Here is a 55397-nt window from a genome sequence, read left to right on the forward strand (position 1 = left end):
GGCGCCGACAAGGCCTACGACGTCGCCGCTTTCGTGGGCGAACTGCGCCGCCGCCGGGTGACGCCGCACATCGCTCGCGACGACCACCTGACCAAGACCGGCAAGCGGCGGCGCTCGGCCGTCGACGGACGCACGACCCGCCACCCCGGCTATGCCGTCAGCCAGCGCCTGCGTAAGCGCATCGAAGAGGCCTTCGGCTGGATCAAGACCACCGGCGGCCTGCGCAAGACCCGCCATCGCGGCCTCGCGCGCGTCGGCTGGATGTTCACCCTGTCCGTCGCCGCCTACAACCTGGTCAGGCTGCCCAAGCTGCTCGGCGCGACCTGATCGCGCCAGGAGTCCGTCCGAAGCGGGCCGAAACCCCAGAAGACGACCGCGAAACCGGCGCAACGGCCCACATCCCCTCGCCGACAGCCCCGATCTGAGCCCGCCGGCGCGGAAAATCGCTCCTATTTCCGCAGCCTGCTAGGCCTTTTCCTTCAGGAGGTCGCGGATCTCGGCCAGCAGCACCTCCTGGCGCGGCGGCTGGACCGGCGAGGCCGGGTCGTCCTTCTTGCGCTCCAGCTTGTTGATCTGCCGCACGACGATGAAGATCGCCCAGGCGACGATCAGGAACTGCACCACAGTGTTGATGAACAGGCCGTAGTTCAGCGTCGTGGCGCCCGCCGCCTTGGCCGCCTCCAGCGTGTCGAAGTGGCCGCCGCTCAGCGTGAAGAAGAAGTTCGAGAAGTCGATGCCGCCGATCAGCAGGCCGAGCGGCGGCATGATCAGGTCGTTGACCAGGGAGGTGACGATCTTGCCGAAGGCGGCGCCGATGATGACGCCGACCGCGAGGTCGATGGCATTGCCCTTGACCGCGAACTTCTGGAATTCCTGGATGATCTTCATGGCTCTCCGCCCTCGAGACATGCCGGTGCAGGAAGTCTAGCGGATTCCCCGACGGCGCGAATCCTATTCCGCAGCGGCCGCCGGGGCGACGGTGTGCACGGTGCGCTGCGGGAAGGGGATCTCGATGCCGGCGGCGTCCAGGCTCTCCTTGATGCCGCGGGTCAGGTCCCACTTCACGGCCCAGTAGTCGCCGGCGTCGCACCAGAGGCGCAGGATCAGCTCGACGGCGCTGTCGCCGAGGTTCGCGACCAGGACCTGGGGCGCCGGGTCGGCATGGACCCGGCCGTCGGCCTGCATCAGGGCGGTCAGCGTGTCGCGCGCCTTGCCGATGTCGTCGCCGTAGCCGATGCCGACGGTCAGGTCGAGCCGCCGGGTCGTGTAGACCGAGTAGTTGGTGATCGGCGTGCCCCAGAGGTCGTTGTTCGGGGCGATGACCTGGACGTTGTCCGGCGTCGCCAGCTCGGTGGTGAAGAGCGTGATGTTCTTGACCGTCCCCGAGAGGCTGCCGGAGACGATGTAGTCGCCGGCCCGGAACGGCCGGAACATCATCAGCATGACGCCGGCGGCGAGGTTGGACAGGGTGCCCTGCAGGGCCAGGCCGACGGCCAGGCCGACCGCGCCGAAGATGGCGAGCAGGCTGGCGGTCTGGACGCCGAACTGCGAGAGCACGGCGAGGATCGTCACGGCCAGGACGACGTACTTGACGAGGCTGCCGATGAAGCCGCGCAGCGTCGCGTCGACGTGGCGGATGCGGCCGAGCGCGCGCTCCGTCGAACGGCCGGCCCAGCCGGCCAGGATCAGGCCGACGACCAGGATGCCGATGGCGGCCAGCACGCTGAGGCCGTAGGTCGCGATCACGGCCATGACCTGGGCGTAGGCGAGATCGATCTGCTCTTTCATCGGCGTCTCCTGGAATCGGCTCGTCGGGGGTGTCGCTTGCGACGGGCCTAACCTAGCCCAAGATACGGGATAGGCCAGGGGGCGACGGCAGCCAGCGGCCCCTGGCGCCCTTGCGGGGCGCGGCCCGGCGCACTAAACCCAGAGCCATGACCGACCTGGACGCCGACGAAGACTTCCCGACCTGGCGCGGGCCCGACGGCACGCCGCTGTCCTGCCGCGAGAAGATCAAGGTCATGAACGAGAATCTCGCCGAGATTCGCGATCTGGCCCAGGACGCCTTGGAGGATGGACTCTTGATGGGAGCCACCGAAGCGCAGATCCGCGCCTTCCTGCACGGGATGGTCGACGGCCTCGTCAATCCCTACGGCAAGGGCGGCCGATGAGCCTGTCGTCCCGCCGTCGGGCGGTGCCCTCGGTCCTGCTCGCCGGGGCCTTGATGCTGGTCCTGCCGGCGGCTTGGCCGGGGCCCGTCCTTGCCCAGGAAAGCCAGCCGGACAGCCGGACGGAAGTCCAGCAGGACGGCAATGCCGCCGTCGTGCCGAGCATCGGGCCCGAGCGCATGGAGGCGGCCGTCGCCTATCCGATCGCCCAGCTGCAGGGGCTCGACAAGGTGACGGCGCGCATCTCGACCTTCCGGGCGCCCGTCGACCAGCCGGTCACTTTCGGCAGCCTGACCATCCGGGTCCGCGCCTGCTGGAAGAACCCGCCGGAGCTGACGCCGGAATCCGCCGCCTACCTGGAGATCTCCGACAGCACCCAGAGCGGCGACAAGGCGATCTTCTCGGGCTGGATGTACGCCTCCTCGCCCGCGGTCAACGGCCTGGAGCATCCGGTCTACGACGTCTGGGTGCTCGACTGCCTGCCGGCCGGCAACGCGGCCGGCCAGGATGCGGCCGGCCAGGATGCGGCCGGCCAGGATGCGGCCGGCCAGGATGCGGGCGGCGGGGCCGCGGGCGGGGGCGATCGGGGAATTCCGCAGGGCGGGGCCGCCCCGAAAGGGTGACGCTTTCCGTAATCTTTAGTAAAAGGCTAACAATTCCGCCCTAGCTTCGGAGTCGGAATTCGGGAGCCGAGCCGATGGATGATCTCGACGAGCTGAAGGGCCGCGTGGAGCGCGCGACGCGCGTTCTGTCCGAGCGGGAGGCCGAGGAGCAGGGCCGTCACGCCAAGCTGGTCTCCCTGGTCGCCGCGCTCGAGACCAAGAGCCTGGACGCGCGCCGCGACAAGGAGCGCGCCGAGGCGCGCCTCGCCGCGGTCGAGGCGGAGAAGGAAGAGCTGCGCGCGCTGCTCGCCGGCCTGCTCGAGGCCGTCGAGGCCGGCAGCCGCAGCCGCTTCGCCGACGCGATCTATGCCCTGGAGGCGCGCATCGGCGGCTTCCACGCCGCGCGCGACGAGTCCGAGGCGGGCGACGGGATGGCCGACGGGGCGGCGGACGAGCAGCCGGCCGAGGCCGTCGCCCTGCAGGCGGAGCCGGCCGAAGCGGCCGCTTCCGAGGAGGCTGCTTCCGGGGAATGCGCGGCCGGCGAGGCCTTCCCGGACGAGATCGTGTCCGAGCAGGGCGCCAGCGACACGGTGGAGAGCGACACGGTGGAGAGCGACGCGGCGGAGGGCGATGAGGCGGAGGGCGATGAGGCGGCGATGACCGAGGCGACGGGCGAGGCGCTCGACGAGGACCTGCTCGAGGCCGACGACTTCACCGAGCGGCTCGCCGCTGGCTGCGCGGTCGAGCAGGAGCTCGCCAGCGAGGCCGAGGAGATGCGGGCCGAGGCGGCCGACGAGGCCCGGGCCCTCCTGGAGCGCATCCGTCGCCAGGTCGAGGCGCCGGACGACGAGCTCGAGGCGGCGGCGACCGCCGAGGACGAGCCGGTGGCCGAAGCCGAGCCGGTGGCCGAAGCCGAGCCGGTGGCCGAAGCCGAGCCGGTGGCCGAAGCCGAGCCCGAGGCTGCTCCCGAAGTCACCGACGCGGCCGCGGCCGCCGAAGAGCCGGTCGCGGCCGAGGAGGTCGTGCCCGAGCCGCCGACGATGGAGGTGGAAGCCTTCGACGACGAGCAGGACGAGGACGGCCCGCTGGTCGAGGAGCCGACCGAGGCCGACGACACCCTGATCGACGACGCCGACTGGAACGACAAGCGTCGCGCGGCGTCCTGACCCGGCCGGTCCGCGGTCAGGCGACCCTGAGGCCGGCCGCCGCCCGGTCCGGCGTTCCGGCGACGCCCGGCGCGAACTCCACCGTCAGACCCGCGGCTTCCAGGGCCGCCACGCGGTCCGCGCCGAAACGCAGGCCGTCGCCCCGCAGCAGCACCGCGACCTGGCCGCCCCGCCCGGCCTCGGCCGCCAGCGCGCGGCCGAGCGCGTGCCAGCCGGCGGCGTCTTCCGGGCCTTCCAGGCGCCGGGCCTCGCGGCGTGACAGCTCCAGCACCGCCGGCGCCACGCCGCTTTCGTAGACGACGAGGCTGGCCGCCTGCAGGGCACGCTGCGCCTTCAGGGTCAGGAGCTCGGGATCGCCGGGCCCGGCGCCGAGCAGCAGGATCCGGCTGCCCGCCGTCGCCGGCTCGGCCGTCGCGGCCGACAGGCGCCTCAGCAGGGCGGCTCGGTCGGCCTCCCGCGGCGCGCGTTCGCCCTCGCGCCAGGCCAGGTCCGAGAAGGCCTCCCAGAAGCGCCGGCGCTCGGCGAAGGGCAGGGCGCGCCGCTGCACCGCCGGCCGCCAGCGCCGGGCCGCCTCGGCCCAGGCCGCGAGGCCGCGCGGCAGGAAGGCCTCCAGGCGGGCGCGCAGGGCCTGGGCGAAGACCGGTGCCGCGCCGTCGGTAGAGATCGCGAGCACCAGCGGCGAGCGGTTGACGATGGCGCCGAACTGGAAGTCGGAGAGCGCCGGCCGGTCGACCAGGTTGACCGGCACCCCGGCGGTCCGGGCCGCCTCGGCGAAGGCCGGCGCCTCGCTCTCCTCCAGGTCGGCGACGGCGATCGCGGCGCCCGTCAGGTCGCCCGGCTGCCAGGGCCGTGCCAGCACGAGCACGCGGCCGGCCGGCGGGTTCGCGGCGAGGGCGGCGAAGCCGCCCGCCGCCTCGGCGTCGCCGGCCGCGACCGTCACATCGGCGCCGGCGGCGGCCAGCAGCTCGGCCTTCCAGAGCGCGCCGCGGCTGCCGCCCGCGACCAGCGCGCGTCGGCCCGCCAGCCGGTGGAACAGCGGCAGGCTGGCCAGGGCCTCGATGCCGCGCGCGGCGGGCGGCGCGCCGCGCCGGCGCTCGGCGCGGCGGGAGGGCAGCGGCAGCAGGCTCACGAGGCCTTCTCCCGCCCGGCGGCGGCCAGCAGGAGCTCGGCCAGGCCCGCGTGCAGGCGCTGCAGCAGCGGGCGCAGCGCCAGGTCCGCGCCGGCGGCCGCGAGGCCCCAGGGCGCGCTGCCGGTGACCGCCAGCGTGACCAGGCCGACGGCGAGCGCGCTCGTCAGGTGCCAGCTCGCGTCGACCAGGCGCGGCCGCTGCCCGGCGAGCGCGGCCGGGGCCGTCGCCTCGGCTTCCTGCTCCGGCGCCTCCCCGGCGTCGTCGACGAAGCCGAGCGCCACCGTTTCGTTGCTGGCGCGGTCGACCAGGATGAAGCTGCCGAGCGTGCGGCAGTCGTCGAAGCGGGTCGCGACCAGCGGCCGGTCGAAGCGCAGCCCGACCCAGCCGATCTCGTTCATGGCGAGGCCGGCGGCGGCCTGCGGCTCGAAGCTTTCGAGGTCGAGCGCCGCGTCGAGCCGGGTCACCGTCGCCTCGGCCTCGGCGGTGCCGAGCAGCAGGAGATAGCGGTCGCCGGGCCTGAGCCGGCTCGCCTCGCCGGTCCAGAGCAGCCGCGCCGAGGCCTCGTGGCGCGGCTGCGGGGCCTGGGCCGGGTCGGCCAGCAGGTCGCCGCGCGAGATGTCGAGCTCGTCGGCCAGGGTGACGGTCACGGCCTCGCCGCCGCCGGCGGCCGCCAGGTCGCCGTCGGCCGTGACGATCCGCTCGATCCGCGAGCGCCGGCCCGCGGGCAGCACGACGACCTCGTCGCCGGGGGCCAGCCGGCCGGCGGCGACGGTGCCGCTGTAGCCGCGGAACTCGGCGCCGGCGCGATTGACCCACTGGACCGGCAGCAGGAAGCCGGGCCGCTCCCCGGCCGCGGCCTCGGTCTCGACCGTCTCCAGGAAGTCGAGCAGCGCCGGGCCCCGGTACCAGGGCATGGCCGACGAGCGCGCGACGACGTTGTCGCCGCGCCGCGCGGAGACCGGGATCACGGTGATGCCGGCGAAGCCGAGGTCGCGGACCAGGCCGCGGTACTCGGCCTCCAGGCGCTGGAAGGTCGCCCGGTCGAAGTCGACGAGGTCCATCTTGTTGACCGCGACCACGACGTGGCGGATGCCGGACAGGGCGACGATGAAGGAGTGGCGCCGGGTCTGCGGCAGCAGGCCCTTGCGGGCGTCGACCAGGATGATCGCCAGCTCGGCGCTCGAGGCGCCGGTCGCCATGTTGCGGGTGTACTGCTCGTGGCCCGGCGTGTCGGCGACGATGAAGGCGCGCCGCGGGGTCGAGAAGTAGCGGTAGGCGACGTCGATGGTGATGCCCTGCTCGCGCTCGGCGGCCAGGCCGTCGACCAGCAGGGCCGGATCGAGCGCGCCGCCCAGCGTGCCGTAGCGCTTCGACTCCCGCTCGGCCTCGGCGAGCTGGTCGTCGGGCACCAGCCCGGCCTCGAGCAGCAGCCGGCCGATCAGCGTCGACTTGCCGTCGTCGACCGAGCCGCAGGTGATGAAGCGCAGCAGGCCGCGCTCGGCGAGCGCCGCTCCGGGGACGAGGGCCTCTTCTGACGCCTCGCGGCGGCGGGCGGTGGCTTCGCACAGGGCCTGGGTCATCAGAAATAGCCCTCGCGCTTCTTGGCTTCCATGGAGGCGTTGGCGTCGCGGTCGATCAGGCGGCCCTGGCGCTCGGAGCTGCGCGACAGGACCATCTCCTCGATGATGCCGTCGAGGTCGCTGGCGGTGCTGTCGACCGCCCCGGTCAGGGGGTAGCAGCCGAGGGTGCGGAAGCGGACCATCCGGGTCTCGATCATCTCGCCGGGCTGAAGCCTCAGGCGCTCGTCGTCGCGCATGATCATCGTGCCGTCGCGGTGCACGACCGGGCGGGGCGCCGCGAAGTAGAGCGGCACGACCGGCAGGCCCTCGGCGCGGATGTAGTGCCAGACGTCGAGCTCGGTCCAGTTCGACAGCGGGAAGACGCGGAAGGACTCGCCCGGCCGCTTGCGGGTGTTGAACAGCCGCCAGGGCTCCGGGCGCTGGCCCTTGGGGTCCCAGCGGTGGTTGGCGTCGCGCAGCGAGAAGACCCGCTCCTTGGCCCGGCTGCGCTCCTCGTCGCGGCGCGCGCCGCCGAAGGCCGCGTCGAAGCGGTGCTTGTCGAGCGCCTGCTTCAGCGCCTGGGTCTTCATGACGTCGGTGTAGTGGCGCGAGCCCGACGCGAAGGGGTCGACGCCGGCCGCCCGGCCCTGCTGGTTGGTGTGCACGATCAGCTCGAAGCCGAGCTCGCGGCGCCGGCGCTCGCGGAACTCGATCATCTCGCGGAACTTCCAGGTCGTGTCGACGTGGAGCAGCGGGAAGGGCAGGGGCCGCGGGAAGAAGGCCTTGCGCGCGAGGTGCAGCAGCACCTCGGAATCCTTGCCGATCGAGTAGAGCAGCACCGGGTTGTCGCAGGTCGCGGCGACCTCGCGGATGATGAAGATCGACTCGGCCTCGAGCCGCTTGAGATGGCTGAGACTGGTCACGATACCGCTTCTCCTCTCGGCGCCCCTCGGGCCGCGCGCACCAGGCGGCCGTCCGGCGTCAGGTGCAGGCCGCACTCGCTGCCCGCCCCGTCCCGGCCCTCGCTCTCCCACCACCAGCGCCCGGCGCGCTCCGGCTCGCCGGGCGCGACGGCACGGGTGCAGGGCGCGCAGCCGATCGAGGGGAAGCCCCGGGCGTGCAGCGGGTTGACCGGCACGCCCTCGCGCTCGACGAAGGCGGCGACCGCCTCGCGGCTCCAGTCGAACAGCGGGCTGACCTTGATCAGGCCGTGGCCCTGGTCCCAGGTCGCCAGCTCCAGCCCGCCGCGGTGCGCCGACTGCTCGGCGCGCAGGCCGGTGACCCAGGCCGAGGCGCCCTTCAGCGCCCGGCCCAGCGGCTCGACCTTGCGGACGTGGCAGCAGGCCTTGCGGGCCTCGATAGCATGGTAGAAGCCGTCGATGCCCTGGTCGGCGACCAGCGCCTCGACCGCCTCCTGGCGCGGATAGAAGGCGCGGATGCGCCTGCCGTAGCGCGCCTCGGTCTCGGCCCAGAGCGCGTAGGTCTCGGGGAACAGGCGGCCGGTGTCGAGGGTCGCGACCTCGATGGCGAGGCCGGCGGTGAAGATCAGGTGGGCGATCGCCTGGTCCTCCAGCCCGAGGCTCGTGGTGAAGACGATCGGGCCCTCGACGCTGCGCCGCAGCAGCGCCAGGCGGCCGGCGGGATCGAGGGCGGGCAGCTCCTGCTGCAGGCGCTCGACCGGGCTCGGGCTCCGCGGATCAAAAGGCACCGGCGGTCTCCCGGTCCGGGGCGTTGCGGCGGGCGCGGCGCCGCTCGAGGATGCTCTCCGTCGTGGCGTAGCCGCGCTGGTAGTTGGCGGTGAAGGCCTCGGCGGCGCGCAGCCACTGCTCGATCGGCTGGCGCCCGGCGCTCGCCTCGTCCAGCTCGATCTCGTCGAAGCCGCAGGCCAGGGCGTCGGCCAGCTGGTCGGCGATCAGCGGCCCGCGGGCGCGCAGGCGCCGCTCGAAGCCGAGCCGGCGCAGGCGCCGCGCCAGGCTGAAGCCGCGGCCGTCGGCATAGGACGGGAAGACGATCGAGACCAGGTCGAGACCGGCCAGCTGCGGCCTCAGCGCGGCCGGGTCGAGATCGTTGGCGACCTCGACGCCGAGCGCCTGGCCGGGCCGCCGGCTGGCCAGTGCCTCCGCGACCACGGCCCAGGGCACGAGGACGCTGCCGGCCGCCGCCACCAGGCCGTTCTCCAGGCGCTCGAAGGGGTCGTCGCGCCAGCCGTGGCGATCAAGCAGCGGCATCCTGGACCTCCTTGCGGGCGAAGGACTGGAAGGCCGCCTTGAAGGGCTCCAGGCCGATCCGCCGGGTCGTGTCGATGAAGCTCTCGCCCGCGCCGCGCGCCGCGAGGTAGACCTCGACCAGCCGCTCGATGGCCTCCGGCACCTCCTCGGCGGCGATGCCCGGGCCGAGCCGCTCGCCGAGCGCCGTCTTCTCGCTGGCGTCGCCGCCCAGCGTGATCTGGTAGTTCTCGATGCCGTTCTTCTCCAGGCCGAGGATGCCGATGTGGCCGACGTGGTGGTGGCCGCAGGCGTTGATGCAGCCCGAGATCTTGATGTTGAGCGGGCCGATCTCCTGCTGGCGCACGGGATCGCGGAAGCGCTCGGCGACCGACTGGGCGATCGGGATCGAGCGGGCCGTGGCCAGGGCGCAGTAGTCCAGGCCCGGGCAGGCGATGATGTCGGTGACCAGGCCGACGTTGGCGGTGGCGAGGCCGGCGGCGGCCAGGGCCGCGAAGACCGCCGGCAGGTCGTCCTGGCGGACGTGCGGCAGCACCAGGTTCTGGTGGTGCGAGACGCGCAGCTCGTCGAAGGAGTAGCGCTCGGCGAGGTCCGCCACGGCGCGCATCTGCTCCGCAGTCGCGTCGCCCGGCGCGCCGCCGATCAGCTTCAGCGAGACAGTGACCGCGGCGTAGCCAGGCACCCGGTGCGGGAAGACGTTGGTCGTGACGAAGCCGGCGAGCGCCGGGTTCGTCGCCTTGGCCGCCTCGAGGCGCGCCGAGCGGGCCGGCAGGCTCTCGTAGGCCGGCGGCGCGAAGTAGGCGGCGATGCGCGCGACCTCCTCCGGGTCGGCGTTGATCGAGGGTCCGTCGAGCTGGGCGAACTCGGCCTCGACCCGGCGCGCGAACTCTTCCTCGCCGAGCTCGTGGACCAGGATCTTGACCCGCGCCTTGTACTTGTTGTCGCGCCGTCCCTCGGCGTTGTAGACGCGCATGACCGCCTCGAGATAGGCGAGCAGCTCGGCCTTCGGCAGGAACTCCCGCACCACCTTGCCAACGATCGGCGTGCGGCCCAGGCCGCCGCCGACCAGCACCCGGTAGCCGAGCGCGCCGGTCTCCGGATGGCGCAGGAGGCGCAGGCCGACGTCGTGGACGCCGATCGCCGCGCGGTCCTCCTCGGCGCCGGTCACCGCGACCTTGAACTTGCGCGGCAGGTAGCAGAACTCCGGATGGTTGGTGGACCACTGGCGGATCAGCTCGGCGGTCGGCCGCGGATCCTCGACCTCGTCGGCGGCGACGCCGGCGAAGTGGTCGGCGGTGACGTTGCGGATGCAGTTGCCCGAGGTCTGGATGCAGTGCATCTCGACGTCGGCGAGCAGGTCCAGGATCGCCGGCACGTCGCGCAGCTTCGGCCAGTTGAACTGGATGTTCTGGCGCGTCGTGAAGTGGCCGTAGCCGCGGTCGTAGCGCTCGGCGATCAGGGCGAGCTGGCGCAGCTGGCGGCCGCTCAGCGTGCCGTAGGGCACGGCGATGCGCAGCATGTAGGCGTGGAGCTGCAGGTAGACGCCGTTGCGCAGGCGCAGCGGCTTGAACTCCTCCTCGGTCAGCGAGCCGTCGAGGCGCCGGGCGACCTGGTCGCGGAACTGCGCCACGCGCTCGCGCACGAAGCGTTCGTCGAACTCGTCGTAACGGTACATGCCTTACCTTCCTGCCGCCGGGGCTTCGGCGGCCTGCTTTCCGAGGTCGGGCCGGTGGCTCGGCCCCAGGGTCTTGATCCGCTCGCGGTAGTGGGTCGGCACCGGCCGGCCGGCGGCATCGCGCGCGATCTCCACCAGATAGGCGTCGACGACTTCCTGGCGCCGGGTCGCGGCCGCAGCCTCGGCCTCGAGCTGCCGGGCCGTCGCGAGGTCCTCGGCGACGAGCGCGTCGGCGACCGCCGGCGACCAGCCGGAGACCGTGCGGAACAGCACCTCGCCGTCCAGCAGGTCGTTGGCGATCAGGATCGAGGGCAGGGGCGGCTGGTTCGGCTTGGCCATCAGGTCCGGCCCTCCCGGCGGGTGTCGTGCGGCGTGATCATGTATTGCCTATATTATATATTATCTTCTTCTTAGGTTTCGGCGGAGGTGCGCTGACTTCGCTGTTTGGTTGGTTCAGATCGTCAGTGATCGCCGGAATCCGTTGAAGCAGAGTTAAACTGATGATTTATATGCTTGCGCAGAGTGTCAATTGGTCTATCAAAAGAAGAAGATTTTGACTGTCATCGAGGCGATCCATGGAAGAGAAATATCTCCCGAAGCGGCGCCAGGAGATGGATCTCACCGACCGCAAGATCGTCGCCCTGCTGCAGCGGGACGCGACCCTGTCGATCGCCGAGATCGCCAAGCGGGTGAACCTCTCACCGACGCCCTGCTGGAAGCGCATCCAGCGCCTGGAGGCGCGCGGCGTGATCCAGCGCCGGGTCGCGATCGCCGACCCGCAGGCGCTCGGCCTGGGCCTGACCGCCTTCGTGGCGATCGAGACGGCCGACCACTCGGCCGATTGGCTGGCCCGCTTCGCCGAGCGGGTCTCGGCGATGCCGGAGGTCATGGAGCTCTACCGGATGGCCGGCGAGGTCGACTACCTGCTGCGCGTCGTGCTGCCCGACATGGCCGCCTACGACGCCTTCTACAAGCGGCTGATCGAGGCGGCGCCGCTGAAGAACGTGACCTCGAGCTTCGCCATGGAGCGGATCAAGGCGACCACCGCCTACCCGGTCGACGACGAGACGGCCTGAGGGTGGTCTTGCGCTGCCACGCCCCTCGACAGGCTCGGGACGAAGCGACCTTCTGAGCAGGCTCAAATCTCTGCTTCGTCCCGAGCCTGTCGAGGGACGTGGCAGCGGGGAGCGGGCTATCCCTCGCCGGGCAGGCCGTCCAGCGCGGCCGCCAGCTCCTCGGCCGTCAGGCCCTCCGGCAGGACGGCGCTGGCCATCAGCGAGCGCGACAGCAGGGCCTTGTAGTGGTCGCGCGGCACGTCGACGGCGCCGAACTGGCGCAGGTGCGGCGTGGTGAACTGAGTGTCGAGCAGCTGGAAGCCGCCCTTGCGCAGCAGGAAGACCAGGAAGGCCAGGGCGACCTTGCTGGCGTCGCGCTCGTGGCTGAACATCGACTCGCCGAAGAAGGCGCTGCCCAGGGCGACGCCGTAGAGCCCGCCGACCAGGCGCGGCGGGCCGCCGTCGGGATCGTCCAGCCAGGTCTCGACCGAATGGGCGAAGCCCATGCGGTGCAGCTCGCTGTAGAGCTGCTCGATGGTCTCGTTGATCCAGGTCTCCGGCCGGCTGTCGCGGCGCTCGGCGCAGGCCCGGATGACGCCGGGGAAGTCCCGGTTGCAGGTGACCCGGAAGCGGCCCTGGCGGATCAGGCGCTTCAGCTTGCGCGGCAGGTGGAACTGGTCGAGCGGCAGGATGCCGCGCAGCTCCGGATCGATCCAGTGCACTTCCGGATCGTCGCGGCTCTCGGCCATGGGAAAGATGCCGAGGGCGTAGGCGCGGAGCAGCAGTTCGGGCGTCAGGCGCATCGACCGCGAGGATAGCCGAGTCGAACGGAGCGGGTAAGCGGCCGCGCCGACGCAGCGCCGGCCCGGTCTTCTCCGGCGGCCCCGAGAAGGGGTTTGACAGGCAGCTTATATGTTGATATCAACATAATAGTCCTAAATCGCTACCGCCGCCGGTGACGGCGGGTCGGCAGGAAGACTGAAGGAGAGGAGACGGAGATGACCCAGCAGCCTCAGGGCGTGATCCCCCATCTGGTCGTCGGCGACGCGCCGGCGGCGCTGGCGTTCTACGAGAAGGCGCTCGGCGCGACCGAGGTGATGCGCGTGCCGGCCGAGGACGGCAGGCGGCTGCTGCATGCCGAGATCCAGGTCAACGGCGGACGGCTCTTCGTCCGCGACCATTTCCCGGAGGCCGGCTGCGGCAACGCCGGCGGCATCCGGCAGGCACCGCCGCCCGAGCTGGGCGGCACCACCCTGGCCCTGCATCTCGAGGTGCCCGACTGCGACGCCGCGGTCGAGCGCGCGGTCGCGGCCGGCGCGACGGTCACCATGCCGCCGATGGACGCCTTCTGGGGCGCGCGCTACGGCCAGGTCGTCGATCCTTTCGGCCATGCCTGGAGCTTCGCGCATCCCTTGCCGCAGCAGGCCGGCTGACCGGCCCCATGGCGGGCCGGGCGCCCCCGGCGTCAGGACAGCGCGATCAGGACAGCGCGATCAGGTCGGCGCGCAGCCGGTCGGCGTCGCCGCCGGCGAGTCGCCCCTCGACCTCGGCGTGGGTGCTGCGCCAGATCGGCACGGCGCGGGCGAGCAGGGCGCTGCCGGCCGGCGTCAGGCTCATGCGCCGGCTGCGCCGGTCCCCGGGATCGACCGTGACCGAGACCAGCCCGCGGCGCTGCAGCGGCTTCAGGGCCGCCGTCAGGGTCGTGCGGTCCATCGCCAGCAGGGCGGCGACGCTGCCCATGGTCGGCGGGCTGGGCCGGTTGAGCGACATCAGCAGCGAGAACTGACCATTGGTCAGTTCGAGCGGCCGCAGCGCCTCGTCGAAGCGCCGGGCCAGGGCCCGGGCCGCGCGCTGGACATGCAGGCAGAGGCAGGCGTCGCGGACCTCGAGGGTCACATCGAAAGGGACTTCGTCGTCGGCCATCATGAGGAAAATATGTTGATACCAACTATTATGTCAAGTTATGGAACATCGGGGCTGCGGCCCGAAGGAGGCTCGAGATGACCGGAAGAGTGCTGCTGCTGCTCGGCACGAAGAAGGGTGCCTTCCTGCTGGAGAGCGATGCCGGGCGCCGCGACTGGCGGCTCCGCGGGCCGTTCTGCGAGACCTGGCCGATGAACCACGTCCTGGCCGATCCGGCAAGCGGGGCGATCTATGCCGGCGGCGGCAACGAGTGGTTCGGCCCGGCGGTCTGGAAGTCGGCGGACCTGGGCGCGACCTGGAGCCACTCCAGCGCCGGCCTCGCCTATGCCGAGGGCCAGGATCCGGTCAGGTCGGTCTGGAGCCTGGCGGTCGCCGACGATGCGCTCTACGCCGGCGTCGAGCCGGCCGGCCTGTTCCGCAGCGTCGACGGCGGGGCGAGCTGGAGCCATGTCGCCGGCCTCAGCGAGCATCCCTCGCGCGCCGAGTGGCATCCCGGCGGTGGCGGCCTGATCCTGCACCACGTCGTGACCCAGCCGGGCGATCCGCAGCGGCTCTGGGTCGCGATCTCGGCGGCCGGCGTGTTCCACAGTGCCGACGGCGGGGCGAGCTGGGAGCCGCGCAACCGCGGCACCCGCAACGACTACCTGCCGGAAGGCCAGCGCTATCCGGAGGTCGGCCAGTGCGTGCACAGCCTGGTCATGGCGGCCGGCCGGCCCGATCGGCTCTACCAGCAGAACCACTGTGGCATGTATCGCAGCGACGACGGCGGCCGGGAGTGGCGCTCGATCGAGGCCGGCCTGCCCTCGACCTTCGGCTTCCCGGCGGCGGCGCATCCGCGCGACCCCGAGACGCTGTTCCTGCTGCCGCTCAACGGCGACCAGAAGGGACGCTACGTGCCGGACGGCAAGGCGGCGGTCTGGCGCAGCCGCGACGGCGGCGCCAGCTGGCAGGACCTGCGCGCGGGGCTGCCTCAGAAGGACGCCTTCTTCGGGGTGCTGCGCCAAGCCCTGGCGACCGACCCGCTGGCGCCGGCCGGCGTCTACTTCGGCACCAGCGGCGGCGAGCTCTACGCCAGCGCCGACGAGGGCGACAGCTGGCGCTGCATCACGGCGCATCTGCCGGCGATCCTGTCGGTCGAGACCCTGGCGCTGGATGGCTAGCCCATGGCCGAGGGCCGCCACGGACGGACGGGGACCGGCGGGGCGCCGGTGACGGTGCGGCTGCCGGCGGCCCTGGTCGCGCTGTTTCCGGGCGCGCCGCGCGAGCTCGCGCTGCCGGCCGCCAGCGTCGGCGAGCTGATCGACGGGCTCGACGCCCGCTGGCCCGGCATGGGCGACCGGCTGCGCGACTCGCGCCCGGCGATCCGCCGCCACATCAACGTCTTCGTCGAGGGCCGGCGCGCGACGCTGGCGACGCCCCTGGCGCCCGGCGGCGAGGTCGACATCCTGACGGCGATCAGCGGCGGTTGACCGCAAGAAGCGGATGGATCGACCGGGCCCGAGGTCCTTGATGGCGGGCCGGCACGACAGACCCGAGACAGGGAAGACCCCCATGCCAGGACCCTTTGACCCGACGCCGGAAGCCGAGATCCGCCGCCTGCTGCACGACTGGGCGCGGGCGGTGCGCGCCGGCGACCTGGAGGGCATCGTCGCGCACTGCGCCCCCGACGTCGTCTGGTTCGACGCGCTGCTGCAGGTCCGCTACGAGGGCCTGGAAGGCTATCGCCGGCACTGGCGGCGGAGCCTCGCCGAGCGGCCCGGCGGCCTGACGCTGCGCGTCGGCGAGACCGAGATCGCGGCGGCCGGCGACGTCGCCTTCGCCCGCTGCCGCCACCGCTTCGGAGCCCGCAGCGCCGACGGCGTCGAGACCGCGGCGCGCTGGCTGTCGATGACGCTCTGCCTGCGCCGGCGCGAGGGCCGCTGGCTGGCGGTCGAGGAGCACTTCGCCCTGCCGTCGGAGACTGAGGAGAACGCGCTCCGCGCCGCCAGTGCGGCGTGAGCCGCCGCCGTCGGTCAGCCCTCGGCCTGCTGCTTCATCCAGCGCTCGAGCCAGTGGATGTCGTAGTTGCCGTCGATGAAATCGGGCTGCGAGATCAGCTTCTGGTGCAGCGGCGTCGTCGTCGCGATGCCGTCGATCACCATCTCCTCCAGGGCCCGGCGCAGCCGCATCAGGCACTCGTTGCGGGTGTTGCCGTGGACGATCAGCTTGGCGACCAGGCTGTCGTAGTACGGCGGCACCCGATAGCCGGCGTAGAGGTGGCTGTCGACGCGCACACCCAGGCCGCCGGCCTGGTGGTAGTCGGTGACCAGGCCGGGCGAGGGCGCGAAGGTCGTCGGGTCCTCGGCGTTGAGCCGGCACTCGATGGCGTGGCCGTTGATCTTGATGTCTTCCTGGCGGATGTCCAGGGTCGCGCCGGCGGCGACCCGGATTTGCTCGCGGACCAGGTCGATGCCGGTGATCGCCTCGCTGATCGGATGCTCGACCTGCAGGCGGGTGTTCATCTCGATGAAGAAGAACTCGCCGTTCTCGTAGAGGAACTCCAGGGTGCCGGCCGAGCGGTAGCCGAGCCTGTGCATGGCCTTGAGCGCGATCTCGCCGATGCGCGCGCGCTCGGCGGCGTTGAGCGCCGGCGAGGGCGCCTCCTCGAGCAGCTTCTGGTGGCGGCGCTGCATCGAGCAGTCGCGCTCGCCCAGGTGCACGACGCCGCCCTGGCCGTCGGCCAGGATCTGCATCTCGATGTGCCGCGGCTGGCCGAGATAGCGCTCCATGTAGACCTGGTCGTTGCCGAAGGCCGCCTTGGCCTCGGCGCGCGCCATCGAATAGGCCTGCATCAGCTCGCCCTCGTGCAGGGCGACCTTCATGCCGCGACCGCCGCCGCCGGCGGCGGCCTTGATCAGCAGCGGGAAGCCGACCTGCTCGGCGACCTTGCGCGCCTGGGCCTCGCCCTCGACCGCGCCGTCCGAGCCGGGCACCACCGGGATGCCGAGCTCGCGCGCGGCTTCCTTGGCGCGCACCTTGTCGCCCATCAGGGCGATGTGCTCGGGGCTCGGGCCGATGAAGACGTAGCCGTGCTCCTCGACCATCGCAGCGAAGTCGGCGTTCTCGGACAGGAAGCCGACGCCCGGATGGATCGCGTCGGCGCCGGTGATCGTCGCGGCCGAGAGGATCGCCGCCATGTTGAGGTAGCTCTTGGCCGGCTGCGGCGGGCCGATGCAGACCGACTCGTCGGCGAGCCGCACGTGCATGGCGTCGGCGTCGGCGGTCGAGTGGACGGCGACGGTCGCGATGCCCATCTCGCGGCAGGCGCGATGGATGCGCAGCGCGATCTCCCCGCGGTTGGCGATCAGGACCTTCTCGAACATCGGCCGCTCCGCTCCGTCAGCCGATGACCATCAGCGGTTCGCCGAACTCGACCGGCTGGCCGTCCTGGATCAGGATCTCCTTGACCGTCCCGGCGTGCGGCGCCGGCAGCGCGTTCATCACCTTCATGGCCTCGATGATCATCAGGGTCTGGCCCTTCTCGACCCGGCCGCCGACCGACACGAAGGTCGCGGCGCCCGGCTCCGGCGCCAGGTAGGCGGTGCCGACCATCGGCGAGCTGACCGTGCCCTCGGCGGGGCCGGCGGCGGGCGCCGGAGCGCCGGCGGCCGGCAGGGCCGCGGCCGGCTGGACCGGCAGGGCCTGGGCCGGCGGCAGGGCGGCCTGGACGACCGGCGCCGCGTGGCGCGCGACGCGCAGGCGCCGCTCGCCCTCGGCGACCTCGATCTCGCTGAGGCCTGTCTCCTCCAGCAGCCCGGCCAGGGTGCGCAGGGCCTCTTCGTCGATCGGGAACTTCGTCATGCGTGGGAACCTATCGTTGTGCTGTCGAGCCGGCGCCGGGGCCCGCCGCAGACGGCGCGCGGCCGCAGCCTTTGCAGGTCGGGTCGGTCGAGCTCAAGGACCCGCGCGCGCTCCGCCAAGGCAGTGGTCCTCCGCAGCGTCTGGCTTTCCCCTAGAAGGACGCTAGAGCTAGCACGCGCCGCCGTACCGGAGCAACGGGCGGCGCCCGCTCAGCCCTGGCGGGCCTGCTTGACCATCTGGCGGAACTGCTCCATCGGCAGGGCGCCGGGAACCAGCTGGTCGCCGATCACGAAGGCCGGCGTGCCGCGGATGTCGAGCTTCTCGGCCAGGTCGTAGTTGTCGGACAGCTGCTTCTCGATCGCCGGATCGGCCATGTCGGCCTTCAGCTTGTCGAGGTCCAGGCCGACGCCGGCGGCGATCGCGTAGATCGTCTTGTCGTCGAGCGGCGCCTTGTTCTGCATCATCGCCCAGTGGAAGGCCTGGTACTTGCCCTGGCGCTTGGCGGCGAGCGCGGCCTTGGCGCCGACGATCGAGGCCGGGCCGAGGATCGGGAACTCCTTCATGACCATGCGGATCCGGCCGTCCGCCTTGACCTCCTGCTGCAGGCCGGGCGCGACGTGCTTGCAGTAGCCGCACTGGTAGTCGAAGAACTCGACGACCGTGATGTCGCCGTCCGGGTTGCCGAGCACCGGATCCTTCGGATCGTCGCGCAGGGCGGCGAGGTTCTGCTTCACGGCCTGCTGCTGGCGCGCCTCGTCGGCCGCCTGCTGGCGCTCCTTCAGCTTCTGCACCGCCTCGACGATGACCTCGGGATGAGCCAGCAGGTAGTCGTGGATCAGGCCCTCGATCGCCGCCTTCTGGCCGGGATCGAGCGCCGGCGTCGACTGCTGGGCGGCGGCCGGCGCGGCCAGGCCGAGGCTCCCGGCGAGCAGGGCGGCGGCGAGCATCAGGCCGCCGGCCAGCGCGGGGGCGACGGGCGGCAGGAAGCGAGAGGGCATCTTGGGCGGTCTCCCCGGAATGGTCCGGCCGTTCACTGCTTGTCGGCCCGGTCCTGGTTGCGTTTGGCGATGTCGGCGATGTCGGCGGCGCGCAGCCAGCCGGTCGAGTTCTCGGCGAGCAGCGACTTGGCCCGCTCGGCCTGGCCGCGGGCGTCGCGCCAGTTGCCGCGGGCGAAGTTGTACTCGGCCATCGACAGCGCAGCCATGCCGTCGTTGCCGAGCCGGCCGTTGGCGATCGCCGAGAGCCGCCAGGCCGAGGCGTCGTCGGGCTCGTGGGCCAGGACCTTCGACAGGTTGGCGAGCGCCGCCTTGTCCATTGCCGGGCTGTTGTCCTGGATCTGCACGAAGGCGAGCTGCAGGCGCAGCTGCGGCTCTTCCGGCAGCAGGTCGACCGACTTCTGGTAGGCGGCCTGCGCCTCGGGAATCTTGCCGGTCTCGAGCAGCACCTGGCCCTTCAGCTCGCGGAAGTAGGGGTCCTGGGGGCGCTCGGCGATCAGCGCGTCGATCTGCTTCAGGGCGTCGGGAATCGAGCCGTTCTTGTAGGTCGAGATGGCCCGGGCGTAGCGCGCCGGCAGGCTGGTGTCGCTCGGCGGATAGGCGCGCGCGACCGCGGCCGGCGCTTCCAGGTAGCCGATCAGCTTGGCCTTCATGCGGGCGTGCATCTCGACCCACTCGGGCGGATAGGGCTTGTTCCTGTAGGGCGACTCCTTGACCGCCTCCTCCAGGAAGTTGATGCGGGTGTCGGTCAGCGGATGGGTCGAGAGATAGGGGTCCTGGTGGATCGCGTTGAGCACCCGCTGGCCTTCCAGCTTGCGCATGAAGTCGAGCAGGCCCTCGGGATTGTCGTGGGCGCCGCGCATGAAGGTCACCGCGGCCTGGTCGGCGGCGTGCTCCTGGCCCTGGCTGTAGGACATGTAGTTCTTGATCGCGATGTCGTTGCCGATCGTCGCGCCCGCGCGCATCGCCCCCGGATTGCCGGTCAGCAGGGCCGCGCCGATGCCGAGCAGCGTCGCCGCCAGGCTGGTCATCCGCGCGTTGGCGATCTCGTCGCGCATGCGGTTCATGTGGCCGCCGGCGACGTGGCCGGCCTCGTGGGCGATCACGCCGATCACCTCGCCCGGGCCGTCGGTCGCGATCAGGAAGCCGCTGTTCAGGAAGATTCGCTGGTCGGTGGTCGCGAAGGCGTTGAGGTGCGGGTCCTCGACCAAGTAGATGGTGACCGTGTTAGGGTTCAGCCCGGCCGCCTGGAGGATGGGAGTGATAAAGGTGCGAATGGTGTTCTCGATCTCGGCGTCGCGCAGCAGCTTCATCTGCGCGGCGAAAGCCGGCGCACCCGACGAGACGGCCAGCGTCACGGCGAGGGCGAGGACCGCCAGACGGTTCGAAAATCTCCTCAGCAAGATCGCATCGCTCCTTTGCACAGGCGAAGGTAGGCGCGGCCGGCCGCGCTTGCAACGCGCGCCCGCTCAAAGCTTCGTGGGCCTGCTGGGACTCGCACTGGCCCTGCCGCTGGCCGCCTGCGACACGACGCCCGAGCCCGGCAAGGTCGCGCTGGTCGAGGGCTTCGCCGGCCTGGTCGCCGCCGACGAGCCCAACGCCACGGTGGTCGGCCGCGAGATCCTGGCCAACAACGGCACGGCGATCGACGCCGCGGTCGGCATGGGCTTCGCCATGGCGGTGACCCTGCCGTCGCGGGTCGGCCTGGGCGGCGGCGGCGCCTGCCTGGCCTTCGACGGCCAGAAGAAGAAGGCGACGGCGGTCACCTTCGCGCCGGTCGGCAACGACTTCGGCGGCGTCGCCCCGGGCCTGGCCCGCGGCCTCGCGGTGCTGCACGCCCAGGGCGGCGTGCTGCGCTGGGAGCTGGTCGTCTCGCCGGCCGAGAACCTGGCCCGCTTCGGCCACCCGATCAGCCGTGCCTTCGCCAACGACCTCAAGGCCGCCGAGCGGCTGCTCGCCCGCCGTCCGGACCTCGCGGCGCTGTTCTCGCGCGACGGCCGCCTGCTGCGCGAGGGCGAGAAGCTGGTGCAGCCGGGCATCGCGGCGCTGCTCGGCGGCATCCGCCAGCGCGGCGGCGTCTACCTGCACAGCGGCGCGGTCGCCGAGCGCCTGGCCAGCGAGGCCAGGGAGCAGGGCATCACCCTCGGCGACGACGAGATCCGCGGCTTCGTGCCGGGCGTCGGCCCGGCGCTGACCCTGCCGGTCGGCGACGACGTGCTCTACCTGCCGCCGCTGCCGTCGGGCGGCGGCGTGCTGTCCGGCCAGCTCTGGCAGATGCTGACCGGGGTGCGCGACTGGGACGGCGCCGGCTCCAAGCAGGGCGTGCTGTTCACCGAGGCCGAGATCCGCGCGCTGCTGGCGCGCAACGCCTGGCCAAAGGCGACCGACATCAAGGGCGTGCCGGGACAGGAGATGATCTCCGAGAAGGCGGCCGAGACGCTGTGGTCCGGCACCCCGACAGGCAATGCCGTCTACCTGCCGGTGCCCTCGGCCGGCTTCGTCGTCGGCGACCGCTTCGGCAACGCCGTTGCCTGCTCCTTCACGCTCAACGACTTCTTCGGCAGCGGCAAGGTCGCGCGCGGCGACGAGCTGATCTACGCCGCCCCGCCGCCGCCGGGCACGGCCAATGCGCCGACCCTGGTGACCGCCCTGGTCGGCAACGAGAACACCGGCAAGCTGCGCCTGGCGATGTCGGTCGCGGGCGGCGACCTGGCGCCGGGCACCTTCTTCCAGGTCGCGCGGCCGACCCTGGAGGGCACCTACAAGCTGCCCGACGCCGTCGACCTGCCGCGCATCGGCCGGCTGCCGAACGGCAAGCTGGTCGCCGAGGCCGGCTATTCGAGCGCCGGCCTGGAAGCGCTGCGCGCGACCGGCGAGAAGCCGGAAACGCTCGGTGTGCCGAGCCTGGTCGAGGCCTTCTACTGCCCGGACGGCATCCGCGAGAAGCGCGGCACCTCCGGCGACTGCGCCATCGTCTCCGATCCGCGCGGCCACGGCCTGGCCGAGCGCGTCGAATAGCCTCCGCGGACGGGTTCCCGGACATGGCCCTGAAGGTCGGCACCCGCGGGCGCATCGCGTCCTTCATCGTGATGGACGTGCTGCGCGCCGCCAACGAGCGCCAGGCGGCCGGCGCGGAGGTCCTGCATCTCGAGATCGGCCAGCCGGGCACGCCGGCGCCGGCGGCCGTGCGCGCGGCGGCGAAGCGGGCGATCGACGAAGAGCCGATCGGCTATACCGACGCCTTCGGCCTGCCGGCCCTGCGCGGCCGCATCGCCCGGCACTACGCCGAGCGCTACGGCGTCGAGGTCGATCCGGCGCGCGTCGCGGTGACGCCGGGCTCGTCGGGCGGCTTCCTGCTGGCCTTCCTGGCGGCCTTCGATCCCGGCGACCGGGTCGCCCTGGCCGCGCCCGGCTACCCGGCCTACCGCAACATCCTGACGGCCCTGGACCTGGAGCCGGTGCTGCTCGGGACCGGGCCGGCCGAGCGCTACCAGCCGACCCCGGAGCTGCTGGAGCGCGCGCAGCGGGAGCGGCCGCTGGCCGGCGTCATCGTCGCCAGTCCCTCGAACCCGACCGGCACGATGCTCGGCGCGGCGGAGATGGCGGCGCTCTCCGGCTGGTGCCGGGACGCCGGGGTGCGGCTGATCTCGGACGAGATCTACCACGGCATCGGCTACGGCAGCCGGCCGGTCTGCGCCCTGGAGCAGGACGCCGAGGCGATCGTCGTCAACTCCTTCTCGAAGTACTACTCGATGACCGGCTGGCGGCTCGGCTGGCTGGTGCTGCCGGAGGCGCTGGTCCGGCCGGTCGAGTGCCTGGGGCAGAACCTCTTCATCTCGGCCCATGCCGTCTCGCAGCACGCCGGCATCGTCGCCTTCGACTGCACGGACGAGCTGGACGGCTACGTCGCCGGCTATGCGCGCAACCGCGCCCTGTTGCTCGACCGGCTGCCGGCCGCCGGGCTCGACCGCCTGGCGCCGGCCGACGGCGCCTTCTACCTCTACGCGGACGTCGGTCACCTGACCAACGACAGCCAGGCCTTCTGCCGCCGCCTGCTCGACGAGACCGGCATCGCGATCGCGCCCGGCGTCGACTTCGATCCCGAACGCGGCCACCGCACCGTCCGCCTGTCCTTCGCCGGCCCCGAGCGCGACATGGCGCTGGCCGCCGAGCGTCTGGCCGACTGGCTGAAGCGCGCCGGCTGATCCCGGGCTCGTCCTGAAACGGCAACGGCCCCCTCCGGTCGGAGGGGGCCGCTGTCTCTCGGCCGTATCGGTGGCCGCGTCACGACATCAGGCGGTTCCACCAGCCCTTGCGGCGCGGCTGGTCGGACTCGGCCGAGGCGGCGGCCGGCGCAGGCGCCGGGGCCTCCTCTGCCGTCGCCTCGGGCTCCGCGGGCGCTTCGGGCGCGGGGCTCCCGGCCGCCGCGCTCTCGGCGGCCGGGGCCGGCTCGGCGGCGCCGTTCGGCGCGGCCGCCTCGGCCGGCGCCTCGGCAGCCACCTCGGCCTTCGGCTTGCGGCGGCTCCGGGTCGCCGGCTTCTTCGCCGCGGGCTTGGCCTCGGCCTTCGCCTCGGCCTCGTCGCCGGCTGCCGTCTTGCGGCGGCGGCGTGCCGGCTTCTTCGGCTCGGCCGTCTCCTCGGCGGCGGCTTCGGAGGCTGCAGGCTCGGCCCCCTCCGCCTGGGCTGCGGCACCCTCGGCCGGCGTGGCCTCGGCCACCCCGGTCTCGGCGGGCGCGGGCTCGGCCGCCTTGCGGGTCCGGGGACGCCGTGTCCGCTTCTTCGGCGCGGCCTCGGCATCCGCGGCGGGCTCGGCCGTCTCGGGCTCGGCTGCGACCGGCTCGCTGCGGCTCTCGGCCGGGGCGGCCTCGGCTGCCGCCGCCGGCAGCGCCTCGGGCGCCTCGTAGGGCATCTCGGGGGGCACCTCGGGGCGCTCCTCGCTCATGTCGCCGAAGCCGTCGCCGTCCTCAGGCTGGCCTTCGTCGGTCGCGCCGGCGGCCGCCGTCTCCTGGCCCTCCGCGCCCGGCTCGTCCTGACGCCGCCGCGAGCGGCGCCGGCCGCCGCGCCGGCCGCGCCGGCGACGCTTGCCGCGGCGCTCCTCGTCGTCGTCCTCGGCGGCACGGACCTCGCTGCCGCGCTCCTCGCCTTCCTCTTCCTCCTCGTCCGCGGGCTCCGGCAGCTCGCTGCGCTCGCCCGTCGTCCGCTCGCCTGCGGCCCGCTCGGCCGCCGGGCGCTCCTCGCCGCGGTCGCGCCGGCCGCCGCGGCGGCGGCGCGGGCGGCGCCGGCCGCCCTCTTCGCCCTCGCGCGGCTCGCGGGCCGTGCGCTCCTCGCGCTCCTCTTCCTCCTCCTCCTCCTCGGCGATCTCCTCTTCGGGCTCCTCGGGGGCGGGCAGGGCCCGCGCCTCGTGGACCGGGGACGCCTCGGTCGAATGGCGCAGGATCTCGAAGTCGGCCGGGCCCATGCGGTCGTCGGCGCGGACCAGCACGGTCAGGCCGAAGCGCTGCTCCAGCTCGACGACGTGGGCGCGCTTCTCGTTCAGCATGTGCAGCGCGACCTCGAGCGGCACCTTGACCTCCAGCTCGCCGCCGCCCTTGCGCACGCCCTCCTCGGTCAGGGCGCGCAGCACGACCAGCGCCGCTGCGTCCGGCGCCCGGACGTAGCCGGTGCCGTTGCAGCGCTGGCAGTGGGTCATCGCCGTCTCGAACAGGCTCGGGCGCAGCCGCTGGCGCGACAGCTCGAGCAGGCCGAAGGGGCTGATCCGGCCGAGCTGGATGCGCGCCCGGTCGACCTTCATCGCCTCCTTGAGCCGGCGCTCGACCTCGCGGTTGTGGCGCGGCTCCTCCATGTCGATGAAGTCGATGACGATCAGGCCGGCCAGGTCGCGCAGGCGCAGCTGGCGGGCGACCTCGTCGGCGGCCTCGAGGTTGGTCTTGAGCGCGGTCTCCTCGATGTGCCGCTCGCGCGTCGAGCGGCCCGAGTTGACGTCGATGGCGACCAGCGCCTCGGTCGGGTTGAGCACGATCGAGCCGCCGGAGCGCAGCTGGACCTGCGGGCTGTACATGGCGTCGAGCTGGCTCTCCACCTGGTAGCGGTGGAACAGCGGCATGCCCGGATCGTCGTAGACCTTCACCTTCCGCGCGTGGGAAGGCATCAGCATCTTCATGAAGTCCTTGGCGGCCTTGTAGCCCTCCGCACCCTCGACCAGGACGTCGTCCATGTCGCGGTCGTAGAGGTCGCGGATCGCGCGCTTGATCAGCGAGGCTTCCTCGTGGATCTGGCAGGGCGCGGTCGACTGCAGGGTCTTGCCGCGCACGTCGTCCCACAGGCGCAGCAGGTACTCGTAGTCGCGCTTGATCTCGGCCTTGGTCCGCTCGCTGCCGGCGGTGCGCACGATGACCGCCATGCCCTCGGGGATCGACATCTCGCCGACCACAGACTTCAGGCGCCGCCGGTCGGCGGCGTTGGAGATCTTGCGGCTGATGCCGCCGCCCTTGGCAGTGTTCGGCATCAGGACGCAGTAGCGGCCGGCCAGCGACAGATAGGTGGTCAGCGCCGCGCCCTTGTTGCCGCGCTCCTCCTTGGTGACCTGCACCAGCATGACCTGGCGGCGCTTGATCACCTCCTGGATCTTGTAGCGGCGCAGCAGCTGGGCGCGGCGGCGGGCCTGGTCCTCGACCTCCTCGCCGCCGACGGTGTCGACGTTGGTCTCCTGGGCGATCTCCTCGACCGAGCCCTGGCCGTCGCCGACCTGGGCCTCGTCGTCGGCCTCGGCCCTGCTGGCGCGGCGCCGGCGCGGCCGGGCCCGGGCGCTCTCGGCCTCGGCCTCGCGCTCCTCGTCGGCCTCGGCGCCGTTGCCGGAGCCCTCGGCCTCGTCGGCGGCGGCCTCGACGGCCTCGCCGCGCAGCCGCGCCTCCTCGGCGATCAGCGCCTCGCGGTCGGCGATCGGAATCCGGTAGTAGTCGGGGTGGATCTCGCTGAACGGCAGGAAGCCGTGGCGATTGCCGCCGTAGTCGATGAAGGCCGCCTGCAGGGACGGTTCGACGCGGGTGACCTTGGCGAGATAGATGTTGCCCTTGATCTGGGCCTTACTGGCGGTTTCGTAGTCGAATTCCTCGACCGTCTTGCCGCTGAGCACCACGACCCGGGTCTCGTCCGGGTGGGTGGCATCGATGAGCATACGCTTTGCCATGGAAGGATCTCTCCGGGGCGCGACCGGCCAGACGCAGACGGACGGCGGAAGCCGCCCGCGTGCGCGGCGGCGCGACGCTGGTTCGGGTGGAACTGATAACCTGGTGCAGGAAAGAGGGGGCGAGCGGCCGCGCCTTGAGAGTCGCTAACGCTCCAGAACTCGGCATCGAACTCGGTCCATCCTCGATCGCGGCCCGGCCAGCGGGGCGGTGAAGCCCCGGGTCGGTCCCCGGTCGGCGCTGCGGCGATGTCCCGGCTGGGCCACGGCCGCGCCGGCCGTTTGTCTTCTGCATGCCTTCGGCCGCGCCCACTTGCACGCTGCGTAACGGCGGAATCCCGCCAACGCCGGCTTGCGATGCGGCCGGCGCGCCCCCAAAGCATTCACCTTGCGTGAACGGAGGGCGCCCAGCGGACGTACCATAGGGAGAAAAGCCGGACCCGACAATGACTTTCGCCGACCCGCCCGGGGTCGCCCCACCGGGTGCTGCGCCGACTTGCCCGGCGCGGAATTAATCATTGCTCCAAGACTCTCTGGAAGGTTATCTAGGTTTCATCTTGACGGCCGGTTCGATTCGCTCGGCACCTGCCGACAAGACTTGAAGGAACCGGGGATGTTCGCGCGGATTCTACTTTGTCTGGGAGCGCTGTTGCTGGCGTTGCCGGCGGCTTCGGCCAAGCCGGTGGTCAGCGACGTGCGCCTGGGCGTCCATCCCGACAAGACCCGCCTGGTCATCGAGCTGTCCGAAGCGCCGAGCTACCGGGTGTTCAGCCTGGCCGATCCGGCGCGCGTGGTCATCGACCTGCCGGCCGTCGACTGGTCGAACGGCGCCGAGCAGGACGGCGTCGGCCTGGTCTCTGCGCTGCGCTACGGCCTGTTCATGCCCGGCACCAGCCGCGTCGTGCTCGACCTCGACAAGCCGGCCCGGGTGCTCGACACCTTCGTGCTGCCGCCGCGCGGCGGCAAGGGCTACCGCTTCGTGCTCGACGTCGGGCCGACCGACCGCGAGACCTTCCTGGCGCAGACCCGCCAGCCGCCGGTCGAGTCCAAGGTGCCGCTGCCGGCGCTGGCCGTGTCGCTGCCGGCCGCTCCCAAGAAGGGCGGCGACAGCCGGCCGACCGTGGTCATCGATCCCGGCCACGGCGGCGTCGACCCCGGCGCGATCGGCGTCTCCGGTCTCTACGAGAAGGACCTCGTGCTCGGCTACGGCCTGGCGCTGCGCGACGCCCTGCTCAAGACCGGCCGCTACCGGGTCGTGATGACCCGCGACGACGACCGCTTCATTCCGCTGCGCGGCCGGGTCAAGATCGCCAACGACGCCGGCGGCGACCTGTTCATCTCGCTGCATGCCAACATCAACGCCTCGAAGACGCTGCACGGCGCGGCCGTCTACACCCTGTCGGAGAACGCCTCGGACGACGAGGCGGCGGCGCTGGCGGCGAAGGAGAACAAGGCCGACATCATCGCCGGCGTCGACCTCAGCGGCCAGAACGAGGTGGTCTCGCAGATCCTGATCGACCTGGCGCAGCGCGAGACGATGAATCTCTCCAAGGGCCTCGGCAACATGCTGGTCGACTCCCTGGGCCAGTCGACGACGCTGCTCAGGCACACCCACCGCTACGCCGGCTTCGCGGTGCTGAAGTCGCCGAGCGTGCCCTCGGTGCTGGTCGAGGTCGGCTACATGTCGAACCCGCGTGAGGAGCGAGATCTGCGCTCGCCGAAGCACCGCGCCAAGGTCGTCGCGGCGCTGGTCCAGGCGATCGACCAGTACTTCACGGTGCAGCAGGCCTATCGCTAGCCGGGACGGCCTGCGGCAAGCCGGCACGGCGCCGCATTCCGCGCCGTGCGGCGGGCCCCGGCGCGTCGGGTCGCATCGCGGAACGATCTTCGAATTGCTACATTTTCCGACGAGCGTATCCATATTGAGGAAGCACCGGCGCCGCGGGATGCGGCGTCTCGGGCGTGCGGGATGCACTGGGACCGCCCCGACAGCCGAGGGCGGTCCGGATCGCGCAGGTAGGGGAGTGGGTCCTTGCGACGGCTGAGAAAGTTCGTCTTCTGGATGCTCGGGCTCGGGCTGTTCGGCGCGCTGGTCGGCGGCGCCGGGCTGGTCTACGTGCTCTGGCACTACGGCCGCGACCTGCCGGACTACAAGGCCCTGGCCAACTACGACCCGGCGATGGTGACCCGGGTCCACGCCGGCGACGGCGAGCTGCTCGCCGAGTACGCGACCGAGAACCGGGTCTTCGTGCCGCTGTCGGCGATCCCGAAGGAGGTCATCGGCGCCTTCCTCTCGGCCGAGGACAAGACCTTCTACGAGCACCCCGGCGTTGACCCGATGGGCATCCTCAACGCCATGATCATCAACCTGCGCCACATCGGCACCGACCGCCGCCCGGTCGGCGCCTCGACGATCACCCAGCAGGTCGCCAAGAACTTCCTGCTGACCAACCAGGTCTCGCTCGAGCGCAAGGTGAAGGAGGCGATCCTGGCCTTCCGCATCGAGCAGACCTACAGCAAGAACCGCATCCTTGAGCTCTATCTCAACGAGATCTACCTCGGCTTCGGCTCCTACGGGGTCGCCTCGGCGGCGCTCAACTACTTCGACAAGTCGCTGAGCGAGCTGACCCTGGCGGAGGCGGCCTTCCTGGGCGCCCTGCCCAAGGCGCCGAACAACTACAACCCGATGGCCCACTACGAGGCGGCGCTCGACCGGCGCAACTGGGTGATCGGGCGCATGCTCGAGGACGGCCGGATCACCAAGGCGCAGGCCGACGAGGCGCGCAAGGAGCCGCTGGTCGTGCACCGGCACAGGTCGACCGACACCGCCGACGGCCACTACTTCAGCGAGGACGTGCGGCGCCAGCTGGTCGACCTGTTCGGCGAGCACGAGCTCTACGAGGGCGGCCTGTCGGTCAGCACCTCGCTCAATCCGACGATGCAGGAGGAGGCCGACCAGGCGCTGCGCCAGGGCCTGGTCGACTACGACCGGCGCCACGGCTGGCGCGGCGCGCTGAAGCATCTCGACCTGTCCGCCGACGGGCACTGGCAGGCCCTGCTGAAGCAGCAGGAGCGGCCGGACGGCGCCGGCGACTGGAGCCTCGCGCTGGTGCTCGAGGTCGGCAAGGAGGCCGCGACCATCGGCCTGCCCGATGGCAGCCAGGGCAGGATCCCGATGTCCGAGCTGAAATGGGCGCGCGCGACCCTGCCGGATCAGCGCTTCGGCGTGACCCCCTCCAGGCCCTCGGACGTGCTGAGCGCCGGCGACCTGGTGCTGGTCTCGCCGGTCGAGCCGGGGAAGGAGGGCGAGGCGGCGTCCCGGGACAAGAAGCCGGCGGGCGTCTACGGCTTGCGCCAGATCCCCAACGTCAACGGCGCGCTGGTCGCGCTCGACCCGCACACCGGCCGCGTGCTGGCCATGGCCGGCGGCTTCTCCTACGGGCGCAGCGAGTTCAACCGCGCGACCCAGGCGCAGCGGCAGACCGGCTCGGCCTTCAAGCCCTTCGTCTACCTGACCGCGATGGACAACGGCTTCACGCCGGCCTCGATCGTGCTCGACGGCCCCTTCGTCATCGACCAGGGGCCCGGGCTCGGCAAGTGGCGGCCGGCGAACTACGAGAACGACTTCCTCGGCCCGACGCCGCTGCGCATCGGCCTGGAGAAGTCGCGCAACCTGATGACCATCCGTCTCGCCCAGGCCATCGGCATGGACAAGATCCTGGACTACGCCATGCGCTTCGGGGTCTTCGCGCGTCGGCCGGAGCCGGTGCTGTCGCTGGCGCTCGGCGCGGGCGAGACGACCCTGCTGCGCCTGACCTCGGCCTATGCCGAGCTGGTCAACGGCGGCAAGCAGATCGAGCCGAGCCTGATCGACCGCGTGCAGAGCAAGACCGGCGAGACGGTCTGGCGCCACGACAAGCGGCAGTGCCCGAGCTGCGACGAGCCCTTCACCGGCCAGCGGCCGCCGAAGCTGCCCGACAACCGTAAGCAGCTGGTCGATCCGATCAGCGCCTACCAGGTGGTCTCGATGCTGCAGGGCGTCGTCGACCGCGGCACCGGCGCCGGCCTGCGCCAGGTCGGCATCACGCTCGGCGGCAAGACCGGCACGACCAACGAGTACCAGGACGCCTGGTTCGTCGGCTTCTCGCCGGATCTCGCGATCGGCGTCTACGTCGGCTTCGACCAGCCGCGCACCCTCGGTCGTCACGAAACCGGCGCCCACGCCGCGCTGCCGATCTGGCGCTACTTCGCCAAGGCGGTCTTCAAGGGCAAGCCCGACATTCCCTTCCGCCGCCCGGACGGCGTCAGCCTGGTGCGCATCGTCCACGATACCGGCCGCCCGGCCGGGCCGGGCGATACCCGCGGCGTGATCTGGGAAGCCTTCAAGCCGGGCACCGAGCCGAGCGCGCAGACCGCCTACGAGCCGCTCGATCCGACGCCCTCGACCGGCCCGGTCGGCCCGGAGAACCCCTACGCCCCGGGCGCCGCCAATCCCTACGCGCCGGGCTACGCCAACCAGGGCGGCGCCTACCAGGGCCAGGCCGGCGCGGCCTCGCCCTACCAGCAGCCGCCGGCCGGCCCCTACCAGGGCCAGCAGCCCTATCCGACCCAGGAAGGCCAGACCGCGGCCCAGCCGGGCTATCCGCAGCCGCCGGCGCAGCCCCAGAACGGCGCCACCGCGGGCGGTCTCTACTGAGCGCCCTACGGAAGCTTGGACGGCGCCGCCGCCGGTCGGCTATAAGGCCCGCCCTGAGACGAGACTGACCAGAACGGGAGCGCGGACGATGCGCGCGGAAGCAAAGGCGGACGTCGAGGCCATTCGCCAGGCCCTGACGCTGCTGAGGAGGCATCTTTGACTGGGATCGCGCCCTCAAGCGGCTCGAGGAGCTGAACGCCCTCGCCGAGGACCCGGCCCTCTGGGACGACGCCGCCAAGGCCCAGGCGCTGATGCGCGAGCGCAGCACCCTGGAGGCGCAGATCGGCGACTACCGAAAGCTCGAGGGCGGGCTCGACGACGCCGTCACCCTGATCGAGCTGGCCGAGGCCGAGGACGACTCGGCCTCGCTCGCCGAGGCCGAGGCGGAGCTCAGGAAGCTGCGCGCCGAGGCCGAGAAGAAGCAGCTCGAATCGCTGCTGTCCGGCGAGGCCGACGCCAACGACTGCTATCTCGAGGTCAATGCCGGCGCCGGCGGCACCGAGGCCCAGGACTGGGCCGAGATGCTGGTGCGCATGTACTCGCGCTGGGCCGAGCAGCACGGCTACAAGGTCGAGTGGCTGGAAGAGAGCCCGGGCGAAGAGGCCGGCATCAAGTCGGCGACCCTGACCATCAAGGGCCACAACGCCTTCGGCTGGCTGAAGACCGAATCGGGCGTTCACCGCCTGGTCCGGATCAGCCCCTTCGACAGCCAGGCCCGGCGCCAGACCTCCTTCGCCAGCGTCTGGGTCTATCCCGTCGTCGACGAGAACATCGAGGTCGAGATCCTCGACAAGGACCTGCGCGTCGACACCTACCGGGCCTCGGGCGCCGGCGGCCAGCACATCAACAAGACCGATTCGGCGATCCGCATCACCCACCTGCCGACCGGCATCGTCGTGCAGTGCCAGAGCGACCGCTCGCAGCACAAGAACCGGGCGACCGCGATGGGCATGCTGAAGGCGCGGCTCTACGAGCACGAGCTGGCCAAGCGCGAGGCCGAGGCCGAGGCCGAGGAGGCGACCAAGACCGAGATCGGCTGGGGCCACCAGATCCGCAGCTACGTCCTGCAGCCCTACCAGATGATCAAGGACCTGCGCACCGGCGTCGAGAAGGGCAACCCCGACGCCGTGCTGGGCGGCGACATCGACGACTTCCTGGAGGCCTCGCTGGCCGCCAAGCTGGAGAAGGGCCAGGGCCGCGGCACCAGCGACGCGGCGGAGTAGAGGCGCCAGTTCCTTCCGTTCTGTCGTCACCCTCGCGAAAGCGAGGGTCCAGAGAGCGAAGCCGTCGGCACGGACCGGCGGAGTTCCGTCCAGGCTTCGTCTTTCTCTGGATCCCCGTTTTCACGGGGATGACGAGGAGAACGTCACGACCAGCCGACGCACCAGGGCGCCGGATCCAGGCCCTCGGCCGCGCCGCCCTGCGCCTCGGGCGGCGCGAAGCGCTGCTTGAAGGAGAAGGCGGCCGGCGTCGGCCCCTCGGCCTCCAGGCGCGCGATCGCGGCGAGCCCCTCCTGCGGCGTCGGCCGGTGGCCGGCCGGCACCCACCAGAGCGCCTGGAAGACGCCCTTCGGCGGCTCGAACCACTGCCGGCGCTGCACCATCACCTCGCGGTGCCGGGTGCGATAGACGAAGTCGAACAGCGCCTCGGCGTCGCGCCAGACCGACAGGTTGACGATGAACTGCGGGTCGTCGCTGACCTTGATGTCGGTCGCGTTGCCGCTGTCGCTCTGCAGCCGCCAGACGAAGCCGGGGGCCGCCTCGGCCAGGGCGTTGACCGCGTCGAGCCGGCCGGTGAAGCCGTCCATGCGCGGGTCGTCGAGCGGATAGAGCGTGCGGCCGACGTTGATCTGCGCGAGCTCCGAGGCCATGGCGTCTCCCCCTGCTGTTGGCCCGGGAAGGATAGCGCAGGGGCCGCTCCGGGCCTTCCCGTTTTTTGCGAAGTCGCGGCCACCTACAGCGCCGCGAAGGCCTGCTCCAGGTCGTCGAGCAGCGCCTCGGTCGGCTCGCAGCCGAGCGAGAGGCGCAGCAGGCCGGGATGCACCGTCGGGTCCCAGCGGTAGCGCCAGTCGATCGAGCTGTGGGTGCCGCCGAAGGAGGTCGCCTTGAAGATCAGGCCGAGCCGGGTCTCGAAGGCCAGCGCCGTCTCCTGGTCCGGGAAGGTCAGCGCGACCAGCGAGCCGAAGCGGCGCATCTGGCGTGTCGCGAGCGCGTGGCCGGGATCGCCGGGCAGGCCGGGATAGCGCAGCGCCTCGAGCGTCGGGTGGCCGGCGAAGCGCTCGGCGACGGCCTGGGCCGAGGCGCACATCCGCTCGAAGCGCAGCTCCAGGGTCTGCAGGCCGCGGTGGCAGAGCCAGGCCTCCATCGGCCCGACGATGCTGCCCGACAGCTTGCGCCACTGCCGCACCGCGGCCAGCAGCTCCGGATCCTGCGTCGCGACATGGCCCATCAGCAGGTCCGAGTGGCCGTTGACCGCCTTGGTGTCGGAGGCGATCACCAGGTCGGCGCCGAGGTCGAGGCAGCGCTGGCCGAGCGGCGTCATGGTGGTGTTGTCGCAGACCACGAGGTTGCCGGACCGGTGCACCTTCTCGGCGACCGCCGCGACGTCGCAGAGCTCCAGGCCGGGGTTCGAGGGCGTCTCGACCCAGACGATGCGGTAGCCCTTGAGGTCGCTCGCCTCCAGGCCGCGGGTCTCGCGCTTGTCGACGACGACGCCGAAGCGCGCCAGGTAGCTCTCCGCGTAGTAGCGCACGGCGTGATAGCCGTCCTTCGGCAGCAGCACCCGGTCGCCGGGCTGCAGGAAGGGCGTCAGCGCCGCCGCGGCGGCCGCCATGCCGGAGGGAAAGAGCACCGCCTCGCCGCCCTCCAGGGCGCCCAGCGCCTCCTCCAGGGCCAGCCAGGTCGGGTTGGCGTCGCGGCCGTAGGGGAAGGTCGCCCCGGCCGGGTCGCCCTGCAGGTGGTAGGTGCTGGCGAAGACCGGCGGGATGCCGAAGGGCGCCTCGCGCTCCGGCGCCGGCAGCCCGGCGTGCAGGCAGGCCAGCTCGGGCGGCAGGTTGCGGGGATCGTTGGTCATGGGGGCTCCAGCCGTGACGAAGGGCAGTCGGCGACGCAGCTTAATGGCCGCGCCGAAGGGCACAACGTCGAACTGGAGATGGCAGGGCAAGGGGATGGTGGGCGCGGCTGGGATTGAACCAGCGACCCCTGCCGTGTGAAGACAGTGCTCTCCCGCTGAGCTACGCGCCCGCCCGAAGCGGAGCGCAGGACATAGTCCGGGCCCCGAAAGCTGTCAAGACTGGGGGGCGGCGCGGCCGTGCTTCTCAGCCCGCCGCCTGGTTCAGCCGGCTCAGGGCCTGGGGTGCGAGGCCGCTGGCCTCCTTCTGCGACTTGCCGGCCGAGGTCAGGGCCTTCTCGATCTCCGCGAGCGTCACCTTGCCGTCGCCGTCGAGGTCCAGCAGCTTGGCCATCTCCTTGCCGAAGCTGCTGCCCTTCTGGGCCGCGGCGGCCTGCTTGAACTCGTCCTGGGTGATGCCGCCGTCGCCGTTCTTGTCGATCGCCTTGAACAGGGCGTCGGCGGCGGCCTTGGAGGCGCCGCCGGCCTGGGCCTGCTTCTCCAGCTCGGCCTGGCTCACGACGCCGTCCTGGTTCAGGTCGGCCATCTTGAAGATCTGCTCGCGCATCTTGCCGGAGTAGTCGGTGCCGACCGAGCTGTCGTCCTGGGGCTGGCTGCCGCTCAGCGCCTCGATCACCAGGCTCTTCATGGCCATCAGGGCCTGCGCCTCGGGGCTCAGCGAGACTTGGTCGGTCGGGTTGCTGCCCTGCTTCTGCTGCTCCGTCGTGCCGCTCGACGTGGTCTTGGTCGAGCCCGTGAGGCCGGTCTGCAGCGAGGAAATCAGGGAGGAAACCGAGGAAATGCTCACGACGGCTCTCCTGCGCTTCGTGTGGTCCCGGCCGGCGCTGCAAGGGCCGTACCAGCCGCCGCCCGTCCCAGGCCGGTCCTGGCCGCAGCACTGGCCGCAGCACTGGCCGGCAGCGCCGCGGCAGGCCGCCGGCCGGGCAGGATCTGCCGGGTGCCGCCGGCAGGAACGACCGGGTCGGCAAGGCTTGCCGGCTGCAGCATCGTTCAAGACGGCGGGCGCGCGCCTCTGGCAGGACGAACGCCGGCGCCGCCGCCGCGGCGCGTCGTCGGGAGGACAGGGCCATGCAGGAGGGGCTGGTCGGCTTCGCTCTGGCGGGTGTCGCCCTGGCCGGCAGCCCGGGCCCGGCGACGCTCAGCCTGGCCGCCACCGGTGCCGCCTTCGGAGCGCGCCGCGGACTCGGCTACCTCGCCGGCCTCGTGGCCGGCATCGTCGTCGTGATGGCGGTCACGGCCAGCGGCGTCGCCGGTCTGCTGCTCGCCGTTCCGGGCGCAGCCCCCGTCGTCGGGCTCCTGGCCGCGGCCTACTTCGTCTGGCTGGCCTGGCGCATCGCCACGGCGCCGCCGCTCGACGACGAGACGGCGAGCCGGCGCCGCCCGAGCTTCGCCGGCGGCGTCTTCCTGCAGCTGGTCAATCCCAAGGCTTACGCCGCCATGGCGGCCCTCTTCTCCGGCTTCGTGCTGGTCGGCGGGCAGCCGGCGCTCGACGCCCTGGCCAAGATCGGCCTGCTGGCCGCGATCATCGTCGCGGTCAACCTGGCCTGGCTCAACGCCGGCGCGGCGCTGACCCGCTGCTTCCGCGACCCGCGCACGAACCGCGCGATCAACCTCGGCTTCGCCGTCCTGCTGCTGGTCTCGGTCGGCGTCGCGCTGGCGCTCTGAGGCGGCTCCCGGAGCGCCGCCCGGAGCGCTGCCCGGCCGGCTTTATGTTGCATCGCAGCATATGCTGCAGCTATGCTGACCTGAATCGACCGGACCCGGTGCAAGCCCGGGTGGCTCTGCCGGCCGCCGATCCGCCGGACAACAGCAAGAAGAACGGAGCGGGCCCGCGGTCGCGGGCACGGGACAGCCTTGCCGAAATTCCCCCAGATCAAGCGACAGCTGTCGCAGCGACGGTCCCGCATCCAGCGGGACTGGTTCTCCAACATCCGCGGCGACGTGCTGTCGGGCATCGTCGTCGCGCTCGCCCTGATTCCGGAGGCGATCGGCTTCTCGGTGATCGCCGGCGTCGACCCCAAGGTCGGGCTCTACGCCTCCTTCGCGATCGCCTGCGTCTCGGCCTTCGCCGGCGGCCGGCCGGGCATGATCTCGGCGGCGACCGCGGCGACCGCCGTGCTGATGATCGGCCTGGTCAAGGACCACGGCCTGGAATACCTCTTCGCCGCGACGATCCTGATGGGCGTCATCCAGATCGCCGCCGGCTTCCTGAAGCTCGGCCGGCTGATGCGCTTCGTCTCGCGCTCGGTGATCACCGGCTTCGTCAACGCCCTGGCGATCCTCATCTTCCTGGCCCAGCTGCCGCAGCTGATCGACGTGCCGCTGCTGACCTATCCGATGGTCGCCGCGGGCCTGGCGATCATCTACCTCTTCCCCTACGTCACGAAGGCCGTGCCGGCGCCGCTGGTCGCCATCGCCGCGCTGACCGCTGCCGCCTGGACCTTCGGCCTCGACCTGCGCACGGTCGGCGACCTCGGCGAGCTGCCCTCCAGCCTGCCGGTGCTGGCGCTGCCGCAGGTGCCGCTGACCCTGGAGACGCTGCAGATCATCCTGCCCTACTCGCTGACCCTGGCGGCCGTCGGCCTGCTCGAGTCGCTGCTGACCGCGCAGATCGTCGACGACATGACCGACACGCCGAGCAACAAGAGCCGCGAGTGCATCGGCCAGGGCGCCGGCAACATCGCCTCGGCCCTGATCGGCGGCATGGCCGGCTGCGCGATGATCGGCCAATCGGTGATCAACATCACCTCCGGCGGGCGCGGGCGCCTCTCGACCCTGGTCGCCGGGGCCTTCCTGCTGTTCCTGATCCTGGTGCTCGACGACCTGGTGCGGATCATCCCGATGGCGGCGCTGGTCGCGGTGATGATCATGGTCTCGATCGGCACCTTCTCCTGGCGCTCGATCCTCGACCTCCGGCGCAACCCGCTGGCCTCCTCCGTGGTCATGCTGGCGACCGTGGTGACGGTGGTCGCGACCCACGACCTGGCCAAGGGCGTGATCGTCGGCGTGCTGCTGTCGGGCGTGTTCTTCGCCGGCAAGGTCGCGCGGTTGGTCAAGGTCGTGGCGCGCCGCTCGGCCGACGGGCGCGAGGTCACCTACCTGGTGCTCGGGCAGATCTTCTTCGCCTCGACCGAGAGCTTCCTCGCCGGCATCGACTTCGACGCGCGGCCCGAGCGCGTGGTGATCGACGTCGGCCATGCCCACTTCTGGGACATCTCGGCGGTCGCCGCGCTGGACAAGGCGGTGCTGAAGCTGCGCCGCAACGGGGCCGAGGTCGTGGTCGACGGCCTCAACGAGGCCAGCGCCACGATGATCGACCGCTTCGCCCTGCACGACCGCCCCGGCGCCGAGGCGGCGACCGCCGCGGGGCACTAGAGGCGGGACAGCACCCCCGGCAGCTCGCCGAAGCCGCCGATCTCCGCCGTCCGCGGCAGGCCGGCGGCGCGCGCGCCGCCGTAGCCGAAGCGGCACCAGACCGACGGGATGCCGGCGGCCGCGGCGGCCTCCAGGTCGGAGGGGCCGTCGCCCAGCATGACCGCGCGCTCCAGGCCGAGGCCGAGCGGTTCCAGGGTCAGGGCGAGGTGCCGCGGGTCGGGCTTGCGCATCGGGAAGGAATCGCCGCCGGCCGCGGCCTCGAACAGGCGTCCGAGGTCGAGCGCCTCCAGAATCGTCCGGCTGAAGCCGATCGGCTTGTTGGTGCAGAGCGCCAGGCGCCAGCCCTCGGCCTTGAGGCCCTGCAGCGTCTCGACCGCGCCGGGGAAGGGCAGGGTCTCGACGGTCAGGGTCTCGGCGTAGAGCGCCAGGAAGCGCTCGACCAGGGCGTCGAGCGACGCGGTCAGGCCGCGGGCCGCGGCGGCGCGCTCGACCAGCTTGCGGGCGCCCTCGCCGACCATCGACTTGACGGTCGGCAGCGGCAGCGGCTCGACGGCCTGCTCGACCAGCAGCGCGTTGAGCGCGCGCGCCAGGTCGGGCGCGCTGTCGACCAGGGTGCCGTCGAGGTCGACCAGCAGGACGTCCCGCCCGGCGGGGCGGCGAGGGGAAAGGTCGCTCACGCGGCGCTCCTTCTTTGTTGCATCGCGAAACATTAGTTTATTTGCCGGCTCGAAAGCCCGCGTGGCAAGGTCGCGGCCGTTCGAAACGCTTGAGATAGACGGGTTTTCCAGCTTTCCAATGACAGCTCCGCTCGCCGTCGTCGTGCTTGCCGCGGGCAAGGGCACGCGCATGAAGTCCGACCTGCCGAAGGTCCTGCACCCCGTGGCCGGCCGGCCGATGATCGACTGGGTGCTGGCCGCCGCGGCCCCGCTCGAGCCCCGCGAGATCGTCGTCGTCGTCGGACCCGACATGCCCGGGGTCGCCGCCGCCGTCGCGCCGCATCGCACCGCCGTCCAGGCCGAGCAGCTCGGCACCGCCGACGCGGTCGGCGCCGCGCGCGCGGCGCTCGCCGACGCGCTGGCCGCCGGCGCCGACGTCCTGGTGCTCTACGGCGACGGGCCGCTGATCGAGGCCGGAACCCTCAAGCGCATGGCCGAGGCGCGCGAGCGCGAGGCGGCCGACTACGTCTGGCTCGGATTCCGGCCGGCCGACCCGACCGGCTACGGCCGGCTGGTGCCGGACGACGGCGGCGACCTGGAGCGCATCGTCGAGGAGAAGGACTGCAGCGAGGCGGAGCGCCGCATCGGCCTCTGCTGGGGCGGCCTGCTGCTGGCGCGCGGGGCCGCGCTCTTCGCGCAGCTGCCGAGGATCGGCAACGACAACGCCAAGGGCGAGTACTACCTGACCGCCCTGGTCGAGCTGGCGGCGGCGGCCGGCGAGCGCTCGATCGTCGTCGAGTGCTCGGCCGAGGAGGTCGTCGGCGTCAACTCGCGCGCCGAGCTGGCCGGGGCCGAGGCGCTGCTCCAGGCCCGGCTGCGCGCGAAGGCGATGGCGGAGGGCGCGACCCTGATAGACCCCGCGACGGTCTACCTGTCCTGGGACACCCGGCTCGGCCGCGACGTCACGGTGCAGCCGGGCGTCTTCTTCGGCCCCGGCGTTGAGGTCGGCGACCGCGTCGAGATCCGCGCCTTCAGCCACCTCGAGGGCTGCCGCATCGAGAGCGGCGCCGTGGTCGGCCCCTTCGCGCGTCTCCGGCCCGGCGCCGAGCTGGGCGAGGGCGCGCGGGTCGGCAACTTCGTCGAGGTCAAGGCGGCGACGCTCGGCGCCGGCGCCAAGGTCAACCACCTGAGCTACGTCGGCGACGCCACGGTCGGCTCGCACGCCAACGTCGGCGCCGGCACGATCACCTGCAACTACGACGGCTTCCGCAAGAGCCGGACCGAGATCGGCGCCGGCGCCTTCATCGGCTCGAACACCGCGCTGGTGGCGCCGGTCACGGTCGGCGCCGGGGCGATCGTGGGCGCCGGCTCGACGATCGCCGAGGACGTGCCGGACGAGGCGCTGGCGGTGACCCGCGCCGAGCAGAAGATCCGGCCGCTCGCGGCGCGCCGCTTCCGCGAGAAGCGCGCCAAGGACAAGAAGAAGGAGTAGCGCGCGATGTGCGGGATCATCGGCATCCTCGGCGCCAAGCCGGTCCAGCCGCTGCTGCTCGACGCGCTGCGCCGGCTGGAATACCGCGGCTACGACTCGGCCGGTATGGCGACGCTGGTCGACGGCCGCATCGAGCGGCGCCGCGCCGAGGGCAAGATCTCCCGGCTCGCCGAGCTGCTGGAGCGCCAGCCCCTGGCGGGCACGGTTGGCATCGGCCACACCCGCTGGGCGACTCACGGCCGGCCCAACGAGATCAACGCCCATCCCCACGCCGGCGAGCGCGTCGCCGTCGTCCACAACGGCATCATCGAGAACTTCCGCGAGCTGCGCGAGGAGCTGGAGGCGGCCGGCTACCTCTTCGAGACCGAGACCGACACCGAGGCGGTGGTCCACCTGATCGACAGCTACCTCGCCCGCCAGATGGGCCCCGAGCAGGCGGTCGCCGCCGTGCTCGGCCGGCTGGAGGGCGCCTTCGCCCTGGCCATCATCTTCGCCGGCCGCCACGACGTCATGATCGGCGCCCGGCGCGGCAGCCCGCTCGCGGTCGGCTACGGCGAGGGCGAGATGTTCCTCGGCTCCGACGCCCTGGCCCTGGCGCCGCTGACCAGCCGCATCTGCTACCTGGAGGAGGGCGACTGGGCGGTGCTCGACGGCACCACGGCGCGGATCTTCGACCGCGACAACAATCCGGTCGAGCGGCCGGTCACCCAGACCGCCCTGTCCGGCGCCCTGATCGGCAAGGGCCAGTACCGCCACTTCATGCTCAAGGAGATCTACGAGCAGCCGGCGGTGATCGGCGACACGCTCAGGACCTTCGTCAACCCGCAGAGCCGCGCCATCGCCCTGCCCGAGCTGCCGGTCGACTTCGCGACCCTGCCGCGCCTGACCATCTCGGCCTGCGGCACCGCCTTCTACGCCGGCCTGGTCGCCAAGTACTGGCTGGAATCGGTCGCCCGCCTGCCGGTCGAGATTGACGTCGCCAGCGAGTTCCGCTACCGCGAGGCGCCGCTGCCCGAGGGCGGCGCGGCGCTGTTCATCTCGCAGTCCGGCGAGACGATCGACACCCTGGCGGCCCTGCGCTACGCCAAGGAGCAGGGCCAGACGATCCTCTCGATCGTCAACCAGCCGGAGAGCGTCATCGCCCGCGAGTCCGACGCGGTGCTGCCGACCCTCGCCGGGCCGGAGATCGGCGTCGCCTCGACCAAGGCCTTCACGACCCAGCTCACGGTGCTGGCCTGCCTGACCCTGGCCGCGGCCCGGGCGCGCGGCGCGCTCGACGAGAAGCGCGCTGCGGCGCTCTCCGCCGCGCTGACCGAGGTGCCGGCCCATGCCGCCGAGGTGCTGAACCACGACGAGGCGATCGAGGCCATGGCCCACGGCATCGCCGAGGCGCGCGACGTGCTCTACCTCGGCCGCGGCCCGATGTTCCCGATCGCCCTGGAGGGGGCGCTGAAGCTCAAGGAGATCAGCTACATCCACGCCGAGGGCTATGCCGCCGGCGAGATGAAGCACGGGCCGATCGCGCTGATCGACGAGGGCGTGCCGGTGATCGTCTGCGCGCCCTCCGGGCCGCTGTTCGACAAGTCGGCGGCCAACGTCCAGGAGGTCATGGCGCGCGGCGGCAGCGTGCTGCTGCTGACCGATGCCGGCGGCCGCCGGCGCATCGGCAAGGGCCCGAAGTGGACCATCGAGCTGCCGGCCGTCGACCCCTTCGTGGCGCCGCTGCTCTACGCGATTCCCGTGCAGCTGCTGGCCTACCACACCGCGGTGCTCAAGGGCACCGACGTCGACCAGCCGCGCAACCTCGCCAAGTCGGTGACGGTCGAGTAGCGGCGGGCGCGCAAGCTTCGGATAGCGCGCGGCCGCCGCCGGGCCTGATAGACTTCTCCGGCCGCAACCGGGAGTGCCGTCCGATGGCCTACGCCGCCGTCAATCTCGCCGAGAAGCTCGAGCGCCTCACCGAGCAGTGGTCGCCACGCGTCGTCGCCGAGCTCAACGACTACCAGTTCAAGGTCGTGCGCCTGGAGGGCGACTTCGTCTGGCACGACCATCCCGAGACCGACGAGGCCTTCCTGGTGCTCGAGGGCGAGCTGCGCATCGACTTCCGCGACGGCGCGGTCACGCTCGGTCCGGGCGAGCTCTTCGTCGTGCCGCGGGGCGTCGAGCACAAGCCCTTCGCCGAGAAGGAGGTCAGGATGCTGCTGATCGAGCCGCGCGGCGTGCTCAACACCGGCCGGGCCGGCGGCGAGCGGACGGCGGTCAACGACCTCTGGATCTGAAGCGCCCTCGCCGGAGGTGCACTCCACCGGAGAAGATGACGCACGGGCATCCGTTTCCGTGACGTGCTATCGTCACGCCATGCCCAGCGTGCCGCCGCCGCCCGTGCCCAGCGCTCCCGAGCAGGCCCTGCAGTCGATCTCGCAGGCCGTCCAGGCCGGCGGCATTCCGCCGACCCCGGAGGCGCAGCAGGCCCTGGCCCAGGCGATCCAGGGGCTGACCCAGGCGACGGTCCAGGCCGGCACGCCGGCCTTCTCCGGTTTCTCCTTCCCGCCGACCCCGACCGAGATCACCGCCAACATCATGAGCCAGGTGCTGCCGATGATCGCCCAGCAGGCGGGCGGCTAGGGCGGGTGCCCCGCACTCCGTTCGCTTCATCCTGAGCTCGTCGAAGGGCGAAGCGAAGCATCGGCGTCGGAGCCGAAATGGCTCCATGCTTCGACAGGCTCAGCATGAAGCCATTGAGTGGCTGAACGAAGTGTTGGTGCTCGTCCCTCCCCAAAGACAAATCGGCCGGCCTTCACACGAAGGCCGGCCAAGTCGACAGGGCAAAGGGAGGACAGGGATCGGGTCGTCAGGCGATCGCCTTGCGCGGCGCCTCGCCGGCCTCGTTGGGATCGCGCAGCACGTAGACGCGGCCCCAGACGGTCTCGATGTAGTTCTCGCCGCCGGTCGCCATCGACAGCTTCTTGCGCAGCTTGCAGACGAAGACGTCGATGATCTTGAGCTCGGGCTCGTCGATGCCGCCGTAGAGGTGGTTGAGGAACATCTCCTTGGTCAGGGTCGTGCCCTTGCGCAGGGAGAGCAGCTCGAGGATGCCGTATTCCTTGCCGGTCAGGTGGATCGGCTGGCCCTCGACCTCGACGGTGCGGGCGTCCAGGTTGACCGAGAGCTTGCCGGTCAGGATCACCGAGTCCGAATGGCCCTTGGAGCGGCGCACCACGGCCTGCAGGCGGGCGATCAGCTCGCGCTTGTCGAAGGGCTTGGTCAGGTAGTCGTCGGCGCCGAAGCCGAGGCCCTTGATCTTGTCGTCCAGGCCTGACAGGCCGGACAGGATCAGGATTGGCGTCTTGACGCGCGCCTGGCGGAGCCGGCGCAGCACCTCGTAGCCGTCGATGTCCGGCAGCATCAGGTCCAGGATGATGATGTCGTAGTCGTAGAGCTTGCCGATCTCCAGGCCGTCCTCGCCGAGATCGGTGACATCGCAGACGTAGCTGTCGGATCGCAGCATCAGCTCGATCGACTTGGCCAGGGCGGCATCGTCCTCAACAACCAGAACCCGCATCGCAGCTACTCCCTAGAACCGTATGGGGGTTGCAGACCGCTGCCCCGAGATCCCCATGGCGCGTTAACCAATTTCGTCCAGAATCCTTAACGAATGGTTACCACAACGCATTTTTGTTAAGGAAGATTACCGCACGACATTCAGGCCAAAAGCCAACAATTCTGCGCCCTGCCTGTGGCGGCGCCGGAGCGCGACGGGCTTTACCGAAGCTTAAGCGGCTTGGCGGCACTCTGCCGGCGTCCAAGAAAAGAACAAGGCACGAGGCCCCGGTCCCCCTGATGTCAGCCCTGTTGTCGTCCTTCACCGAAGAGGTTGGCCAGCTTCCGGACCATCGCCTCTACGGCCGAGTCTCCGGCGTGCTCGGCATGACCGTCGAGGTCGCCGGCCTCGACCGCCAGCTGTCGATCGGCGCGCGCTGCCAGGTCGAGGCGCGCGGCGGGCGCCGCGTCACCTGCGAGGTCGTCGGCTTTCGCGGCGGCAAGGCCCTGCTGCTGCCCTTCGGTTCGCTCGACGGCGTCGGCCTCGGCTGCAAGGCCGAGCTGGCCGCCTCCGAGCCGGCGATCTGGCCGACCGAGGCCTGGCTCGGCCGGGTCGTCAACGCCCTCGGCCAGCCGGTCGACGGCAAGGGGCCGCTGCCGCTCGGCCCGGTCGCCTACCGGATTCGCCGCGATCCCCCGCCGGCCCACGGCCGCCGCCGGGTCGGCGGCAAGATCGACCTCGGCGTGCGTGCCATCAACACCTTCCTGTCCTGCTGCGAAGGCCAGCGCATGGGCATCTTCGCCGGCTCCGGCGTCGGCAAGTCGGTGCTGCTCTCGCAGCTGGCGCGCTACACCACGGTCGACGTCAACGTCATCGGCCTGATCGGCGAGCGCGGCCGCGAGGTCCAGGAATGGCTGGAGGACGACCTGGGCAAGGAGGGCCTGGCCCGCTCGGTCGTCGTGGTCGCGACGTCCGACGAGCCGCCGCTGATGCGCCGCCAGGCCGCCCAGCTGACCCTGGCCCTGGCCGAGTCCTTCCGCGACCGCGGCCGCGACGTGCTCTGCCTGATGGATTCGGTGACCCGCTTCGCCATGGCGATGCGCGAGATCGGCCTGTCGGCCGGCGAGCCGCCGGCGGCCAAGGGCTACACTCCCAGCGTCTTCGCCGAGCTGCCGCGGCTGCTCGAGCGCGCCGGCCCGGGCACCGAGGGCCAGGGCTCGATCACCGGCCTGTTCACCGTGCTGGTCGAGGGCGACGACCACAACGAGCCGATCGCCGACGCGGTGCGCGGCATCCTCGACGGTCACATCGTGCTGGAGCGCCAGATCGCCGAGCGCGGCCGCTATCCGGCGATCAACATCCTGCGCAGCGTCTCGCGCACCCTGCCGGGCTGCAACAGCGACGGCGAGAACGCCCTGGTGCAGCGCGCCCGGCGCCTGCTCGCGATCTACGACGACATGGCCGAGCTGATCCGCATCGGCGCCTACCGCCAGGGCAGCGACGCCAGCGTCGACGAGGCGCTGCGCTACAACGCGGCGCTCGAGGGCTTCCTGAAGCAGGGCAAGCACGAGCGCGCCGACCTTGAGGGCGGCTATGCCGACCTGGCGGCGATCCTCGGCGTCGCCTGGCCGCCCGAGGCCGTCGCTGCGGCCGAGCCGCCGGCGGCGAGGGCCGCGCGATGAACGGCGCGCTCAAGAACCTGATCCGCGTGCACCGCTGGACCCTCGACGAGCGGCGCCGCACGCTGGTCGACCTGGAGCGCATGGCCGAGAAGCTGAAGGGCGATCTGGCCGGGCTCGACGCCGAGCTGGAGCGCGAGCGCCAGACCGCGATCAAGGCCCCCGAGATGGCCTTCACCTACCCGGCCTTCGCCTCGGCGGCCAAGCAGCGCAAGGACAAGATCCGGCGCTCGATCGCCGACCTCGGCAAGGAGATCGACCGCGCCCGCGAGCAGGTCGAGGACGCCTTCCAGGAGCTCAAGAAGTACGAGCTGGCCCTGGAGGCCGCCGAGCGCCGCAAGCTGGAGCAGCTCAAGCGCCGCGAGCAGGCCGCCCTCGACGAGATGGGCCTGACCCTGCACCTGCGGAAGAAGGCGGGCGAGGGGGCGTAGGGGAGCCTCTCCCCTTCGGGGCCAAGGCGTGCACGCAAGTCCGCCAACACCGTCATCCCGGGCGCTAGGCGAACCCGAAAGCCGAAAGGCTTTCGGGTGGCGAGCCTCGTGACCCGGAACCCAGGGCCGTCACGCCGCGGCTCGTGGCCCTGGGTCCCGGATCGCTCGCTTTGCCAACGAAATCAGAGATTTCGGACAAAGCGGCGTCCGGGATGACGGACTTGTGTGACTCCCTTAGGGGGAGGAGACAGGTGTTTTCGAGCCGTCTTCGCCGCCGGCGATGCGGTCGACGTTGCGGCGCATCCGGCGCATGACGCGCAGGAAGGCCTCCAGGTCCTCGGGGTCGATGCCCTCGATCAGGCGCCGCTCGCGCTCCAGGGCCAGGGCGAGGATGCGGTCGTGCAGCTCGTAGCCGCGGGCGTTCAGCCACCAGGCCTTGCGGCGCGGGTCGCTGCCCGGCGTCTCGAAGGCGAGGTAGCCGAGCTCGCTGAGCCGGCTCAGCGCCCGGCTCGTCGCCGCCTTGTCGAGGGCGATGATCTCGCAGATCCGCGCGGCCGCGATGCCGGGCTCGATGGCCAGCATCGAGACGACGCGCCACTCGACGATGCCGACGCCGAAGGTGGCGAGGTAGGTCTGCGAGGCGCCGCGCGACAGCGCGTTGTTCACCGAGGCCAGGAAGTAGGGGATGTAGCTCGAGAGATCGAGCACCGGCCGGCCGTCGATCGTCCGGCTCGGGCTGGACAGCCGCCCGCCCGGGCAGGGCGCGCGGCCGTCGGCCGGGCGGCCGGCGTCGGCCTGTCTGGGAATGGGCATGTCCGCGGGCACACCGTTGTCTGCCTCAAGCGGCCGGCCTTCGGCAAGAGGGCAGTTCCGGCGGGCGCCGGTCCGGCCGGTGCGGCTCACACGCTCAGACCGGCCTCGCGGCTGGCCGGCTGGGGCACCGGCAGCGGGTGCCAGGCCTCGCCCTCCTGGAAGCGGAAGCTGCCGCTGAGGCCGCCGGCCTCGCTGGCGGCCAGGAAGAGCCCGGTCAGCTCGCCCTGGAGGGCCGGGCCGAGCGGCCGGCGGCTGCGCAGCACCAGGTCGAAGCGGGCCGGGCGCAGCAGGCCCTCGAGCTGCAGGGCGCCGAGGCGGCTGAGCGAGAGGTCGCAGAGGAAGTGGGCCGGCGGCGGCGTGCCGTCCTCGCCCGGCCGGCCGCGCTTCTTGAGGAAGAAGCGCAAGGCCTCGGGCGGGCCCTGGCCGAGCAGCGGCAGCAGCACCAGGCGCCAGTCGCCGGGCGGATCGCGGGCCAGCCAGCGCAGCTCCTCGTCGGCCTCGTGCAGGCGCTCGGGCGTCGGGCCGTGCTGGGCGGCCGCCAGCGCCGCGGTCGCCGGCTGGCCGATCCAGGCGAGCAGGCCGGGGCCTTCGGCGGCCTGGACGAAGCGCAGCAGCGACAGGGCGAGGCGCGGGCCGACCCTGGGCGGGAAGCCGGGGGGCAGCAGCGCGGCCAGCGGCAGGGTCTCGGGAGCGGCGAAGGCCTGGGCGAAGGCGGTCAGGCTCGGCCAGACCCGGGCCAGCGGCGCCGGTGCGCCGCCGCCCTTCGCGGCGGCGGCGGCAGGCTGTGCCGTGCCGTCGACGACCGCGCCGAAGGCAAGGGGATGCAGCGTCGCCGGCTGCTCGGCACCGGTCCCGGGTTCGGCGAAGAGGGTGACGACCGGCCCGCCGCCGCTGCCGGTCGCGAACTGCAGCAGCACCGGCAGGCCGTGCGGCAGGTGCGTCGGCGTGTCGACGGCGATGCATCCGAAGCTGCCGGCGACCAGCAGCCGGTCCTCGCCGTCGCGGCCGCCGACGAGGCCGGACAGCAGCGTGCTGCCGGCGGCCGGGGGCGCGGGCGGCTGGGGCCCGGCCGGCGCCCGGCCGGCCTGCTGGTCGCGCGACGGGACCGCCGGCTGTGCCGGCGCCTCGGCCCGTTCCTGCCGCGGCACGGCCGGCGCCGGCACCGGGATGCTGCCGGGCAGGCGGTCCTGGGGCCAGGGCTGCGGCGGCGCAGCCGCTGCGGCGCGGCCGGCGGCCTGCGTGGTCTGGGCGGCCTGGGTTGCATGAGAGGCCGGACCGGCCGGCGGGCGGCCGCCGTCCAGGACGGTGCGCGGCACGATGGTCACGAAGAGGCCGGAGACGTGCGGCCGGAAGTTCAGCGCCACCGCCATGCCGGCGGGAAAGCGCGCGGCGGTCGCGATCGCCAGCATCGTGGCGCCCTGGCCGAAGTCGCCGCGGACCAGCAGCTGGCCCTGGGCGTTGCGGCCGACGACCGTGCCCGGCACCGCCTCGCCGCCGGCCTGCAGCAGGGCCGCCGGCGGGTTGACGACGCGCCCGGCGTTGCCCGAGGCGCCGCCGCCGCCCGGCGCACCGGCGGTCAGTCGCGGCGGCGCCCCGATGTCGCCCATCAGCCGGTCCGGGTCAGCCCGGCGGCGAGCGCCTCGACGTCGCTCGCGGCGGCGGTGTTGGGATGGCGCAGCAGCAGCGGGGTCTGGGCGCGGATCGCCTCCTTGACCTTGGGGTCGCGGCGGATCACGCCGGCCAGCGGCGGCGAGACCTTGAGGAAGGTCTCGCAGGCCTTGCGCAGGATGTTGAAGGTGCGCTCGCCCTCGCCGCGGCTGCCGGCCAGGTTGACCACGACCCGCACGTCGGCGGCGCGGTTGTTGAGCACCGCCAGCTTGATGAAGGCATAGGCGTCGGTCAGCGCGGTCGGCTCGTCGTTGGTCACGACCAGGCAGGTGCCGGCGAGGCCGGCGATCTGGCGCACCGTGCGCTCGATGCCGGCGCCGAGGTCGAGCAGCACGCGGTCGTAGGACGGGGCGATCCTGAGCAGCTGCGAGGCGAGGCCGCGCAGGCGCTCGCTCGGGACCGCGGCCAGGCTGCCGGTGCCCGATCGGCCGGCGACGATCTGGAAGCCGCCCTCGGGGTAGTCGACCGCCGCGTCGGCCAGGCTGTAGGCCCCCGACAGCACGCCGGAGATGTCGCGCTCGGCGGTCAGGCCGAGCTGGACGTCGACGTTGGCAAGGCCGAGGTCGCCATCGAACAGCAGCACGCGCCGGCCGCTGCGGGCCAGGGCATGGCTCAGCGTGATCGACAGCCAGGTCTTGCCGACGCCGCCCTTGCCGGAGGCGACGGCCAGCAGCTGCGGGGCGCTGGGCAGCTGGCTCGGCGGACGGGCCAGTTCGGCGAGGCTCGCCTGGGTCATGGGCGGGTTCCCGTGGCAAGGAGGGCGCCTTCGTTGCCTTCCGGCATCAACAGCCGAGCGAGGGCGACCGGGTTGAGATTGGCGAGACCGCTGCCAATCGAGGGACCGAGGCCGGCGCCGACCAGCGGCAGTCCGGCGGCATGGGCGGCGGCGAGCAGCCCGCCGAGCCGGTGGGCGGCGTCGAGCCGGGTGGCGATCAGGCCGCGCGCGCCGAGCTCCTGGAAGGCGATCGCGACCTCCGCCGATTCGAAGGCGTCGCCGCCGGCCGGCAGCACCAGCAGCGGCTCGGCGCGCGCGACCCGGGCGGCCAGGCGCAGCGGCTGGCAGTCGGCGGCGTCGTAGGGATTGGCCCCGACCGTGTCGATGACGATCAGGTGGTCGCTCGGGCAGTCGCCGAGCACGGCGGCGAGTCGCTCGGCGTCGGTGGCGAACTTCAGCGGCACGCCGAGCGCCTGGGCGAAGGCCTGGGCCTGCTCGCGCGCGCCGGCGCTGACCGTGTCCATGGTGATCAGCGTCGCCGGCTTGTTGGCGAGCCGTGCCCGGGCGCAGAGCTTGGCCGCGGTCGCGGTCTTGCCGGCGCCCGAGGGGCCGAGCAGCAGCACCGGCGGACGCAGCGCGCCGGCGGCCGGCGGCAGCGGCGGCGGGGCGAAGTGCAGCACCGCGTCGAGCGCGCCGGCCAGCATCATCTGCGGGCCCTGGGCGGTCAGGTTGGCGGCCGCGGTCAGCAGCTTGTCGACCAGGCCCGGCGGGATGCGGTGGTAGTCGAAGACCTCGGTCAGCTCCTCGACCGCGGCCAGGGTCGCGGCCTCGTCCTCGACGAGACTCTGGTCGGGGCCGTCGTCCAGGCCGGCGGTGACGCGCACGCCGCGGTCGCCGAGATCCTGGGTCGAGAGGATCACGGCGTCGTCGCCGAGCTGCCGGCGCACCAGCTGCATCGCCTCAGGCAGGCTGGCGGCGGTGAAGGACCTCAGCCGCATGACGGCTCACCGGGCGAGCGGGCGGGGACCATCAGATCTGCCCCACCGTGCGGATCCGCGCCTTCGGATGGATCTCGTTCTGCGACAGCACCGGCGTCGTCGGCCGGAAGCGCTCGACGATCGAGCGCACGTAGGGCCGGATGCGCGGGCTGGTCAGCAGGGCCGGCGCGACGCCCATCATGGCCTGGCGCTCGAAGACCTGGCGGATCTGGGTGATGAACTCCTGCAGCTTCGAGGGCGCCATCGAGACCTGGCGGTCCTCGCCCTCGCCGACCAGCGAGTCGGCGAAGGTCTGCTCCCAGGTCGGCGACAGGGTGATCAGCGGGATCACGCCCTCGTGGTCGCCGACCGCGTTCGAGATCTGGCGGGCGAGGCGCGCGCGCACGTGCTCGGTGATGGCGGTCAGGTTGCGGGTGTAGCCGCAGGCCTCGGAGATGCCCTCGAGGATCGTCGGCAGGTCGCGGATCGAGATGCGCTCGGCGAGCAGGTTCTGCAGGACGCGCTGGACGCCGCCGACGGCGATCTGGTTGGGGATCATGTCGCCGATCAGCTTCTGCTGCTCGCTGTCCAGGTCGTCGAGCAGCTTCTGGGTCTCGGCGTAGGACAGCAGCTCGGCGGTGTTCTCCTTGACCGCCTCGGTCAGGTGCGTGGTGATCACGGTCTGGGGATCGACCACGGTGTAGCCGCGGAACAGGGCCTCCTCCTTGGCGCCGGGATCGACCCAGAGCGCGGGCAGGCCGAAGGTCGGCTCGGTGGTCTCCTCGCCCGGCAGGGTCATCGGCTCGCCGCGCGGGTCCATGACCAGCAGCATGTTCGGGCGCAGCTCGCCCTCGCCGGCGGCGATCTCCTTGATCCGGATGACGTAGGCGTTCGGCGCCAGCTGCAGGTTGTCCTGGATGCGCACGCTGGGCAGCACGAAACCCATCTCCTGGGCCAGCTGGCGGCGCAGCGACTTGATCTGGTCGGTCAGGCGCGGGCCGGTCTGCTCGCCGAGCAGCGCCAGCAGGCCGTAGCCGAGCTCCAGGCGGATGTAGTCGATCTGCAGGTGCGCCGAGATCGGCTCCTCGGCGACCGGTGCCGCGGCGGCGGCCTCGGCCTCGGCATCCACGGCGCTGGCGGCATCGGCGGTGCGGCGCTTGTCGAGGTACCAGGCGGCGGTGCCCGAGATCACCGACAGCAGCACGAAGGGCAGGAAGGGGATGCCTGGCAGCAGCGCCAGGGCGAGCATCAGGAAGGACGACAGGCCGAGCGCCTTGGGATAGGCGCCGAGCTGGCCGAACAGCGCCTTGTCGGTCGAGCCGGTGGTCGCCGCCTTGGAGACCAGCAGGCCGGCGCCGGTCGAGACGACCAGGGCCGGGATCTGCGAGACCAGGCCGTCGCCGACGGTCAGCACGGTGTAGGAGTGGGCGGCGTCGGCGAAGGCCATGCCCTGCTGGGCGACGCCGATGATCATGCCGCCGACGACGTTGATGCCGGTGATCAGCAGGCCGGCCACGGCGTCGCCGCGCACGAACTTCGCGGCACCGTCCATGGCGCCGTAGAAGTTGCTCTCCTCCTCCAGCTCGCGGCGGCGCAGGCGCGCCTGGTCCTCGTTGATCAGGCCGGACGAGAGGTCGGCGTCGATCGCCATCTGCTTGCCGGGCATGGCGTCCAGGCTGAAGCGCGCCGAGACCTCGGCGATGCGCCCCGAGCCCTTGGTGATGACGATGAAGTTCACGATCACCAGGATCGCGAAGACGATGATGCCGATGACGAAGTTGCCGGCCATCACGAAGTTGCCGAAGGCCTCGATGACGTGGCCGGCGGCGGAGGTGCCTTCGTGCCCCTTGGACAGGATCAGGCGGGTCGATGCTAGGTTCAGCGACAGCCGCAGCATGGTCGCGATCAGCAGCACCGTCGGGAAGGACGAGAAGTCGAGCGCGCGCTGGATGAACAGCACGGTCATCAGCACCAGCACCGACAGCGTCATCGAGATGGCCAGGCTGATGTCGAGCAGCCAGCTCGGCATCGGCAGGATCAGGACGACGAGGATCGTGACGACGCCGAGCGCCAGCGCGACGTCGCCGTTGCGCAGGGTCTTGCCGAGCTTCTGGGCGAAGGCGGTGCCCCCGGCCAGGGAGCCGCCGCCAAACGGCAGCCCGACCTGGGTGGAGGACTCGCTGCCGCCTGCCTGATCCGACATTCCTTGGATTCGCTTTCTGGGAAGGCTGTGCTGCTAGGGGTGACTCGCGGTCTCCGGACGCGCGGATCAGGCCATCGAGCGCTCGGCCTCGCCCGGCATCGGAACCGGCACGCCCTCGTCGGCGTACTGGCGCAGCTTGTTGCGCAGCGTGCGGATCGAGATGCCCAGGATGTTGGCGGCGTGGGTGCGGTTGCCGAGGCAGTGGCTGAGCGTGTCGATGATCAGGTCGCGCTCGACCTCCGCCACCGTCCGGCCGACCAGGCGCCGGGTCGTCTCGGACGGCTCCGAACCGCCGAAGGCGACGAACTCGTCGTCGACCGGCGCCGCCGAGGCGGTCGGCCGGGCGGCCGGGGCGCTCGGCGCCGGGGCCGCGCGCTCCGGCGTCAGGCGCACGCCGCTCAGCAGGATCGAGTCGGGCACGATGCGGCCGTCCTGGGCCAGCAGCACGGCACGGTGCATGGTGTTCTCCAGCTCGCGGACGTTGCCGCGCCACTGGTGCTGGCGCAGAATCGCCTTGGCTTCCGGGGTCAGCGAGGGCTTCGGCACGCCGTTGGCGTCGGCATACTTCTGCACGAAGTGCTCGGACAGGATCTCGACGTCGCGCGGCCGCTCGCGCAGCGGCGGCAGCTCCAGGTTGACGACGTTGAGGCGGAAGTAGAGGTCCTCGCGGAAGTCGCCCTCGCGCACGGCCTGCTCGAGGTCGCGGTTCGAGGTCGCGAGCAGCCGGATGTCGACCTTGACCGGCTGGGTGCCGCCGACCCGGTCGATCTCGCGCTCCTGGATCGCGCGCAGCAGCTTGGCCTGCAGGCGCGGGTGCATCTCGGTGACCTCGTCGAGCAGCAGGGTGCCGCCGTTGGCCTCCTCGAACTTGCCGACGCGCCGCGCCAGCGCGCCGGTGAAGGCGCCCTTCTCGTGGCCGAACAGCTCGCTCTCCAGCAGGTTCTCGGGGATCGCCGCGCAGTTGACCGAGACGAAGGTCTTGGAAGCGCGCTTCGACTTCGAGTGGATGTAGCGGGCCATGACCTCCTTGCCGGTGCCGGACTCGCCGGTGATCAGCACCGAGGCGTCGGAGCCGGCGATCTGGTCGGCCAGGCGGATCGAGCGCTCCATCGCCGGGTCGGCGAAGATGAAGGCGTTGGTCTCCTCGGTGACCGCGGCCAGCACGGCGGCGATCAGCTCGGGATCCGGCGGCAGCGGCACGTATTCCTTGGCGCCGGCGCGGATCGCGGCCTCGGCGCGCGCCGGATCGGCCTTGACGCCGCAGGCGACGACCGGCACCGAGATGCGCTCGCGCTTCAGGGCCTCGATCAGGCGGCCGACGTCGAGCATGACGTCGACCATCAGCAGGTCGGCGCCCTGGCCCGAGCGCAGCGCGTTGAGCGCGCCGGTCAGATCGTCGACGTGGGCGACCTTGGCGCCGCGCTCCAGCGCGATCTTGCCGGCGGTGGTGATGTGTCCGTCCAGCGATCCGACGATCAGCAGGCGCATCGATCCAACTCCATTTCCCTAACGAAAGCTCGTCGTTTAGTTAGTCGAAGTAGCGGACCCGGTCGGCCGGGGCCAACACGGTGTTCAGCAGGGTCTCGAGGCGGCGCGGGTTCTCCTGGCGGCCGATCGAGGCGGCGCCGAGCGAGATCAGCTGCTTGACCTGGGCCTCCAGGCCCGAGTTGCGGTCCAGCTTGTTGGCCAGCGGCAGGAAGACCATGTTGGCCAGGATCGCGCCGTAGAAGGTCGTCAGCAGCGCGACCGCCATGGCCGGGCCGATCGCCGAGGGGTCCTGCAGGTTGCCGAGCATCTGGACCAGGCCGACCAGCGTGCCGATCAGGCCCATCGCCGGCGCCACCTCGGCGGCGCGCCGCAGGATCCCCGCGGAGCGCTGGTGGCGCTGCATCGTCGCCTCGACCTCGCGGCCGAGCACGCGCTCGATCTCGTCGCCCGGGGTGCCGTCGACGACCAGCTGGACCGCCTTGTAGAGGAAGCGGTCGTTGCGCAGCTGCTCGACGATGGTCTGCAGGTCCAGCGCGCCGCGCTGCCGCGCGCGGTCGGCCAGCGCGATCATGTTGAGCGCGGTCTGCGACGGGTTTTCGCGGTGGTACGCCAGCGCGCGCAGCACGATCCGCACGGCCCGCGCCATCTCGCCCATGGAATAGGACACCGCGGTCACCATCACGGTGCCGCCGATCACGATCAGCACCGACGGCAGGTCGAAGAAGGCGCCCGGCCTGCCACCGAGCACGACGGCGGCACCGACCAGCACGAAGGCGCCGACGACGCCGCCGAGCGTCGCGAAGTCGAGCCGCGCGGTCGGACGCACCGGCGCGATCGGGCGCCGGTTCGTCGTAGCCGGTCGTTGGCTGGCGATGTCGGCCATGGGCGTCCTGCTTCCTGCTGACTGGTCCGGACCGCTCAGCTGCGATCCATCTTGATGATCTCGGTCATGGTCACGCCGAGACGGTCCTCGACCACCACGACCTCGCCGCGCGCGACCAGCCGGTTGTTGACGTAGATGTCGATCGCCTCGCCGACCTTGCGGTCGAGCTCGACGACGGCGCCGCGGCCGAGCTTGAGCAGCTGGCTGACCTGCATGGTCGCCTTGCCGAGCACGGCCGAGACCTGGACCGGGATGTCGTAGACCGCCTCCAGCTCCTTCGAGCTGCTCGGCGGCGGCGTGCGGTCGTCCTCGATGACCTCCTCGGGCAGCTGGTTGTCCATCTCCTCGAGGTCGGTCAGGTCGAGATTGTCGGTTCCGGGCATGCTTGCCTCCTCACTCAACGGGTTGCGCCGGCGGCGCGGCCGGCTCCACGGTCTCCGCGCTGGCGGCGACCGCATGGGACAGGATCTCCTCGATCTCGGCCCAGAGGCGACGGCCGTTCCGTTCGCCGCCGCCGTCGGCCCACTCGATGCGGGCGTCGCCGGGGCCGAGGTCGTCGTCGGCCAGCAGGACCACGCGGCCCTCGTAGGCCGCTTCGAGCTTCAGGCCGTCCATGCGTCCGCGCAGCTCGTCGAGCAGGGCGTCGGGAGCACGGACGACGACGCGGGGCTCCTCGTGCAGCCGCTCCAGGCAGCTGCGCACCAGGGCCTCGATCTCGCCCAGGCCGTGGCGCTCGCTGAGCGCGGGGAACAGCTTGCCCAGCACGGTCATGGCGCTCTCCAGCACCTCGACCAGGGCCGCGTCGCGGCGGCCGTCGAGCTGCTGCAGGGACTGCCTCATGCGCTCGGCGAACAGCGCCATCGCCTGGGCGCCGGCCGCCTCGGCGGTGCCGCGGGCCTCGTCCAGCGCCTCCTCGCGGCCAAGCTGGTAGCCTTCCAGCCGGGCCGCCTCGCGCGCCGCCTGCAGCTCCTCCTCGGAGAAGCTCGGCGGCGGCGGCGCGGCCGGTTCCGGCTCGGCGCGACGCTTCTCGGCCCGGTGAACCTCCGGGTCGAAGCTGGTGTCGAAGAGGAACTTGCGGACGTTGCCCATGGCGCTGCGAGGCCGGTCAGTAGACCAGCTCGTCGTCCCCCTTGCTGTCGACGATGACGATCTCGCCCTTGGCGGCGAGGTCCTTGGCGGCCTGGACGATGGCGAGCTGCGCCTCGTCGACGTCGCGCAGGCGGACCGGGCCCATCGAGGCCATGTCCTCCTTCATGATCTTGGCGGCGCGCTCGGACATGTTGGAGAAGAAGGTCTCGCGCAGGCCTTCCGAGGCGCCCTTGAGGGCGATGCCCAGCTTGTCCTTCTCGATCGAGCGCAGCAGCGTCTGGATGCCGCCCGAGTCGAGCTTGCTGAGGTCCTCGAAGGTGAACATCAGGGCACGGATGCGCTCGGCCGACTCGCGGTTGCGCTCCTCGAGCGCGGTCAGGAAGCGGCTCTCCATGTTGCGGTCGAGACAGTTGAAGATCTCGGCCATCATCTCGTGGCTGTCGCGCCGGTTGGTGCGCGCCAGGTTGCTCATGAACTCGTTGCGGAGCGTGCGCTCGACGTCGTCGAGCACCTCCTTCTGCACCGCCTCCATGCGCAGCATGCGCATGACCACTTCCAGGGCGAAGGGCTCCGGCAGCATCGCGAGCACGCGCGAGGCGTGCTCGGCCTTGATCTTCGAGAGCACCACCGCGACGGTCTGCGGGTACTCGTTCTTCAGGTAGTTGGCGAGGACCGTCTCGTTGACGTTGCCGAGCTTGTCCCACATCGTGCGGCCGGCCGGGCCGCGGATGTCCTCCATGATGGACTCGACCTTGTCCTTGTCGAGCACCTTGAGCAGCAGGCGCTCGGTCGAGTCGAAGTTGCCGACCAGCGAGCCGGTCGAGGAGATACCCTCGGCGAACTCGACGAACAGCCGCTCGACGATCGACGACGAGACGGTGCCGAGGTTCGCCATCGTCTGCGACAGCTCCTTGATCTCCTCGTCGTCCATCAGGGTGAAGATGCGCGCGGCGTTCTCCTCGCCGACCGACATCAGCAGCACGGCGGCCTTCTCGGGGCCGGAGAGGGAGCGGTAATCCTCGCGCAGGCGCATGGCAGGAGGC

53 protein-coding genes, 1 tRNA gene and 1 other annotated feature (1 of these 55 running past the window's edge) are annotated in these 55397 nt (G+C 71.9%); of the genes, 22 read left to right on the plus strand and 32 right to left on the minus strand.

Annotation, left to right across the window (positions count from 1 at the left end; all coding sequences use genetic code 11):
- A partial coding sequence (locus B9O00_RS24395) for a transposase (RefSeq protein WP_143596338.1) occupies nucleotides 1–327 on the plus strand: 327 nt, incomplete at its 5' end.
- A gap of 138 nt (nucleotides 328–465) precedes the next feature.
- Here B9O00_RS24395 and mscL read toward each other — a convergent pair.
- Nucleotides 466–888 carry a large conductance mechanosensitive channel protein MscL gene (mscL, locus tag B9O00_RS24400; protein WP_085125354.1) on the minus strand — a complete coding sequence of 141 codons (423 nt, stop codon included), beginning with the start codon at nucleotides 886–888 and terminating at the stop codon, nucleotides 466–468.
- 63 nt (nucleotides 889–951) lie between these two features.
- Nucleotides 952–1788, minus strand: a complete 837-nt coding sequence (locus tag B9O00_RS24405) for a mechanosensitive ion channel family protein (RefSeq protein ID WP_085125355.1) — start codon at nucleotides 1786–1788, stop codon at nucleotides 952–954.
- A 146-nt stretch (nucleotides 1789–1934) separates the two neighbouring features.
- On the opposite strand from B9O00_RS24405, the gene B9O00_RS24410 reads away from it, so the two are divergent.
- The 3 genes from B9O00_RS24410 to B9O00_RS24420 all read left to right on the plus strand — a co-directional run bounded on the left by B9O00_RS24410 (nucleotide 1935) and on the right by B9O00_RS24420 (nucleotide 3936).
- The gene (locus B9O00_RS24410; protein WP_085125356.1) at nucleotides 1935–2171 is read left to right on the plus strand and encodes a hypothetical protein; all 237 of its coding nucleotides are present in this window, start codon (nucleotides 1935–1937) and stop codon (nucleotides 2169–2171) included.
- Nucleotides 2168–2791, plus strand: coding sequence for a DUF2155 domain-containing protein (locus B9O00_RS24415; RefSeq protein WP_218822935.1), 624 nt, complete (start codon nucleotides 2168–2170; stop codon nucleotides 2789–2791). Before B9O00_RS24410 ends, B9O00_RS24415 begins: the two co-directional genes overlap by 4 nt.
- A gap of 74 nt (nucleotides 2792–2865) precedes the next feature.
- On the plus strand, nucleotides 2866–3936 hold the full coding sequence (locus B9O00_RS24420; RefSeq protein WP_085125357.1) for a hypothetical protein: 1071 nt from the start codon (nucleotides 2866–2868) through the stop codon (nucleotides 3934–3936).
- Nucleotides 3937–3952: 16 nt separating this feature from the next.
- Here the strand turns inward: B9O00_RS24420 and B9O00_RS33180 are convergent, their stop codons facing one another.
- The 7 genes from B9O00_RS33180 to B9O00_RS33905 are packed head-to-tail and all read right to left on the minus strand — an operon-like array spanning nucleotide 3953 to nucleotide 10863.
- Nucleotides 3953–5065 (minus strand): siroheme synthase, encoded by a 1113-nt coding sequence (locus tag B9O00_RS33180; protein ID WP_159460318.1) that lies wholly within the window; start codon nucleotides 5063–5065, stop codon nucleotides 3953–3955.
- The gene (locus B9O00_RS24430; RefSeq protein WP_085125358.1) at nucleotides 5062–6645 is read right to left on the minus strand and encodes a sulfate adenylyltransferase subunit 1; all 1584 of its coding nucleotides are present in this window, start codon (nucleotides 6643–6645) and stop codon (nucleotides 5062–5064) included. Before B9O00_RS24430 ends, B9O00_RS33180 begins: the two co-directional genes overlap by 4 nt.
- On the minus strand, nucleotides 6645–7550 hold the full coding sequence (gene cysD / locus B9O00_RS24435) for a sulfate adenylyltransferase subunit CysD (protein ID WP_085125443.1): 906 nt from the start codon (nucleotides 7548–7550) through the stop codon (nucleotides 6645–6647). The genes B9O00_RS24430 and cysD overlap by 1 nt, the downstream gene beginning before the upstream one ends.
- Nucleotides 7544–8332: a phosphoadenylyl-sulfate reductase gene (locus B9O00_RS24440; protein WP_085125359.1), complete on the minus strand. Its 789-nt coding sequence runs from the start codon at nucleotides 8330–8332 to the stop codon at nucleotides 7544–7546. Before B9O00_RS24440 ends, cysD begins: the two co-directional genes overlap by 7 nt.
- Nucleotides 8322–8852, minus strand: coding sequence for a DUF934 domain-containing protein (locus tag B9O00_RS24445; protein ID WP_085125360.1), 531 nt, complete (start codon nucleotides 8850–8852; stop codon nucleotides 8322–8324). The genes B9O00_RS24440 and B9O00_RS24445 overlap by 11 nt, the downstream gene beginning before the upstream one ends.
- Entirely contained in the window at nucleotides 8839–10524 is a 1686-nt protein-coding gene (locus tag B9O00_RS24450) for a nitrite/sulfite reductase (protein ID WP_085125361.1), read from the minus strand. Before B9O00_RS24450 ends, B9O00_RS24445 begins: the two co-directional genes overlap by 14 nt.
- Before the next feature lie 3 nt (nucleotides 10525–10527).
- Nucleotides 10528–10863, minus strand: a complete 336-nt coding sequence (locus B9O00_RS33905; protein WP_085125362.1) for a DUF2849 domain-containing protein — start codon at nucleotides 10861–10863, stop codon at nucleotides 10528–10530.
- 236 nt (nucleotides 10864–11099) lie between these two features.
- On the opposite strand from B9O00_RS33905, the gene B9O00_RS24460 reads away from it, so the two are divergent.
- Nucleotides 11100–11600, plus strand: a complete 501-nt coding sequence (locus tag B9O00_RS24460; RefSeq protein WP_322111218.1) for an Lrp/AsnC family transcriptional regulator — start codon at nucleotides 11100–11102, stop codon at nucleotides 11598–11600.
- A gap of 116 nt (nucleotides 11601–11716) precedes the next feature.
- On the opposite strand, the gene aat is transcribed toward B9O00_RS24460, so the two are convergent.
- On the minus strand, nucleotides 11717–12382 hold the full coding sequence (gene aat / locus B9O00_RS24465; RefSeq protein WP_085125363.1) for a leucyl/phenylalanyl-tRNA--protein transferase: 666 nt from the start codon (nucleotides 12380–12382) through the stop codon (nucleotides 11717–11719).
- Nucleotides 12383–12577: 195 nt separating this feature from the next.
- Between aat and B9O00_RS24470 the strand changes: the two genes are divergently transcribed.
- Nucleotides 12578–13012 (plus strand): VOC family protein, encoded by a 435-nt coding sequence (locus B9O00_RS24470; RefSeq protein WP_085125364.1) that lies wholly within the window; start codon nucleotides 12578–12580, stop codon nucleotides 13010–13012.
- 46 nt (nucleotides 13013–13058) lie between these two features.
- On the opposite strand, the gene B9O00_RS24475 is transcribed toward B9O00_RS24470, so the two are convergent.
- Nucleotides 13059–13475, minus strand: a complete 417-nt coding sequence (locus tag B9O00_RS24475) for a MarR family winged helix-turn-helix transcriptional regulator (protein WP_367575469.1) — start codon at nucleotides 13473–13475, stop codon at nucleotides 13059–13061.
- 104 nt (nucleotides 13476–13579) lie between these two features.
- Between B9O00_RS24475 and B9O00_RS24480 the strand changes: the two genes are divergently transcribed.
- The 3 genes from B9O00_RS24480 (at nucleotide 13580) to B9O00_RS24490 (ending at nucleotide 15500) form a co-directional block, all read left to right on the plus strand.
- Nucleotides 13580–14662 carry a WD40/YVTN/BNR-like repeat-containing protein gene (locus B9O00_RS24480; RefSeq protein ID WP_085125366.1) on the plus strand — a complete coding sequence of 361 codons (1083 nt, stop codon included), beginning with the start codon at nucleotides 13580–13582 and terminating at the stop codon, nucleotides 14660–14662.
- Between the two features lie 3 nt (nucleotides 14663–14665).
- Nucleotides 14666–14971 carry a MoaD/ThiS family protein gene (locus B9O00_RS24485; protein WP_085125367.1) on the plus strand — a complete coding sequence of 102 codons (306 nt, stop codon included), beginning with the start codon at nucleotides 14666–14668 and terminating at the stop codon, nucleotides 14969–14971.
- Nucleotides 14972–15053: 82 nt separating this feature from the next.
- Nucleotides 15054–15500 (plus strand): YybH family protein, encoded by a 447-nt coding sequence (locus tag B9O00_RS24490; RefSeq protein WP_159460319.1) that lies wholly within the window; start codon nucleotides 15054–15056, stop codon nucleotides 15498–15500.
- 14 nt (nucleotides 15501–15514) lie between these two features.
- Here the strand turns inward: B9O00_RS24490 and accC are convergent, their stop codons facing one another.
- The 4 genes from accC to B9O00_RS24510 all read right to left on the minus strand — a co-directional run bounded on the left by accC (nucleotide 15515) and on the right by B9O00_RS24510 (nucleotide 19740).
- The gene (gene accC, locus B9O00_RS24495) at nucleotides 15515–16864 is read right to left on the minus strand and encodes an acetyl-CoA carboxylase biotin carboxylase subunit (RefSeq protein WP_085125369.1); all 1350 of its coding nucleotides are present in this window, start codon (nucleotides 16862–16864) and stop codon (nucleotides 15515–15517) included.
- Between the two features lie 16 nt (nucleotides 16865–16880).
- On the minus strand, nucleotides 16881–17342 hold the full coding sequence (accB, locus tag B9O00_RS24500; RefSeq protein WP_085125370.1) for an acetyl-CoA carboxylase biotin carboxyl carrier protein: 462 nt from the start codon (nucleotides 17340–17342) through the stop codon (nucleotides 16881–16883).
- A gap of 209 nt (nucleotides 17343–17551) precedes the next feature.
- A complete protein-coding gene (locus B9O00_RS24505) occupies nucleotides 17552–18340 on the minus strand; it encodes a DsbA family protein (protein WP_085125371.1) in 789 nt (262 codons plus the stop codon).
- A 32-nt stretch (nucleotides 18341–18372) separates the two neighbouring features.
- Nucleotides 18373–19740, minus strand: a complete 1368-nt coding sequence (locus B9O00_RS24510) for a M48 family metalloprotease (protein WP_085125372.1) — start codon at nucleotides 19738–19740, stop codon at nucleotides 18373–18375.
- A gap of 76 nt (nucleotides 19741–19816) precedes the next feature.
- Between B9O00_RS24510 and B9O00_RS24515 the strand changes: the two genes are divergently transcribed.
- Nucleotides 19817–21355, plus strand: a complete 1539-nt coding sequence (locus tag B9O00_RS24515) for a gamma-glutamyltransferase (protein ID WP_085125373.1) — start codon at nucleotides 19817–19819, stop codon at nucleotides 21353–21355.
- A gap of 23 nt (nucleotides 21356–21378) precedes the next feature.
- Nucleotides 21379–22542, plus strand: coding sequence for a pyridoxal phosphate-dependent aminotransferase (locus B9O00_RS24520; protein WP_085125374.1), 1164 nt, complete (start codon nucleotides 21379–21381; stop codon nucleotides 22540–22542).
- Between the two features lie 79 nt (nucleotides 22543–22621).
- Here B9O00_RS24520 and B9O00_RS24525 read toward each other — a convergent pair whose 3' ends face one another.
- The gene (locus B9O00_RS24525; protein WP_085125375.1) at nucleotides 22622–25522 is read right to left on the minus strand and encodes an Rne/Rng family ribonuclease; all 2901 of its coding nucleotides are present in this window, start codon (nucleotides 25520–25522) and stop codon (nucleotides 22622–22624) included.
- A 646-nt stretch (nucleotides 25523–26168) separates the two neighbouring features.
- On the opposite strand from B9O00_RS24525, the gene B9O00_RS24530 reads away from it, so the two are divergent.
- The 3 genes from B9O00_RS24530 (at nucleotide 26169) to prfB (ending at nucleotide 31438) form a co-directional block, all read left to right on the plus strand.
- Nucleotides 26169–27317 carry an N-acetylmuramoyl-L-alanine amidase gene (locus tag B9O00_RS24530; RefSeq protein WP_159460320.1) on the plus strand — a complete coding sequence of 383 codons (1149 nt, stop codon included), beginning with the start codon at nucleotides 26169–26171 and terminating at the stop codon, nucleotides 27315–27317.
- A 234-nt stretch (nucleotides 27318–27551) separates the two neighbouring features.
- Nucleotides 27552–30215, plus strand: a complete 2664-nt coding sequence (locus tag B9O00_RS24535) for a penicillin-binding protein 1A (protein WP_218822934.1) — start codon at nucleotides 27552–27554, stop codon at nucleotides 30213–30215.
- An 88-nt stretch (nucleotides 30216–30303) separates the two neighbouring features.
- Nucleotides 30304–31438, plus strand: a protein-coding gene (gene prfB / locus B9O00_RS24540; protein ID WP_143596339.1) for a peptide chain release factor 2 whose coding sequence is annotated in 2 segments (ribosomal slippage) — nucleotides 30304–30372 and nucleotides 30374–31438 — 1134 coding nt in all. Because the reading frame shifts where the segments join, the coding sequence is not laid out codon by codon here.
- Nucleotides 31439–31581: 143 nt separating this feature from the next.
- Here the strand turns inward: prfB and B9O00_RS24545 are convergent.
- The 4 genes from B9O00_RS24545 to B9O00_RS24560 form a co-directional block, all read right to left on the minus strand.
- Entirely contained in the window at nucleotides 31582–32085 is a 504-nt protein-coding gene (locus B9O00_RS24545; RefSeq protein WP_085125377.1) for a DUF3291 domain-containing protein, read from the minus strand.
- 83 nt (nucleotides 32086–32168) lie between these two features.
- Nucleotides 32169–33287 (minus strand): cystathionine gamma-lyase, encoded by a 1119-nt coding sequence (locus B9O00_RS24550; RefSeq protein ID WP_085125378.1) that lies wholly within the window; start codon nucleotides 33285–33287, stop codon nucleotides 32169–32171.
- Between the two features lie 95 nt (nucleotides 33288–33382).
- Nucleotides 33383–33457, minus strand: a tRNA-Val gene (locus B9O00_RS24555).
- A 74-nt stretch (nucleotides 33458–33531) separates the two neighbouring features.
- Nucleotides 33532–34131, minus strand: coding sequence for an EF-hand domain-containing protein (locus B9O00_RS24560; RefSeq protein WP_085125379.1), 600 nt, complete (start codon nucleotides 34129–34131; stop codon nucleotides 33532–33534).
- A 281-nt stretch (nucleotides 34132–34412) separates the two neighbouring features.
- On the opposite strand from B9O00_RS24560, the gene B9O00_RS24565 reads away from it, so the two are divergent.
- Both B9O00_RS24565 and B9O00_RS24570 read left to right on the plus strand, forming a co-directional pair.
- Entirely contained in the window at nucleotides 34413–35009 is a 597-nt protein-coding gene (locus B9O00_RS24565; RefSeq protein ID WP_085125380.1) for a LysE family translocator, read from the plus strand.
- Nucleotides 35010–35097: 88 nt separating this feature from the next.
- Nucleotides 35098–35153: a sequence feature (sul1 is cis-regulatory element that is thought to sense ions involved in sulfur or methionine metabolism; They are found in Alphaproteobacteria), on the plus strand.
- Nucleotides 35154–35228: 75 nt separating this feature from the next.
- The gene (locus tag B9O00_RS24570) at nucleotides 35229–36719 is read left to right on the plus strand and encodes a SulP family inorganic anion transporter (RefSeq protein WP_085125446.1); all 1491 of its coding nucleotides are present in this window, start codon (nucleotides 35229–35231) and stop codon (nucleotides 36717–36719) included.
- Here the strand turns inward: B9O00_RS24570 and B9O00_RS24575 are convergent.
- Nucleotides 36716–37396, minus strand: coding sequence for an HAD-IA family hydrolase (locus B9O00_RS24575; protein WP_159460321.1), 681 nt, complete (start codon nucleotides 37394–37396; stop codon nucleotides 36716–36718). The two genes, B9O00_RS24570 and B9O00_RS24575, sit on opposite strands and share 4 nt — an antisense overlap.
- Before the next feature lie 118 nt (nucleotides 37397–37514).
- Between B9O00_RS24575 and glmU the strand changes: the two genes are divergently transcribed.
- The 4 genes from glmU (at nucleotide 37515) to B9O00_RS24595 (ending at nucleotide 41492) form a co-directional block, all read left to right on the plus strand.
- A complete protein-coding gene (gene glmU / locus B9O00_RS24580) occupies nucleotides 37515–38867 on the plus strand; it encodes a bifunctional UDP-N-acetylglucosamine diphosphorylase/glucosamine-1-phosphate N-acetyltransferase GlmU (RefSeq protein WP_085125382.1) in 1353 nt (450 codons plus the stop codon).
- Nucleotides 38868–38873: 6 nt separating this feature from the next.
- On the plus strand, nucleotides 38874–40697 hold the full coding sequence (glmS, locus tag B9O00_RS24585) for a glutamine--fructose-6-phosphate transaminase (isomerizing) (RefSeq protein WP_085125383.1): 1824 nt from the start codon (nucleotides 38874–38876) through the stop codon (nucleotides 40695–40697).
- Nucleotides 40698–40780: 83 nt separating this feature from the next.
- On the plus strand, nucleotides 40781–41146 hold the full coding sequence (locus B9O00_RS24590; RefSeq protein ID WP_085125384.1) for a cupin domain-containing protein: 366 nt from the start codon (nucleotides 40781–40783) through the stop codon (nucleotides 41144–41146).
- Between the two features lie 58 nt (nucleotides 41147–41204).
- Nucleotides 41205–41492, plus strand: coding sequence for a hypothetical protein (locus B9O00_RS24595; RefSeq protein ID WP_143596341.1), 288 nt, complete (start codon nucleotides 41205–41207; stop codon nucleotides 41490–41492).
- A gap of 226 nt (nucleotides 41493–41718) precedes the next feature.
- Here B9O00_RS24595 and ctrA read toward each other — a convergent pair whose 3' ends face one another.
- A complete protein-coding gene (ctrA, locus tag B9O00_RS24600; protein ID WP_085125386.1) occupies nucleotides 41719–42429 on the minus strand; it encodes a response regulator transcription factor CtrA in 711 nt (236 codons plus the stop codon).
- Between the two features lie 278 nt (nucleotides 42430–42707).
- Here ctrA and fliI point away from each other — a divergent pair, with 278 nt between their 5' ends.
- Complete coding sequence (gene fliI, locus B9O00_RS24605; RefSeq protein ID WP_085125387.1) at nucleotides 42708–44090, plus strand: flagellar protein export ATPase FliI; 1383 nt, start codon at nucleotides 42708–42710, stop codon at nucleotides 44088–44090.
- On the plus strand, nucleotides 44087–44518 hold the full coding sequence (locus tag B9O00_RS24610; protein WP_085125388.1) for a flagellar export protein FliJ: 432 nt from the start codon (nucleotides 44087–44089) through the stop codon (nucleotides 44516–44518). The genes fliI and B9O00_RS24610 overlap by 4 nt, the downstream gene beginning before the upstream one ends.
- A 234-nt stretch (nucleotides 44519–44752) precedes the next feature.
- On the opposite strand, the gene B9O00_RS24615 is transcribed toward B9O00_RS24610, so the two are convergent.
- From B9O00_RS24615 to fliG, 10 genes are all read right to left on the minus strand, one after another.
- A complete protein-coding gene (locus B9O00_RS24615) occupies nucleotides 44753–45331 on the minus strand; it encodes a MarR family winged helix-turn-helix transcriptional regulator (RefSeq protein ID WP_085125389.1) in 579 nt (192 codons plus the stop codon).
- Between the two features lie 86 nt (nucleotides 45332–45417).
- Nucleotides 45418–46938, minus strand: a complete 1521-nt coding sequence (locus tag B9O00_RS24620; RefSeq protein WP_085125390.1) for a hypothetical protein — start codon at nucleotides 46936–46938, stop codon at nucleotides 45418–45420.
- Nucleotides 46938–47735, minus strand: a complete 798-nt coding sequence (locus B9O00_RS24625) for a MinD/ParA family protein (RefSeq protein ID WP_085125391.1) — start codon at nucleotides 47733–47735, stop codon at nucleotides 46938–46940. The genes B9O00_RS24620 and B9O00_RS24625 overlap by 1 nt, the downstream gene beginning before the upstream one ends.
- The gene (locus B9O00_RS24630) at nucleotides 47732–48712 is read right to left on the minus strand and encodes a flagellar biosynthesis protein FlhF (protein ID WP_085125392.1); all 981 of its coding nucleotides are present in this window, start codon (nucleotides 48710–48712) and stop codon (nucleotides 47732–47734) included. The genes B9O00_RS24625 and B9O00_RS24630 overlap by 4 nt, the downstream gene beginning before the upstream one ends.
- 31 nt (nucleotides 48713–48743) lie before the next feature.
- Entirely contained in the window at nucleotides 48744–50894 is a 2151-nt protein-coding gene (gene flhA / locus B9O00_RS24635) for a flagellar biosynthesis protein FlhA (RefSeq protein ID WP_085125393.1), read from the minus strand.
- 66 nt (nucleotides 50895–50960) lie between these two features.
- Nucleotides 50961–52382 (minus strand): sigma-54-dependent transcriptional regulator FlbD, encoded by a 1422-nt coding sequence (gene flbD / locus B9O00_RS24640; RefSeq protein WP_085125394.1) that lies wholly within the window; start codon nucleotides 52380–52382, stop codon nucleotides 50961–50963.
- 40 nt (nucleotides 52383–52422) lie between these two features.
- Complete coding sequence (locus B9O00_RS24645; RefSeq protein WP_085125395.1) at nucleotides 52423–53265, minus strand: motility protein A; 843 nt, start codon at nucleotides 53263–53265, stop codon at nucleotides 52423–52425.
- A gap of 35 nt (nucleotides 53266–53300) precedes the next feature.
- Nucleotides 53301–53606 carry a flagellar motor switch protein FliN gene (gene fliN, locus B9O00_RS24650; protein WP_437123432.1) on the minus strand — a complete coding sequence of 102 codons (306 nt, stop codon included), beginning with the start codon at nucleotides 53604–53606 and terminating at the stop codon, nucleotides 53301–53303.
- A 52-nt stretch (nucleotides 53607–53658) separates the two neighbouring features.
- Nucleotides 53659–54354: a FliH/SctL family protein gene (locus B9O00_RS24655; protein WP_085125397.1), complete on the minus strand. Its 696-nt coding sequence runs from the start codon at nucleotides 54352–54354 to the stop codon at nucleotides 53659–53661.
- A 16-nt stretch (nucleotides 54355–54370) separates the two neighbouring features.
- Nucleotides 54371–55397: the 3' portion of a flagellar motor switch protein FliG gene (gene fliG, locus B9O00_RS24660; RefSeq protein WP_218822933.1), read on the minus strand. The gene runs 2 nt beyond the window's last position; the window shows 1027 of its 1029 coding nt (coding positions 3–1029); only part of the start codon is in view: it crosses the right edge, with 1 base visible at nucleotide 55397; the stop codon is at nucleotides 54371–54373.

It is taken from the genome of Tistlia consotensis USBA 355, from assembly GCF_900177295.1.
Classification (GTDB): domain Bacteria; phylum Pseudomonadota; class Alphaproteobacteria; order Kiloniellales; family DSM-21159; genus Tistlia; species Tistlia consotensis.

Coding starts and splice junctions, on each gene's coding strand:
- glmU (WP_085125382.1), top strand. CDS start 37,515: ATGACAGCTCCGCTCGCCGTCGTCGTGCTTGCCGCGGGCAAGGGCACG.
- B9O00_RS24615 (WP_085125389.1), bottom strand. CDS start 45,331: ATGCCCATTCCCAGACAGGCCGACGCCGGCCGCCCGGCCGACGGCCGC.
- B9O00_RS24630 (WP_085125392.1), bottom strand. CDS start 48,712: ATGCGGCTGAGGTCCTTCACCGCCGCCAGCCTGCCTGAGGCGATGCAG.
- glmS (WP_085125383.1), top strand. CDS start 38,874: ATGTGCGGGATCATCGGCATCCTCGGCGCCAAGCCGGTCCAGCCGCTG.
- B9O00_RS24415 (WP_218822935.1), top strand. CDS start 2,168: ATGAGCCTGTCGTCCCGCCGTCGGGCGGTGCCCTCGGTCCTGCTCGCC.
- B9O00_RS24525 (WP_085125375.1), bottom strand. CDS start 25,522: ATGGCAAAGCGTATGCTCATCGATGCCACCCACCCGGACGAGACCCGG.
- B9O00_RS24545 (WP_085125377.1), bottom strand. CDS start 32,085: ATGGCCTCGGAGCTCGCGCAGATCAACGTCGGCCGCACGCTCTATCCG.
- aat (WP_085125363.1), bottom strand. CDS start 12,382: ATGCGCCTGACGCCCGAACTGCTGCTCCGCGCCTACGCCCTCGGCATC.
- B9O00_RS24565 (WP_085125380.1), top strand. CDS start 34,413: ATGCAGGAGGGGCTGGTCGGCTTCGCTCTGGCGGGTGTCGCCCTGGCC.
- B9O00_RS24470 (WP_085125364.1), top strand. CDS start 12,578: ATGACCCAGCAGCCTCAGGGCGTGATCCCCCATCTGGTCGTCGGCGAC.
- B9O00_RS24405 (WP_085125355.1), bottom strand. CDS start 1,788: ATGAAAGAGCAGATCGATCTCGCCTACGCCCAGGTCATGGCCGTGATC.
- B9O00_RS24505 (WP_085125371.1), bottom strand. CDS start 18,340: ATGCCCTCTCGCTTCCTGCCGCCCGTCGCCCCCGCGCTGGCCGGCGGC.
- B9O00_RS24420 (WP_085125357.1), top strand. CDS start 2,866: ATGGATGATCTCGACGAGCTGAAGGGCCGCGTGGAGCGCGCGACGCGC.
- B9O00_RS24445 (WP_085125360.1), bottom strand. CDS start 8,852: ATGCCGCTGCTTGATCGCCACGGCTGGCGCGACGACCCCTTCGAGCGC.
- ctrA (WP_085125386.1), bottom strand. CDS start 42,429: ATGCGGGTTCTGGTTGTTGAGGACGATGCCGCCCTGGCCAAGTCGATC.
- accB (WP_085125370.1), bottom strand. CDS start 17,342: ATGACGAAGTTCCCGATCGACGAAGAGGCCCTGCGCACCCTGGCCGGG.
- B9O00_RS24625 (WP_085125391.1), bottom strand. CDS start 47,735: ATGACCCAGGCGAGCCTCGCCGAACTGGCCCGTCCGCCGAGCCAGCTG.
- fliI (WP_085125387.1), top strand. CDS start 42,708: ATGTCAGCCCTGTTGTCGTCCTTCACCGAAGAGGTTGGCCAGCTTCCG.
- B9O00_RS24460 (WP_322111218.1), top strand. CDS start 11,100: ATGGAAGAGAAATATCTCCCGAAGCGGCGCCAGGAGATGGATCTCACC.
- B9O00_RS24590 (WP_085125384.1), top strand. CDS start 40,781: ATGGCCTACGCCGCCGTCAATCTCGCCGAGAAGCTCGAGCGCCTCACC.
- B9O00_RS24410 (WP_085125356.1), top strand. CDS start 1,935: ATGACCGACCTGGACGCCGACGAAGACTTCCCGACCTGGCGCGGGCCC.
- B9O00_RS24550 (WP_085125378.1), bottom strand. CDS start 33,287: ATGACCAACGATCCCCGCAACCTGCCGCCCGAGCTGGCCTGCCTGCAC.
- B9O00_RS24655 (WP_085125397.1), bottom strand. CDS start 54,354: ATGGGCAACGTCCGCAAGTTCCTCTTCGACACCAGCTTCGACCCGGAG.
- B9O00_RS24480 (WP_085125366.1), top strand. CDS start 13,580: ATGACCGGAAGAGTGCTGCTGCTGCTCGGCACGAAGAAGGGTGCCTTC.
- B9O00_RS24485 (WP_085125367.1), top strand. CDS start 14,666: ATGGCCGAGGGCCGCCACGGACGGACGGGGACCGGCGGGGCGCCGGTG.
- B9O00_RS24520 (WP_085125374.1), top strand. CDS start 21,379: ATGGCCCTGAAGGTCGGCACCCGCGGGCGCATCGCGTCCTTCATCGTG.
- B9O00_RS24610 (WP_085125388.1), top strand. CDS start 44,087: ATGAACGGCGCGCTCAAGAACCTGATCCGCGTGCACCGCTGGACCCTC.
- flhA (WP_085125393.1), bottom strand. CDS start 50,894: ATGTCGGATCAGGCAGGCGGCAGCGAGTCCTCCACCCAGGTCGGGCTG.
- accC (WP_085125369.1), bottom strand. CDS start 16,864: ATGTTCGAGAAGGTCCTGATCGCCAACCGCGGGGAGATCGCGCTGCGC.
- B9O00_RS24645 (WP_085125395.1), bottom strand. CDS start 53,265: ATGGCCGACATCGCCAGCCAACGACCGGCTACGACGAACCGGCGCCCG.
- B9O00_RS33905 (WP_085125362.1), bottom strand. CDS start 10,863: ATGGCCAAGCCGAACCAGCCGCCCCTGCCCTCGATCCTGATCGCCAAC.
- fliN (WP_437123432.1), bottom strand. CDS start 53,606: ATGGACAACCAGCTGCCCGAGGAGGTCATCGAGGACGACCGCACGCCG.
- B9O00_RS24490 (WP_159460319.1), top strand. CDS start 15,054: ATGCCAGGACCCTTTGACCCGACGCCGGAAGCCGAGATCCGCCGCCTG.
- B9O00_RS24430 (WP_085125358.1), bottom strand. CDS start 6,645: ATGACCCAGGCCCTGTGCGAAGCCACCGCCCGCCGCCGCGAGGCGTCA.
- mscL (WP_085125354.1), bottom strand. CDS start 888: ATGAAGATCATCCAGGAATTCCAGAAGTTCGCGGTCAAGGGCAATGCC.
- B9O00_RS24620 (WP_085125390.1), bottom strand. CDS start 46,938: ATGGGCGACATCGGGGCGCCGCCGCGACTGACCGCCGGTGCGCCGGGC.
- B9O00_RS24450 (WP_085125361.1), bottom strand. CDS start 10,524: ATGTACCGTTACGACGAGTTCGACGAACGCTTCGTGCGCGAGCGCGTG.
- flbD (WP_085125394.1), bottom strand. CDS start 52,382: ATGCGCCTGCTGATCGTCGGATCGCTGGACGGACACATCACCACCGCC.